This window comes from Desulfitibacter sp. BRH_c19, assembly GCA_001515945.1.
GTDB lineage: Bacteria > Bacillota > DSM-16504 > Desulfitibacterales > Desulfitibacteraceae > Desulfitibacter.
Genome location: LOER01000038.1, coordinates 1 through 57,671, shown reverse-complemented (window position 1 = coordinate 57,671; position 57,671 = coordinate 1). Strand labels below are relative to the sequence as shown.

52 protein-coding genes, 1 tRNA gene and 2 pseudogenes (1 of these 55 running past the window's edge) are annotated in these 57,671 nt (G+C 38.0%); 9 read left to right on the top strand and 46 right to left on the bottom strand.

Annotated features, from left to right (window positions below):
• From APF76_03405 to APF76_03380, 6 genes are all read right to left on the bottom strand, one after another.
• Nucleotides 1-463, bottom strand: partial view of a hypothetical protein gene (locus APF76_03405; GenBank protein KUO49567.1) — the 5' portion only. 23 nt of this gene lie to the left of the window's left edge; the window shows 463 of its 486 coding nt (coding positions 1-463); the start codon lies at nucleotides 461-463; the stop codon falls past the left edge of the window.
• A gap of 251 nt (nucleotides 464-714) precedes the next feature.
• Nucleotides 715-1,896 (bottom strand): radical SAM protein, encoded by a 1,182-nt coding sequence (locus APF76_03400; GenBank protein ID KUO49566.1) that lies wholly within the window; start codon nucleotides 1,894-1,896, stop codon nucleotides 715-717.
• 38 nt (nucleotides 1,897-1,934) lie between these two features.
• Entirely contained in the window at nucleotides 1,935-2,840 is a 906-nt protein-coding gene (locus tag APF76_03395; GenBank protein KUO49565.1) for a hypothetical protein, read from the bottom strand.
• Nucleotides 2,841-2,867: 27 nt separating this feature from the next.
• Nucleotides 2,868-3,779 (bottom strand): hypothetical protein, encoded by a 912-nt coding sequence (locus tag APF76_03390; GenBank protein ID KUO49564.1) that lies wholly within the window; start codon nucleotides 3,777-3,779, stop codon nucleotides 2,868-2,870.
• The gene (locus APF76_03385; GenBank protein ID KUO49563.1) at nucleotides 3,776-5,302 is read right to left on the bottom strand and encodes a hypothetical protein; all 1,527 of its coding nucleotides are present in this window, start codon (nucleotides 5,300-5,302) and stop codon (nucleotides 3,776-3,778) included. Before APF76_03385 ends, APF76_03390 begins: the two co-directional genes overlap by 4 nt.
• 278 nt (nucleotides 5,303-5,580) lie before the next feature.
• The gene (locus APF76_03380) at nucleotides 5,581-6,498 is read right to left on the bottom strand and encodes a hypothetical protein (protein KUO49562.1); all 918 of its coding nucleotides are present in this window, start codon (nucleotides 6,496-6,498) and stop codon (nucleotides 5,581-5,583) included.
• A 354-nt stretch (nucleotides 6,499-6,852) separates the two neighbouring features.
• On the opposite strand from APF76_03380, the gene APF76_03375 reads away from it, so the two are divergent.
• Nucleotides 6,853-7,530, top strand: a complete 678-nt coding sequence (locus tag APF76_03375) for a hypothetical protein (protein KUO49561.1) — start codon at nucleotides 6,853-6,855, stop codon at nucleotides 7,528-7,530.
• 3 nt (nucleotides 7,531-7,533) lie between these two features.
• Nucleotides 7,534-7,743 carry a hypothetical protein gene (locus tag APF76_03370; GenBank protein ID KUO49560.1) on the top strand — a complete coding sequence of 70 codons (210 nt, stop codon included), beginning with the start codon at nucleotides 7,534-7,536 and terminating at the stop codon, nucleotides 7,741-7,743.
• A 149-nt stretch (nucleotides 7,744-7,892) separates the two neighbouring features.
• On the opposite strand, the gene APF76_03365 is transcribed toward APF76_03370, so the two are convergent.
• The 6 genes from APF76_03365 to APF76_03340 form a co-directional block, all read right to left on the bottom strand.
• Nucleotides 7,893-8,810: an ABC transporter permease gene (locus tag APF76_03365; GenBank protein ID KUO49559.1), complete on the bottom strand. Its 918-nt coding sequence runs from the start codon at nucleotides 8,808-8,810 to the stop codon at nucleotides 7,893-7,895.
• Complete coding sequence (locus APF76_03360; protein ID KUO49558.1) at nucleotides 8,810-9,871, bottom strand: ABC transporter permease; 1,062 nt, start codon at nucleotides 9,869-9,871, stop codon at nucleotides 8,810-8,812. Before APF76_03360 ends, APF76_03365 begins: the two co-directional genes overlap by 1 nt.
• The gene (locus tag APF76_03355; protein ID KUO49557.1) at nucleotides 9,861-11,393 is read right to left on the bottom strand and encodes a heme ABC transporter ATP-binding protein; all 1,533 of its coding nucleotides are present in this window, start codon (nucleotides 11,391-11,393) and stop codon (nucleotides 9,861-9,863) included. The genes APF76_03360 and APF76_03355 overlap by 11 nt, the downstream gene beginning before the upstream one ends.
• Before the next feature lie 101 nt (nucleotides 11,394-11,494).
• Complete coding sequence (locus APF76_03350) at nucleotides 11,495-12,514, bottom strand: hypothetical protein (protein KUO49556.1); 1,020 nt, start codon at nucleotides 12,512-12,514, stop codon at nucleotides 11,495-11,497.
• Between the two features lie 138 nt (nucleotides 12,515-12,652).
• Nucleotides 12,653-13,447: a two-component system response regulator gene (locus APF76_03345; protein ID KUO49555.1), complete on the bottom strand. Its 795-nt coding sequence runs from the start codon at nucleotides 13,445-13,447 to the stop codon at nucleotides 12,653-12,655.
• Nucleotides 13,448-13,456: 9 nt separating this feature from the next.
• Complete coding sequence (locus tag APF76_03340; protein ID KUO49554.1) at nucleotides 13,457-15,178, bottom strand: signal protein; 1,722 nt, start codon at nucleotides 15,176-15,178, stop codon at nucleotides 13,457-13,459.
• 264 nt (nucleotides 15,179-15,442) lie between these two features.
• Here APF76_03340 and APF76_03335 point away from each other — a divergent pair, with 264 nt between their 5' ends.
• Genes APF76_03335 through APF76_03325 form a run of 3 tightly spaced genes read left to right on the top strand, consistent with a single transcriptional unit; the run spans nucleotide 15,443 to nucleotide 17,306 of the window.
• Nucleotides 15,443-15,814, top strand: a complete 372-nt coding sequence (locus APF76_03335; GenBank protein ID KUO49553.1) for a GntR family transcriptional regulator — start codon at nucleotides 15,443-15,445, stop codon at nucleotides 15,812-15,814.
• Nucleotides 15,811-16,509 (top strand): ABC transporter, encoded by a 699-nt coding sequence (locus tag APF76_03330; GenBank protein KUO49552.1) that lies wholly within the window; start codon nucleotides 15,811-15,813, stop codon nucleotides 16,507-16,509. The genes APF76_03335 and APF76_03330 overlap by 4 nt, the downstream gene beginning before the upstream one ends.
• Nucleotides 16,503-17,306, top strand: coding sequence for a hypothetical protein (locus APF76_03325; protein ID KUO49551.1), 804 nt, complete (start codon nucleotides 16,503-16,505; stop codon nucleotides 17,304-17,306). The genes APF76_03330 and APF76_03325 overlap by 7 nt, the downstream gene beginning before the upstream one ends.
• Nucleotides 17,307-17,432: 126 nt before the next feature.
• Here the strand turns inward: APF76_03325 and APF76_03320 are convergent, their stop codons facing one another.
• The 26 genes and pseudogenes from APF76_03320 to APF76_03195 all read right to left on the bottom strand — a co-directional run bounded on the left by APF76_03320 (nucleotide 17,433) and on the right by APF76_03195 (nucleotide 47,462).
• A complete protein-coding gene (locus APF76_03320) occupies nucleotides 17,433-17,744 on the bottom strand; it encodes a plasmid stabilization protein (protein ID KUO49550.1) in 312 nt (103 codons plus the stop codon).
• Nucleotides 17,734-17,994 (bottom strand): prevent-host-death protein, encoded by a 261-nt coding sequence (locus APF76_03315; GenBank protein KUO49549.1) that lies wholly within the window; start codon nucleotides 17,992-17,994, stop codon nucleotides 17,734-17,736. The genes APF76_03320 and APF76_03315 overlap by 11 nt, the downstream gene beginning before the upstream one ends.
• A gap of 599 nt (nucleotides 17,995-18,593) precedes the next feature.
• A complete protein-coding gene (locus APF76_03310) occupies nucleotides 18,594-18,926 on the bottom strand; it encodes a hypothetical protein (GenBank protein KUO49581.1) in 333 nt (110 codons plus the stop codon).
• 390 nt (nucleotides 18,927-19,316) lie between these two features.
• Entirely contained in the window at nucleotides 19,317-20,780 is a 1,464-nt protein-coding gene (locus APF76_03305) for a hypothetical protein (protein KUO49548.1), read from the bottom strand.
• 504 nt (nucleotides 20,781-21,284) lie between these two features.
• Nucleotides 21,285-21,611: a hypothetical protein gene (locus APF76_03300; protein KUO49547.1), complete on the bottom strand. Its 327-nt coding sequence runs from the start codon at nucleotides 21,609-21,611 to the stop codon at nucleotides 21,285-21,287.
• Nucleotides 21,612-21,829: 218 nt separating this feature from the next.
• Nucleotides 21,830-22,504: a hypothetical protein gene (locus APF76_03295; GenBank protein KUO49546.1), complete on the bottom strand. Its 675-nt coding sequence runs from the start codon at nucleotides 22,502-22,504 to the stop codon at nucleotides 21,830-21,832.
• An 837-nt stretch (nucleotides 22,505-23,341) separates the two neighbouring features.
• Complete coding sequence (locus tag APF76_03290) at nucleotides 23,342-24,913, bottom strand: hypothetical protein (protein KUO49545.1); 1,572 nt, start codon at nucleotides 24,911-24,913, stop codon at nucleotides 23,342-23,344.
• A 750-nt stretch (nucleotides 24,914-25,663) separates the two neighbouring features.
• Entirely contained in the window at nucleotides 25,664-26,311 is a 648-nt protein-coding gene (locus APF76_03285) for a hypothetical protein (GenBank protein KUO49544.1), read from the bottom strand.
• Between the two features lie 10 nt (nucleotides 26,312-26,321).
• The gene (locus APF76_03280) at nucleotides 26,322-27,896 is read right to left on the bottom strand and encodes a hypothetical protein (protein KUO49543.1); all 1,575 of its coding nucleotides are present in this window, start codon (nucleotides 27,894-27,896) and stop codon (nucleotides 26,322-26,324) included.
• A gap of 109 nt (nucleotides 27,897-28,005) precedes the next feature.
• Nucleotides 28,006-30,633 (bottom strand): annotated as a pseudogene (locus tag APF76_03275).
• Between the two features lie 591 nt (nucleotides 30,634-31,224).
• A tRNA-Ala gene (locus APF76_03270) sits at nucleotides 31,225-31,300 on the bottom strand.
• Nucleotides 31,301-31,517: 217 nt separating this feature from the next.
• Nucleotides 31,518-31,757, bottom strand: coding sequence for a hypothetical protein (locus tag APF76_03265; protein ID KUO49542.1), 240 nt, complete (start codon nucleotides 31,755-31,757; stop codon nucleotides 31,518-31,520).
• Between the two features lie 2 nt (nucleotides 31,758-31,759).
• On the bottom strand, nucleotides 31,760-32,935 hold the full coding sequence (locus APF76_03260; GenBank protein ID KUO49541.1) for a hypothetical protein: 1,176 nt from the start codon (nucleotides 32,933-32,935) through the stop codon (nucleotides 31,760-31,762).
• Between the two features lie 7 nt (nucleotides 32,936-32,942).
• Complete coding sequence (locus tag APF76_03255) at nucleotides 32,943-34,064, bottom strand: hypothetical protein (GenBank protein ID KUO49540.1); 1,122 nt, start codon at nucleotides 34,062-34,064, stop codon at nucleotides 32,943-32,945.
• 3 nt (nucleotides 34,065-34,067) lie between these two features.
• On the bottom strand, nucleotides 34,068-35,702 hold the full coding sequence (locus tag APF76_03250; GenBank protein KUO49539.1) for a hypothetical protein: 1,635 nt from the start codon (nucleotides 35,700-35,702) through the stop codon (nucleotides 34,068-34,070).
• A 113-nt stretch (nucleotides 35,703-35,815) separates the two neighbouring features.
• Nucleotides 35,816-36,427, bottom strand: coding sequence for a hypothetical protein (locus APF76_03245; GenBank protein ID KUO49538.1), 612 nt, complete (start codon nucleotides 36,425-36,427; stop codon nucleotides 35,816-35,818).
• Between the two features lie 253 nt (nucleotides 36,428-36,680).
• Nucleotides 36,681-37,766: a hypothetical protein gene (locus APF76_03240; protein ID KUO49537.1), complete on the bottom strand. Its 1,086-nt coding sequence runs from the start codon at nucleotides 37,764-37,766 to the stop codon at nucleotides 36,681-36,683.
• A gap of 109 nt (nucleotides 37,767-37,875) precedes the next feature.
• A complete protein-coding gene (locus tag APF76_03235; GenBank protein KUO49536.1) occupies nucleotides 37,876-38,979 on the bottom strand; it encodes a hypothetical protein in 1,104 nt (367 codons plus the stop codon).
• A gap of 82 nt (nucleotides 38,980-39,061) precedes the next feature.
• A complete protein-coding gene (locus APF76_03230) occupies nucleotides 39,062-39,727 on the bottom strand; it encodes a hypothetical protein (protein KUO49535.1) in 666 nt (221 codons plus the stop codon).
• Nucleotides 39,728-39,732: 5 nt separating this feature from the next.
• A complete protein-coding gene (locus APF76_03225) occupies nucleotides 39,733-40,605 on the bottom strand; it encodes a serine dehydratase (protein KUO49534.1) in 873 nt (290 codons plus the stop codon).
• A gap of 16 nt (nucleotides 40,606-40,621) precedes the next feature.
• Nucleotides 40,622-41,287: a serine dehydratase gene (locus APF76_03220; protein ID KUO49533.1), complete on the bottom strand. Its 666-nt coding sequence runs from the start codon at nucleotides 41,285-41,287 to the stop codon at nucleotides 40,622-40,624.
• 31 nt (nucleotides 41,288-41,318) lie between these two features.
• The gene (locus APF76_03215) at nucleotides 41,319-42,680 is read right to left on the bottom strand and encodes a hypothetical protein (GenBank protein ID KUO49532.1); all 1,362 of its coding nucleotides are present in this window, start codon (nucleotides 42,678-42,680) and stop codon (nucleotides 41,319-41,321) included.
• Nucleotides 42,661-43,362: a hypothetical protein gene (locus APF76_03210; protein KUO49531.1), complete on the bottom strand. Its 702-nt coding sequence runs from the start codon at nucleotides 43,360-43,362 to the stop codon at nucleotides 42,661-42,663. Before APF76_03210 ends, APF76_03215 begins: the two co-directional genes overlap by 20 nt.
• A 352-nt stretch (nucleotides 43,363-43,714) precedes the next feature.
• Nucleotides 43,715-44,272 (bottom strand): hypothetical protein, encoded by a 558-nt coding sequence (locus APF76_03205; protein ID KUO49530.1) that lies wholly within the window; start codon nucleotides 44,270-44,272, stop codon nucleotides 43,715-43,717.
• A gap of 110 nt (nucleotides 44,273-44,382) precedes the next feature.
• Nucleotides 44,383-46,269: a hypothetical protein gene (locus tag APF76_03200; GenBank protein ID KUO49529.1), complete on the bottom strand. Its 1,887-nt coding sequence runs from the start codon at nucleotides 46,267-46,269 to the stop codon at nucleotides 44,383-44,385.
• A gap of 137 nt (nucleotides 46,270-46,406) precedes the next feature.
• A complete protein-coding gene (locus APF76_03195; GenBank protein KUO49580.1) occupies nucleotides 46,407-47,462 on the bottom strand; it encodes a lysine 2,3-aminomutase in 1,056 nt (351 codons plus the stop codon).
• A 273-nt stretch (nucleotides 47,463-47,735) separates the two neighbouring features.
• Between APF76_03195 and APF76_03190 the strand changes: the two genes are divergently transcribed.
• Complete coding sequence (locus APF76_03190; GenBank protein KUO49528.1) at nucleotides 47,736-48,011, top strand: hypothetical protein; 276 nt, start codon at nucleotides 47,736-47,738, stop codon at nucleotides 48,009-48,011.
• Between the two features lie 91 nt (nucleotides 48,012-48,102).
• Here the strand turns inward: APF76_03190 and APF76_03185 are convergent, their stop codons facing one another.
• Nucleotides 48,103-48,819: a hypothetical protein gene (locus APF76_03185; protein ID KUO49527.1), complete on the bottom strand. Its 717-nt coding sequence runs from the start codon at nucleotides 48,817-48,819 to the stop codon at nucleotides 48,103-48,105.
• A gap of 197 nt (nucleotides 48,820-49,016) precedes the next feature.
• On the opposite strand from APF76_03185, the gene APF76_03180 reads away from it, so the two are divergent.
• The gene (locus tag APF76_03180) at nucleotides 49,017-50,174 is read left to right on the top strand and encodes an amidohydrolase (protein ID KUO49526.1); all 1,158 of its coding nucleotides are present in this window, start codon (nucleotides 49,017-49,019) and stop codon (nucleotides 50,172-50,174) included.
• Here APF76_03180 and APF76_03175 read toward each other — a convergent pair.
• Complete coding sequence (locus tag APF76_03175; protein KUO49525.1) at nucleotides 50,171-51,127, bottom strand: hypothetical protein; 957 nt, start codon at nucleotides 51,125-51,127, stop codon at nucleotides 50,171-50,173. The two genes, APF76_03180 and APF76_03175, sit on opposite strands and share 4 nt — an antisense overlap.
• Complete coding sequence (locus tag APF76_03170) at nucleotides 51,117-51,422, bottom strand: hypothetical protein (protein ID KUO49524.1); 306 nt, start codon at nucleotides 51,420-51,422, stop codon at nucleotides 51,117-51,119. The genes APF76_03175 and APF76_03170 overlap by 11 nt, the downstream gene beginning before the upstream one ends.
• Nucleotides 51,423-51,997: 575 nt before the next feature.
• Here APF76_03170 and APF76_03165 point away from each other — a divergent pair.
• Both APF76_03165 and APF76_03160 read left to right on the top strand, forming a co-directional pair.
• A complete protein-coding gene (locus tag APF76_03165; GenBank protein ID KUO49523.1) occupies nucleotides 51,998-52,963 on the top strand; it encodes a hypothetical protein in 966 nt (321 codons plus the stop codon).
• Nucleotides 52,905-53,981: a hypothetical protein gene (locus APF76_03160; GenBank protein ID KUO49522.1), complete on the top strand. Its 1,077-nt coding sequence runs from the start codon at nucleotides 52,905-52,907 to the stop codon at nucleotides 53,979-53,981. Before APF76_03165 ends, APF76_03160 begins: the two co-directional genes overlap by 59 nt.
• Here the strand turns inward: APF76_03160 and APF76_03155 are convergent.
• The 5 genes and pseudogenes from APF76_03155 to APF76_03135 all read right to left on the bottom strand — a co-directional run bounded on the left by APF76_03155 (nucleotide 53,961) and on the right by APF76_03135 (nucleotide 57,671).
• Nucleotides 53,961-54,557: a hypothetical protein gene (locus APF76_03155; protein KUO49521.1), complete on the bottom strand. Its 597-nt coding sequence runs from the start codon at nucleotides 54,555-54,557 to the stop codon at nucleotides 53,961-53,963. The two genes, APF76_03160 and APF76_03155, sit on opposite strands and share 21 nt — an antisense overlap.
• Nucleotides 54,558-54,670: 113 nt before the next feature.
• Complete coding sequence (locus tag APF76_03150; GenBank protein KUO49579.1) at nucleotides 54,671-55,783, bottom strand: glutaconyl-CoA decarboxylase subunit beta; 1,113 nt, start codon at nucleotides 55,781-55,783, stop codon at nucleotides 54,671-54,673.
• 58 nt (nucleotides 55,784-55,841) lie between these two features.
• Complete coding sequence (locus tag APF76_03145) at nucleotides 55,842-56,225, bottom strand: hypothetical protein (GenBank protein KUO49520.1); 384 nt, start codon at nucleotides 56,223-56,225, stop codon at nucleotides 55,842-55,844.
• Nucleotides 56,226-56,277: 52 nt separating this feature from the next.
• Nucleotides 56,278-56,625, bottom strand: coding sequence for a hypothetical protein (locus tag APF76_03140; GenBank protein KUO49519.1), 348 nt, complete (start codon nucleotides 56,623-56,625; stop codon nucleotides 56,278-56,280).
• Nucleotides 56,626-56,735: 110 nt separating this feature from the next.
• Nucleotides 56,736-57,671, bottom strand: a pseudogene (locus APF76_03135).

Here is a 57,671-nt window from a genome sequence, read left to right as displayed (position 1 = left end):
AAGTATCTACCTCCATTCCGGGAACTGGGAGTTTTACGCTTATCTTAAACAGTTTCATTGCAGGCAAAGTATGAACTGTTATACCGGTTTTATTTGTTATTTCTTGAATGATATAATTCAGCATTTGGGGAGAATTACATATTAGAGTAAACCAGAGGTTGTATTTGTGTTCTCGGATATAATTATGAGTCACCCCTTCATAAGAGCTAATTACAGTAGCCACATCTGGTATTCTTTCCTCAGACACTTGCATAGCACAAAGAGTACTGCTATAGCCAAGGCATTTAGAATCTAGAACCGCGCCTATACGTCTAATCAACCCATCTGCAAGCAATTTCTTTAGCCTCATCAACACCTCTGCCTCGGACAGACCAACTTTTTTAGCTATACATAAGTACGGTCTAGCAACAATTGGAAAGTCACTTTGAATAATGGATAGAATTTGTTTGTCAGGATAATCCATTTTACACACCTACCCTTGTTTACTCAAGCCAGTACTTATCCGATGACTATCACCGCTAGCCTTGCATGGGTTCAGCTATGCCAACAAGTTGACAAATTTCACTCCAAGACTCCCATCTTCTATAAGCGGTGCTATGTCCAGCTTTGCACACACTCAACACTAATGAACAAGTTCATAAGTGTTACTAGCGTGGATAACGGTTTCTAACCTTCAGATGGAGTAAAAACTCCACCTGAAGTCAAGAATCCTGTTTATTGAAGGCCAATTTCTAGATCTGATAAATAACAGGCAGGATCTGACTGCCATAAGTCTTCATAAACCGCTTCAGCTCTAACCCGAACATTTCCATTACAGATATCAAGCCATTGACACTTCGAGCAACGACCTTTTAGAAGAGATTTTCTATTTCTTAACCCCAAAAGGATCTTATTAGACTTGTCACTCCATATTTCCCCAAAGGGCTTTTTACGAACATTTCCGATAGTATAATTAGCAGTAAATTGGTCAGGGTGAACATTTCCATTCCAATCCACGCTTGAAATGGCCATTCCTGTACGATTACCCCCATTATTTTTTAATAATTCCCAGGCTTTTTTAGCTTTTACAGGGTCTTCGTTCTTTAACTTAAGGTAAAGATAAATTCCATCTGCATGATTTGCTACTGTTAGAATCTCCTTATCTAAACCCATACTTTGAAAGTTTCTTGTATGGTCTATAATCAGTTCCATGGTTTCCCTTGCTTCCTGAAGACTTATGTCCTCCTTGATCAAACTACTTCCTCGCCCACTATATACAAGGTGATAAAAACAGGCACGAGGAATAGCTATATCCTTAATAAGAGTAAAAATACCGGGAAGCTGCGACAAGTTACGCTTATTTATCGTAAAACGCAAACCAACTCTTTGCCCTACTGACAAACAATTTTCTATTCCTCTTACAGCCTTGTCAAAAGCTCCATTTTGCCCACGAAAAGAATCATTTGTTTCACCAATACCATCAATACTAATACCGACATAGCTAGTACCTGCTTCTTTAAGCTGTTTAGCTATCTGTTTTGTTATCAGGGTTCCATTCGTAGAAAAGGTAGTCCTAATATTTAAATTATTAGCATATTTAGCTAAATAGAGTATATCATCACGCATTAAAGGCTCCCCACCTGAAATTAGAAGCACAGGAACATTATACGCCTTTAAATTCTCAATAAGAGTTTTACCTTCCTTAGTGGTTAATTCCCCATCACATTCTTCATTTTCAGCACTTGCACTTGCATAACAGTGAATACAATTTAGATTACAGGTTTTGGTACAATTCCATACCACTACTGGCCCTTTCTGACATGTAGTTCCATGAGAAGTACCTTTAGAATCCTTGTTGTATCGTAAAGTATCTCCAAAGCTTTCAGTATTACATACCAATTTACTAACACTAATCACAAATATTCCCCCTGTTGCTTAAATAGTTTTATCTCAAGTTATGCCCCAAAACCAATTAGTATCATGGTCACTAGCATGTAGATGGATGCCATTTTAAATAATCTCATATCAAGCTTGTAACAGGATTTACTCATATAAATAGTTGCAAAAGTAATCAGGATTATACTGGATAAGACCATTGCAAGTAAACATAATCCATTCATCCCTATTAAATACGCTGATAGAATCATGCTTATACTAGCCATAATTGTAGACATAGCAATTATTTTTCGTGTGTTTTCCACTCCATACTGAGATGGGAATGTTGGAATATCTGCCCTACTATAATCATCTCTATATTTAATGCTAAATGTCATAATGTGGGTTGGTATCCACAACAGTATTGCTAAGGCAAGGAGGACTCCAATAGTATCTATAGTGCCTAACCCTAAAGCCCTTCCAGCTAAAATTGGCATACCACCAGATATACCCCCAAAGAGGATTGAAAAAGCTGTAGTTCTTTTTAGTAATATGGTATAGACCACTAGATCTATAAATACTCCTGCCGCCACAATCAATCCAAATAGGGGACTGAGCAAAAAGGCCCACCCTAAACCTACTAGTAAAATGATGCTTCCCCAAAGAATGACTTCTTTTACCTTTAATGCCCCACTGGGCAAAGGTCTTTTAGCTGTCCGGTTCATCTTGGCATCGATATCCCGATCAAGTATCATATTAAACATGGTACATCCACTAATTACCAAAAAAAGGCAGGCAAGAGAAGCTAACAACATTTTCGAGTGTGTAAGGGGACATGCCCCACTACTAAATCCTGCCCACCCTGTAATTACCAGTAAAAACGTTTGTTTGCTTTTTATAAGCATCCAGTACTGCTTAAGTTTTTCCAAAGAATATACTACTGTTTCCTGGGGTAGGTGCGTATTTCTTACATGGCTGGTATTCATAAGTTCTCCCCCCGTTCTTATGCAGTTTTATTGTGGCTCGCGTATACAGCGGAATCCTACACTAGGACTCACATATTCTGGATGCGAACTGTTATCCTTCCAGATTCGGGTATCTATTCCATAGCTGCCACTATTTCCTCCGCGCATATAACGATAATGTACTTTATAGTGTTTTTCTCCTGTCCAGTCAGCTACATTGCCGGCCATATCATACAGGCCATAAGGGCTAGGGGAATCAAAGGTCTGAAAATCACCATATTTTTGTCCGTTGTAAAATCCAACGGGTGTTGTGTCACTATAGCCATTGTTGGTTTCAAAGGGGTCACCGCTATGATAGTAATTTGCATTATATTTTGTAAGCTCATCACCCCAAGGATAAGGACGGTCATCCGTACCACGGGCTGCTTTTTCCCACTCAAGTCCTGTTGGTAGTCTGTAATTAAAAAAATCGGCATAAGCTTTAGCTCCAAACCAGCTTACCATGGTTACTGGATGGTTTTCATAACCATCCTTTACATAAAAACTAGTTCCGTCGTATGTGATTCTAGTGGCTAGATCTTCTAGGGGCATATGCAAATAATATCCTTCTTCGATCTTTTCTTCGTGCTTACCATCTTCAAATTCATCTCCAGGGTAATAACCATATATGTTGCCATTTTCAATCTCAATCTCTCCTGCAGCCAGAACCTCCTCAAGATATCTAGCATATTGATAATTAGTTACGTTTGTAACCATAATTTCATAGTCATAGTCTATAGTAGTGGATTTGTTAAATTGACCCTGTAAGAACTCACCAGTTGGAACTAATGCCCATGAATTCGGATCAACACCGGCTTTATTGTATAACTTAACAGCATCTGGAGTATCTGGCACTACACCACACCCACTTGCAAATACAGCAATGACTAATACCATTAATATCATAGTTATGCTTCTCATTGTGACACCTCCCGTCCTGACTCTTGTTTAGATTGTACTGTAGTTGTTTCATCTAAACATGTCACTTCAATATCTGTTTCCTCTAGTTCTTTTATCCATAGCCCTTTACTTTTAAACAGGTCAATTATTCGCCATATCAAAAAACCAGCCAATAAGATTAGTATCAACCCTAATCCTATGTCAGTTAATATCATTGTTAAGTTCACTACAGGCTGTTGCATATATTCGGTAACAAATAACCGTTTCATCTCAAAAACAGTTATTGCTGCAAAGGCTAAATCTGAAGCTATAATCATTGTCCACCCAAACCATTGTCGGATTCTTCCTTTCAAGCCTATCCTATCTAAGAAATAGAACAGAATCATTATAGCTATAATGGCAGACAATATATGCCAATGACCAGCTAGTTCTATACGTTCTTCTCGATGGGGCCATACTCGAAAAATTTCTGTTAGCCTGATAGCCATGAAAATTCCTACAAAACTGGTTGTAAAATTCATAAATATCATCTGCCACAATACCCCAAACTTTAATGGGTCATGGAAAAGGGCCATAGTCTTTTGCCAAAAAGTCGCTTTTACAAGACCCTGCTCTTGTAGTCGATCCTTGACTAGTTTAGGCATGCCATAGATTACTAAGAACAAGCCTCCAGACATGGAAAACACCGCACCCACATAGATGATTGTATGAGCTATATTCTGAGCAGGTACAACAGCCCAAGCTCCTATTGTAAGAGTAATTGTACCAAGTACCATGCTAGGCATAGCTATTTTATGCCATATACCTTTAAAATCTAACCATCTTCCCATTACCAAAGTTATTGCTATCCCCATTAGAGCCAGCATAATATGTAAATGACCCACTATTGATAGTTGCAGGTGGTTCTTTACAGGATGACGTATGGTGTCTTCTGCCAAAAACACTTCAAAGCCATTACCAAAATATGATGCTACCATTCCTCCTAAAGCTGCGGATCCGAGTGTAGCTAAAGTCATAGCCCAAAAGGCAACCCTTTCTAAGTCTAGACCAGAAGGTAGATGAGCATATGGGGAACCTTTTTCTAAATAGTATTTTTTATTCCAAGGCCACAGGGCCACAGCTAGTATCAAGCCTGATAAAAAAATCATCGATAAGCCAAATACATACATACCATGCATTACCCAGTTACGACCAAAATAAGCAAATAACAAGCCTGCCGGTACAACAATAAGATACCCTGCTGTTACCAATGCATTTGCAAATAGAGCTAATTTCTTATCCATCCTTACATTTGCGGTAATTAAATATACTAAAATAGCTATTACTGCCATGGCTATCACATGATAGAGCATTATTACCCTACCCTCGCGTTCTGCCTCTACCATTTTCATGCCTAAAACTTTTACTGTAATATCTCTTACTCCCATTTCCACCATGGGTCCTGACAAAGTACCCCAAATAGCTGCTATTATGCTTATTATCGCTATCGCCATAAGCACCAACCCATTTGTGGAACTAAACAGGTACTTTATACGATTGGACATTAATCGCCCTCCCCCATTCCTTATCATTTTTACATTCTCTTCAGTTAATAAGAAAGGTTAGAAGTGAGCCAGGCATTTCACCCAGCTCACATACACTTTCAGCTAAATCTGATTACGGAATAATGTTTGGCACCATTAATTTAATTTCCAAAATACCAACATGAGAACAGCACCAACTACGACAGAACCAATCAAAAAATATGATCCTTCCATCACTTCACCTCTATTCATTGTAATGTTATGGTTCCATTACACATCTGAATTACCGTACTGCTATTCTATGCACTATGAAATTTTTCCGATATTGTTCCTTTCTGTTCTACATTACCAATAAGCAGTCGTTTTACCATGGGAATTAACAGGATTGCTACAATAGCCAATCCAGCTAAGCCCTGAAGTAAATAATCCACGGTAACATGACGATAGTAATGGGTTAATAGGCCAGTAAAACCTGTGACTGCTCCTGCAGATAGTCCAATCCACCAACCAACTTCTTTACGCATTGCCAGCAAATAGATAGCAGCCGTAAGTCCCAGTACAGCTATCCAACCTGCAGTACGAGCATAGTTTAATACAAAGATATCTGGTCCATATTGGGGTAGCATAGGATGCCCAATTAGTATGCGGTGTGCTGCATGGCCATTACCAAAGGTATAAGCAGCTGCAACCCCGAGCAAGGTAAAAATTGTGAAGAGGATTGCTTTTTCAATAGCACTACTTTTACCCGCCATAACAATAGCAAAATAGGGGATTAGGCCGGCTGCCATGATAATTACCGCTGGCGGAAAACCTGCATCAGGCGAACTACTAACAAAGTTCATCCAAGGTACCAGCATATAAGCCCCACCTATAGAAGGCATTGCAAGACATATCAAGGCAATTGCTTTAGCCCATTTAACCCCATTGTACAAGGGCTTAGCAATAATGAATAAAACTAATCCTCCAATGAATGAAAGCATTGTCCATTGTGCAAAAAAGAAACCAACCATTGCTGGAGTATTTTCTATAAGCGGTGCTGCTGGGTTTCCTTCAGCATAAAACTTATCAATTCGTTCAAACTGGGCCACTTGAATCGTATCCAAAGCAGGTGCAGTCATAAACGGCTGTACTCCAATCATGAATACGGCTGATATCAACACCAAAACGATAACTAACTTTCTTGCTCCCGAAGATACTTCTTGAGAATATAATGACATATTAATAAAACCTCCTTCATAGCCTATGTTTTTTCTAAACCTGTCTTAAACTAGAATCAGCCTAATTACAAATACAAAAAGATTACTATTACCTTTAATAAATCATTGCATTATATCACCCCTATTTCTTAAGAAGATTATTTCTATCTAATAAGAAACTATCATTGAATTTCAAAAAATACTTTGACTTTAGGCAAAGCAATAAATTAATTTTATGTATATAATAAGGATGACTAATAATAGAATCCGAAAACTATAATTCTCTGATCTAAGCATCTTTGCAAACATAGTCATAGAAGAAAGGTATTTCAGGGACCTTTCAGCTACCCAATACTGCCAAGGGGGTAACATTCTGTGGATAATGTATTGATTATGATGTCAAAAGCATTGGTATTTAGAAAATTGAATAAAAAAGAGCTCACAAAATTATGTGAGCTAGCCGTATGTCGTGACCTAAAAAAAGGTCAAATAATCTCTTTGTATAATGATTTATTGCCTTATATTATTTTGGTACAAAAAGGAATTATGGTAATGGCGAGAGAATCGCATAAAGGCCATAGCCTTGTTTTACGCACATTTAAACCGGGAGACATATTTTTAGGGCACGCAATAATTGACGGGGGCCCCACACCCGGAACACTCCAAGCAATTCAGACAAACACCAGGATCTATTTATGGCATAAGGATCATTTAATGCCTATTATAAAACAAAACCCAGAAGCTCTTTGGGAAATTACTACAATTCTAATGAAGCGAATGCGCGAAGCTTCTAATACAATTAACCAAATGGCTTTTGAAGACGTTTTAACCCGCCTTGCAAGCTTAATACTCGACGAATACTATTCCAAGGATCAACATCAAGTTCCCAGAAATATGACACTTGATGATATGGCAGCAAGGATAGGAACTAAGCGTGAAGTTGTTTGTAGGCTACTTTACCGATTAAGAGATAAAGGCATAATTGAAATCACACGAAATCAGTTTCTTATCAAAGATATTGAAAATTTAAAATTATTGGCTAAGGATATCTAGCCATTGCCTGAGTTTAGTCAGGGACATGCAGTAATTGATAGAGGACCTAGGCCTGGGACACTCAAGGAAATGATGCATCCTCATCCCTATCTCTATCTAATGTTAGAAGCCTGTCATCCTTTATTTAATTATTGCAAAAATAACAAAAAACTTGGACCGAATTGGTCTCAGTTAATTATTGATTTGGTGGAGATAGAGGCACTTGAGCCCTGACCTCCTGGATGCCAGTCAGGGCTCTCCCATCTGCGCCATATTCTCACATTATGCATTTTGAGGGAAGCCATCGTATCCCGCTTTAGTTGACCCCCTATCCAAGATCGCAGAAGCAGTAGATAAGAGGTTAAAATATTCCAAGCCTTTTATTAATTCTCTTTAAGATAAGGGACCCCCAATTTGGCAGGCACATTAAATGATTTTCGGGTAATTGTTAAAACAATCGTCAGAATATATGGTACAGCAATAAATAATTCATTAGGGAAAAAGGAATTGCTTCCTATAGACTGCATATAAATAGCTACTGCTTCCGCAAACCCGAAAGCTAGAGTACCAATAACTGCGCCCTTTGGATTCCAATTTCCCAAAAAGCAAATAGCAAAAGCAATCCAGCCACGACCGCCAATTATGTTAGTAGCAAACATTCCCAGAAAACCAATGGAATAAAAAGCACCGGCTATTCCGCCCATAACACCTGCGAAAAGCACCGCAAAAAAACGAATAGTCAAAACATTTATTCCCGCAACATCTACCGCTTCAGGATTTTCACCAGCCGAACGTATCGTTAAACCCATAGAAGTTTTATAGAGCATAAAATACGTTAGAGGTGCAAGAAAATAGATTGCGTATGTTAAGATATTTTGATTAAAAAATATTTGCCCAATTACCGGAATTTGTGAAAGTACTGGAATTGGAATCGTTGTTAGGGGACTAACTGTCAGCGGAGTTATTGGAACCCCAAAAATGACACGGTACAAAAATGCACAAAGACCTACTGCCAAAATATTAATGGCCACTCCTGTAACAACCTGATGCTGCTTTAAATATATGCAAATCCATCCATACAAAGCTGCAACCAACAAGCCAGCAATAATGGCAGATAAAAACCCAACAGTCAAGCTGCCGCTCAAATACGCTCCAACAAAACCAGCCCAGGCCCCCATTAAGAAGATACCTTCAACGGCGGTTACCATTACACCAGTTCTTTCTGCTATTACTTCCGCTGTAGCTCCAAAAAGTAGTGGCGTTCCCATCATTATTGTTCTACCTAATAACAAGCTGATCATTATACCACCGCCTTTTGCAATTTGCGTTTTTCCCGGTTATTTTCCAACCAGTTTCTAACAAAATAAGCCAGAATTACAAATACCATCACAAAGCCTTGCATCAATTCAATGATACTTGAAGGTATCCCTGACATCTGCCCCATTATGGTACCACCAACCTTCAGCGCACCAAACAAAATAGCTGCAAAAATAATACCAATAGGGTTGCCGTTGGCTAAAATTGCAATCCCAATACCGGCTGCTCCAATATCTATATTAAAGCCCTGAACCAGCATATGCTGAACACCATTAACTTCCGTAAAGCCTGCAGCGCCGGCTAATGCCCCACTGATAAAGAATGCCAGAATGTAAATTTTCTTGGCATTGATTCCTGACATCTGCGCGGCTCTTGCATTATGACCCACAGCCCGAATGCGATAGCCCATCGAAGTCTTGTAAAGCAGAATCCATACACCAATACAAGCCAGTACTGCCAAAATGAAACCAATATGCAGTCTGGTACCCGGAATAATAGTAGGTAGCCAAACAGAGGGTGAAAGAGCTTCAGTTTGAGGGTATTCACCTTTAGTTTCCATTAAAAAAGTTCGCAATAGATAATTCATGATTGCCAAAGCTATATAGGTTGACATCATGCTAACCAAAAATTCACTAGAATTATACTTTGCCTTCACAAAGCCGACAAATGCGCCCCAGAGGCCACCTCCAACAATCGTCAGGAGCAAAGTAATAATTAGTACAAGCCAGCTAGGCAGGATATTCTGAAAAAATAGGGAGGCTGCTACTGCAATAACCGCTCCAATGTAAAATTGCCCCTGGGCTCCGATATTATATAAATTAGCTTTGTAGGTAAAAGCAAATGCTAAGGCAGTAAACATTAACGGTGTAGCTTTTACAAATATGTCCGCAAAGGTATAGCCGTCCCGCACTATTGATGTGATTAGTACGGTATATGCGTTTATGGGATTTTTATCAAGAAAAAGTAGCATTAATCCACTTACAGTAATTCCCAAAAGAATAGCTAGTATGTTAGTAATTAGTAAATCTCTTAACTTAGCATGCATCTTTGCTCACCTCTCCTCCTCGAAACCCCGCCATTAAAAGACCAATTTTTTCAGTAGTAAGCTCATCAGGATTAAATACCCCTTGTATTTCACCCTTGTACAAAACAGCAATTCTGTCAGAAAGAGCAAATACCTCCGAAAGCTCAGTAGATACCAGTAAAATACTTTTTCCATTGTCTCGTTCATCAAGAATTACTCTGTGAATATGGTTAACAGCCCCTAGATCTAACCCTCTGGTTGGTTGATCAAAGATTATTACCTTCTGCCCATTATCGACTTCTCGGGCCAAAATTACTTTTTGTTGGTTACCCCCTGATAAACCGCGGGCAATTGTATCCGCAGATGGCGCCTTAATTGAATACTCCTGGATCTCCTGTAATGTGTATTGATTAAGCTTTTTCTTGTCAATAAATCCGTCTTTTTTCCATTTTCCACCATAGCTGCTTTTGAGCATCATATTCTCGGCAATTGACATCTCCATAATCATGCCATCTCTGCTTCTATCAGCGGGGACATAACCAATTCCTAGATCTATCCTTGCTCTAGTATCTCTTTTAGTAATATCCTTCCCATCCAATAGGATTCTCCCACTTGTAGGTGAAATAGCACCATACACTACTTCGCAAAGTTCCTGCTGGCCATTGCCGCTAACTCCTGCAATCCCAAGGATTTCTCCTTTGTGTACTGTCAAAGAGACATTTTTTAAAGCCGGAACTCCAGTTTCTTCTTTTATAGTAACATCTTGTATTTCTAACCATGCTTCTTGGCTGACAGGTTTCTGCAGACCATCTTTTGTTGCCCAGTTTAAATCCCTGCCTATCATTAATTTAGATAATTCCATTTCATCTGTCTCGTCTCGTTTTATGTCTCCGCAAACCTTTCCTGCCCTCATGACGACAATCCGATCAGCAACACTCATTACCTCTTTTAACTTGTGAGTGATAAAAATAACAGAATTACCCTGTGCGGTATAATCTCTTATAAATTGCATAAGGCTGTCAGATTCTTGAGGAGTAAGAACTGCGGTAGGTTCATCCATAATTAAAAGATTTGCTTTTTGATGCAGTGCCTTTAAAATCTCTACTTTTTGTTGAACACCTACAGCCAAATTGCGGATATAGTCATTAGGATTAATATCAAATCCATAAAACTCAGCCAGCTTTTTAATTTCTTCCTGTAGCAATTTGTAATCGATGATTCCACGAACATTTCCTAAGATAATATTTTCCATTACAGTGTGAGCAGATACCAGAGAAAAATGCTGTTGGATCATAGAAATTCCATGTTCCATGGCATCCTTAGGGGAATTTATTTTTACTTCCTTGCCATCCTTATATATTTTCCCTTCGTCGGCTTTATAAAGTCCATAAAGAATTTTCATAATCGTACTTTTACCTGCTCCATTTTCCCCTAACAAAGCTAAAACTTCGCCTCGACGGATCGAAAAGGAAACATCTTTATTCGCAATTACTTTGGCAAAATACTTACTAATGCCATTAAGTTCAAAAAAACCTTCTCCCATAATTTCACCGCCTACTTTTAAAAATTAGCGGCACCTCTCGGAACCGCTAATTAAATTTGTTTATTTTCTATTTTCTATTTACATTTACTGGCTGAACGAGTTTACTTATTGACAAACATTGCAGTAAAATCAATTTCTCCCTTACTGGCTTTAGCCATACCTTCAGTCACCTTATCCTGGATTTCTTTGCTAATATTATCGGTGTACACCGGCTTAAAGATATTCTCTGCAATTCCTGCTTGATGCACTTTGTTTCCTTCTAAACTACCATCAAGATATTTTTGAACAGCCCAAACGTAGAATGTTTCAAAATCAAAGACTACAGAACCTACAACTGTATTAGGATCAATTGTTGTCTGATCTCCAGAGAAACCAATAAACTTAACACCTTCTTCTTTGGCAGCCTGAATAGAGCCTAAACCAACCTGATTTGCATAAACAAACAATACATCTGCTCCGTTATTAATCATTGTTTCAGCCATTTGTTTTCCTAAAGCTACGTCATCCCAACTATTTGCATAGGCACGAACTGCTTTTGCATTAGAAATACCGCGCTCTTTGGCTATATCAACAGATACCTTCTCATACACATCCAACAAATTTTCCATAGCCTTATTGGGGAAACCACCAATTGTGGCAAATTGACCGTCTTCAGTAACTTCTCCCGCCATTAAAGCAGCTATGTAACTCGCCTCATATTCTTTCGGGAAAATTGGTGATACGTTTGCTCCGTTGCTAACCATACCATTTACTACACAAAAAGTCGTTTCAGGATAACTTTCGGCAATTTTATTTGCTGCCTCATCAAATTGGGTGCCTGCTGCCATAATTAAATCATATCCACGCTCTGCATAATTTCTAAAGGTAGACTCATAATCTGCAGCCTGTACATTCTCTACATATTCCATTTGTGTACCAAGAGTTTCATTGGATTTTACCAACCCGGCATAGTTTGTTGCGTTCCAGCTTTGATCGTTAATAGGCCCGGGTAAAATAAGAACCATTTTGTAATCTTCATCATCTTTCTCTCCTGAATCTGCTGTTTGACTGCATGCAGTCAGCGAAAGCAGCATTACTGCGGCCAATACAATTGCTGTTAATTTGGAACTTTTCTTAAACATTTCCTTCCCTCCCCAGTATAATTTAAGAGTAAATCCTCTCAAATTAATTGTAACAAAGACAGGCGAATACGATAGTAACAGTAATGTCGAGTTTCTATTACTATCTTGATATAATTGTTACTTATTTGATATTTTGCACTATTTTGTTTTGTTTAACTTTTTTCTACGTTCCTCTTCCGGAGTTATGCCCATATACTTTTTGTAAAGTCTGGAAAAATAGCTGGGGTTCTGATAACCTACCCTATAAGCTATCTCTGTTATTTTTAAATCAGTATTGCTCAAAAGTGACCTTGCTTGGATCAGACGATAATTAATCAAGTAAATACTAAAATTTTCTCCTGTTACTCCCTTAAACAATCTGCTGAAATACTCCGGGGAACGATAGACCTGGCTTGCAACGTCTGCCAGCGAAATGGCTTCATGAAAATGCTCATGAATATAATTCAAGGCCTTTTCTATAAATTTATTGTTTTCGGGATGATCACTTGGATCCTCTGTCAGCGTTTTTTTGGCGGCATATTCCAACTGGTCATTGATTCTTTGCCTGTCGTGATACGCATAGCGACCCTCTTCTATCTTTTCCAAAATCTGAATCAATTCTGAGCTTCTTAATTCAGACTTTAAAATATATTCCTTGGCACCGCAGGAAATTGCTTGTTTTGCATAAGAAAACTCAGCATGATTTGTCAAAATAACAAATTCCGTCTGAGGTAGTACCTGCTTAATATTTTTCATTGTGGTAATCCCATCCATTTTAGGCATCCTGATATCCATAATTACCACATCAGGCCTTTCTTTTATAGCAAGCTCATATGCCTGCCATCCATCAGACGCGGTCCCAACAACCTCCAGACTATCCTTTTTATCTTTCAAACAATAGTTCAACCACTCTCGAATCGGCTGCTCATCATCTGCAATAACTATTCTTAACATAATTCCTCCCTAGGTATAATACCGTAATTTAAGGATTATTTTACTTCCTTCTGGCTGATTCTGCTCAATTGTCAAACCATAGGAGCCTCCACACAAAATTTTAATTCGTTCATGCACATTTAAAATTCCTACTCTGTTCATTTGAACCTCTTTACTAAAGATTTCAGTTATTTTTTCCTGGCTTATCCCGATTCCATTGTCAGAAATACTAATATATAAATCATTATCTGCTAATTCAGCTTTTACTTTAATGACAATCAATCTATTTGCCTGCAGGCCAAAAAAAATAGCATTTTCGATAATTGGCTGCAGAATGAATGAGGGGATTTGGGCATCTAAGGTATTTTTATCCAGTAAGAATTCTACTGTAAAAGCATTGGAATATCTCATCTTTTGCAGGGCTATATAGTCCTCTAAGTGGTTAATCTCATCTCTTAACGGTACGAATTCATCTGCACGGGACAGCACCCTTCTAAGCAGCTTAGAAAAATGATAAAGCATTTCCTCTGCTGCTTCATGTTTACCCATTTCAACATAAAAACGAATAGAGCTTAACGTATTATAAATAAAATGCGGATTAATTTGAGCCTGCAAAAAATCAAGCTCTAGCAATCTTTTTTGACGTTCATTGTTAATATTTTCTTCGAGCAGATAATTTACGCGATGAATAAGTTCATTAAAAGAAATAGAGACTTCCGAAAACTCCCTATAAGTACTATCAGGAATTTGAATCGAAAGATCACCATTGTTGAATTCAGTCATTTTATTAGTCAGTAAAGCTAACGGTTTTGCAATTTTTTTTGCTACTACAATTAGTGCCAAACCTGTAAGTAAAACACATAAAAATCCAAAAGCTAATAAAAAAAACTCTATTTTTTTTAGAGGCATCATTGCACTTTTCAAAGAAATTGACTCTACAATGTACCAACCGTATCCGTTAATTTGGTGAAAAATGTGGAGCTTGCCATCTTTTAAATAATAGTTTTCCAGCTTGTTTCTGTTATTTGCTTCAACAAAGCTATTTAGTGTTTTATTCATTTGGTCTTTATCCTTATGAGATATTATCACGCCGTTATTGTCCACAATGCTGAAACCCTTTTCTCCATTGGTCAAACGAATGTAATTGTCCCAAAGCAGTTTTTCATTAACATTTAAAAGCAGCAGCCCGTAATTTTGTTTGGAAATATATGCATTAACATTTCTTACTACCTGAAAAAAATAGTTGGTTCCTCCTAAAGCGTTTTGAGAAGTCTTAATGGGAAAAATCACGCTATCGGTACGGTTTTCCAATATTTTACTATATATAGCCAGGTCTGCCTCCTGATTGGATGACATGGAGTACGAAGTGGAGTAGGTATTACCGTGCCTGTCGATCAAATGTGCGTCAATGAGCATCGCCGTATTCCGATAGGACCAGATATAACCAGCCATAATACCTTCAATTTTTTGAATTTGTTCCTTGCTTACACTCTCTCCGTCTGAGCTATTTTTTAGTAATTCAATGATACTCGTATCATATGCAATGCGGCTGGCTAGGACCTCAACATCCTTTAATTCCTGGTCGATTCTAATAGCAAGCTGCTGAAGCATATTTGAGTTGAGCTGAATAACCTCTTTCTGAATAACTGTTTCAGCATATTTATAGGTCGAAAAGCCCAAAAAGATAATCAGGCATTGGAGGATAATAAACAAAATAATGAACAGCTGAAGAATTAAACTCCTTTTTTTCATCAATAATTTTCCTTCAACATGGAATTTTTGAGACCGTCATTCAAACTTTTTACCGTTCTAATAAGGTTAAGCAAAGTTAATTTAATTTATTTCGTGTTATTATGAGAGAATTCCTGCATATAAACAGAAATTCTTCACCTTCAGTCTTGCATTATGCACGGATACCGCTTATTAAAAACAAATTTAAATCTCCTATTGACAATAACTAAAAATAGTGTATTATTGTATTAAGTGTTTAATACAATAATACAACGGGGTGATATCATGTCATGGGAATTGAAATCTGACAGACCTATTTACACCCAGCTGATTGAACAAATTGAGCTGATGATTTTTTCCGGTGTTTATCCACTAGGCACCAAACTGCCTTCGGTACGGGACCTGGCTCAAGAGGCCGCAGTTAATCCCAATACTATGCAGAGAGCTCTAGTGAAATTGGAGGAGGATGGTCTCATCATTACACATCGCACAAGCGGTCGGTCAATTACGGAGGATGCACATATGGTTGAAATGGCAAAAGCAAAATTGGCTAAGGAACAAATCTTGGAGTTCCTGGAAAAAATGCAGTTAATGGGCTTTAAACAAAATGAGATATTAACCATTATTAATAAGATGATAAAGGAGATGAAGAAATGACTGGTATTTTAGAATGCGAAGGACTTACAAAAAAATTCGGAAGTAAAGTAGCCGTATCAGATGTAAGTCTAGATATAGAACGGGGCCAGATTGTAGGGCTTTTGGGACCTAATGGTAGCGGGAAAAGTACTCTAATTAAGCTTGCAAACGAACTTTTAACCCCTACTAGTGGAAAAATTCTCATTGGAGGCAACACCCCAGGCATTGAAACTAAGGAAATTGTATCCTACCTCCCGGAAAAGACCTATTTGAATGATTGGATGCGGGTAAATCAAATCATTGATTTGTTTTCGGATTTCTATGCTAATTTTAATTCGTCTAAAGCTTACGAAATGCTGAAAAGTTTAAATATCAACTCTAGTGACAGACTAAAAACCATGTCCAAAGGTACAAAGGAAAAAGTACAATTAATTCTTGTCATGAGCCGTGAAGCTGAGCTTTATCTTTTGGATGAGCCTATAGGTGGAGTAGACCCAGCGGCAAGAGATTATATTCTTAAGACTATTCTTAGCAATTATAATGAAAACTCAACAGTAATTATTTCTACCCATCTCATTTCAGACATAGAAAATATATTGGATTATGTAGTTTTTATAAATCAAGGTAAAATAGTCTTAAATTCTTCTGTAGATGATATCCGGGATGAAAAGGGTAAATCGGTCAATGCTTTATTCAGGGAGGTCTTCAAATGTTAAGCAAACTTTTAAAGTACGAGCTAAAAGCGACTGGGAGAATATTTGTACCACTATTCCTAGCTTTACTGATGTTCGCAGGAATTACTAAAATCATTTCTACTATTGGTCCCGAGAAATGGGCTGCCCCCGCAGTCATCAGCATGGCCATCTACGTCATTATTATGGTGGGAATGTTTGTAATGACCTTTGTTATGATGGTTCAACGTTTTTCTAAAAATCTGCTTTCGGATGAAGGCTATTTGATGCATACACTACCAGTAAAACCTTGGAAACATATTGCAAGTAAACTCCTTATTTCTATGCTTTGGATAGTGACTAGTGGAATAACCGCCTTAATTTCAATCCTTATTATTGCTCTTGAAAAAGGAGACATAACTACACTTACTGGGCAATTGACAACTTTTTATTACCAAGTGATTGAACAATTGGGAATCTCAACATACATTTTGACTTTTGAGTTTATCATAGCAATTCTTATAGGCTTAGCTGCAGTCATTTTGATAGTATATGCGTCGATTTCCATTGGGCACCTTTTCTGTAAACATAAAATACTGGCCTCCTTCGGAGCCTTCATTGCCCTAAGTACTCTTTCACAGATTCTTTTGACAATCATCAGCCTGGCCCCTGGAACAGACTATCTTTTCAATAATCAACATGTCTCTTCCAATGATTTCGTTGGCATGCATGGATTAATTCAAATAGCAATTGCTTATGGAATTATTATTGAAGTAATCCTATGTGCAGCTTACTACGCAATAACAAATTTCATTTTAAGTAAGCGACTTAATTTGGAATAAGCAGCTTGCAAAATAATTGGGCTAATCAAAAACAACTAACTGTTCACAATGCCTTATGAATATGTTGAGATGTAAAATGCACACCCTTATTCAAATTTGCACCAGGGTGTGCATTTTTAAATTTTTTCAGATTAACTCAGCATAGTTTCTCCCACCATAAATTATTCTCACAATAAAAACAGTCTTTGCTTCATCGTCAATACGGTATAATATAAGATAATTTTTGATAGCTATTTTTCTATATCCTTGTCTGCTGAGACTGACATCTTTGCATAAGCTATACATGCGTGGGTTATGAACAACAGCGTAGTAGCTTTTTTCTACATCTTCAATAAAACTTGTCGCTGCTGTCGGATTAACAAGTTCTACAGCAATGTAATGAACTATATTATCAATGTCCTTGTGAGCCTCTTTTGAAACAATAAGCTTATAAGTCATATTTTTCTCTAGTTTTTCTTAAAGAATCAAAGCCATCCATTACTTCACCTCTAGCAATAGATTGTTCAGCTGCATCTAATTTTCTATAAATATCATTCATTAACATAGTTTTCTCGTAGGTTTCCATACTCATGATAACCATATCACCATAGCCATTTTTAGTTATAAACACAGGTTCTTTCGCTTTTCGGCACATTTCCGAAAGCTCACTAGTTTTTTTCAAGTCCCTAATTGGAATAATCTGAGGCATAATTATCATCTCCTTTATTCGTATGAGCCAATCATACCATAATTATGCCCTAGTTTGCTACTTTTCAATTAAGTTCCATTACTTCTCTTTTTGCACTGGGGCTTAGTTTTCTTGCTTATAATTTGAAACGAGCTATCAATATGGTTGGCACTAAGAAACTGCTGGCAGCAATCAGGGCTTAATTGCCTTTTTTAAATGCGGTTTTGCCAAAACTACAAATTTTTAGAATGAAAATCTCTTATAGATATACCAAAACCCGCATCTTTGCGGGTTTTCAGACAAATTATGGTGCGGGAGACAGTACTTGAATTTACGAACAATGACTATTATGACATTTTTGAGGAGGTTTAGCGTATCGGTGTATTTGTTGGGGTGTTAAACCCATATGCACCAAAGCAATATTGCTAGAAGGTAGCAATACAGCACAATACTTGGAGCAATTGTTTTTAAAAGTTTCATTTTCCTTTTTTGCATAGTTATCTCCATTAATGGACTTTTTGCCTGTACCACAATTGGTTCCCCTCCTTGTAATTTAAAAACCAACTTCATTAATGACTTCATCACGAGAAATATTTCTTGCCAATGAGTTTGCTATGATCCTAGTCATGTTCTCTCACAACAATAAATAATTTAACAATCCCCCAAGCAATCACAGCATAAACAATCATTGCTATAATTGTACTAGGCTCTAAAACTGCCTGTGTTTCAATCCCCTCAGTTGCTGCAGACCTAAAAATAGTGCTAAACGGAATTAAAAACACCTGTGATATTGAATAAATGAAAGATACGAAACCACTATCTGGATTCGCCCCCAAAATTTTAAATACCAAACGAAACGCAAGCAAAGTCTCTAAAACACCTACAATATAGTAAACTACTCTTCTTGCTTTAAACCTTTCCTCATCTGGTTTTCTAACGATTTCTTCAGTTATTATTACATTATCTAGTTGTTTAACAATTTGTTCTGTCATTATTACATTCCTCCATCTTTTTAAAAACCATAAGCTGTTACAAAATTTAAGCTTTTAAGTGGGATTCAATTATACTTATTAACGCCTGCCACCAATGATATTTAGCAAAATTACAACAATAGCAATTACGAGAAGGATATGGATAAACCCTCCCATAGTATTCGAACTAACTATTCCTAGAAGCCATAAAATTATGAGAATTATCGCAATCGTCCTAATCATGTTTCATCATCGCTTTCTCTACTCTAAATTATGATTATTTCAGCAAGCGTTGCATATTGTAAAATTTAGTGCTATAGATAGTCAAGCCCATTTTTGCTGAGCTTGACTTGTTTTTTCTCAAATTAAACTTTAGTCTTCTTCTCTCCTGCCATAGCCTTTAAGAAACATGCCACCAGTCAGGGCGATAGCAACTCCACTAATTGCCAGCAGCAGACCAGCCCCACCTGTTTTGGGTAGCTCAGGTTCTGGCTCAGTTTCTATAGGAGGTGTAGGTGTAGGTGTAGGTGTAGGTGTAACTTCTATCTCTTCTGCTACAACAACAACGCTAGCATTACTAGTGTCCAATACAGTACTTGTTCCATATGTTCCAGATGCAGTGGCAATATTGACTATGGTAGTTCCTTCATCCTGAGATTGAACCACATAGGATTTAGTGCCGGTTGCCTGTTCATCTACATCTAGAGTACTCGAACCCATACTTATTAATCCTAATTTATTATCTTCTACCTTTACATATAACAAAGAAACGTTTCCAGTATTCCTGACAGTAAAGGTATAAATTATCTCATCACCCACTTTAGCACTATTAAGACTGGCAGTCTTGATAATACTTATTTGAGGGTTGCTGGTGGTTCCACCGCCGCCACCGCCTGATGAACGACGAACCACGCTTATTGATGCATCGTCCATGGCAGAAACATAGGCTTCTAGGTCTTCATTAAACCATCCTTTGACAACAGCAATATTTACGATAGTTGTGCCAATATCATCAGATTGAGCAGTATAAGTTGCAGTAAACGTTTCGTTTTCTCCAGCTGCAATTACTATCTCATCATCGAACTCAACAATCATGCCCAGTTTGTTATCTTCAAGCTCTATCCTGAGCTCCATGTCACCATTGTTTTCAACTAAATAGTTGTAGGTTACTGTATCACCTGCATAAGCCTCATCAGAGTCAACGGTTTTGGTTATTTTTATTGGTTGGGCAGGTGTAGTCACACAAATATTTGTAATGATATTGCTATCTAGCGTGACCGCACCAGTTAGTGCCAGCAACTGTCCTTGGATCTTCGCACCGGTAGTGGCTGTGATAGATTCTGACGCTAAGATGCTTCCCGCAAAATCAGAATCTGTTCCTAAGGTTGCGGAACTTCCCATCTGCCAAAAGATTAGGCAGGACTGAGCACCGTTAATGAGTTTAACCTCGCTGGCCGATGCTGTGGTGAGTGTGGATCCGACCTTAAATATGAAGACAGCATTGGGGTCGTTCTGGGCATCTAACGTGAGAGTGCCCGTTATTGCCATACTGGAAGTAGATGTGTAAACGCCGGGAGTCAAGGTTCTTCCACCAAGGTCAGCGGAAATAGTTTCATCTGTTGCTCTTCCCACGGTGTCGTTGTACGCGGTTGCCAGGTCAATTTTGGCTTGAAGTGCAACTGCATCAGTCATGTATACCGTCCCATATACTGTCGCGGTTCCCTGCCCCGTAAACTCAGTCCCTGGATGCAGTCCAACATCTCCTGTAATTTCGCTCGTTCCCGTATTGGTAATTGTCGATCCAGCTAAAACGGCTAAAACTGGAGGCTGTTCCAAGCTCCACAGGGTCTTTCTGTCCTGCTGCTAACGGTATTGTCATTATTAAAAGTAACGGTATTAGTATGGATATAAATAGTTTTTTATTATATGTTTTCATAACTATCAAATCTCCTTTTGATTTTTTCATGTTATCTTTTTCTTAACTCCTAAAGCACAGAGCTGCTTCTAATGAGTTCTCTCTTCATAAAATAAATCTTAGTGGAATGCTCCAGGTAATCATCAGAGATAACTATGCAGTCCACTCCAAAACTTTATACTGATGTCATGGGCAGGTTTATCTTTTGATTGTGACCCTCAGTCCAGTATTGACGGGCGACTCATTAAAGAGCTCCTCAGACTCACCTTCTTGGATTGGGGCGACAATATCCTTTTCCTTGCCCCACGCAAAACCTTCTTCATCGGGTTTTCTATCGATCTCATCACTCATTATTACATTCCTCCATTCATATTTAAAAACTACAAGCTGTTGACTATGTCGAGTTCAGGATAAAAGGAACAATCCTAGAGAAGTTCCGTTGGCACAAGAGCATCCACAATACCTATAAAGCTGGCTGCTATGCCGGCGCCAAGGATAGAAACAGTCATGGCAGTAACAAAAAACTGAGCCCCGTAAATAACGATTGCAGCCACAATGAACCCAACGACTCCTCTGCTCTGGGGGGATATTTCTTTACCTATAATAGCTTCCACGACGTAGCCCAAAATAGTGATAACAACCGCTGCCAGTAGCGCTGTGCCAAAGCCCACCATAGCAAAGCCTGGTAGTATGAAGCTAAAGACTGGCAGCACTAGTGCCGAGATAATAAGGCGAACGATTAAACGTAAAATGGTTATTCACCTCCATATGTTTTCCTTGTACCTAAATTCACATTCATAGATCAATTATGCCGTGGATGAACCTTAGTTCAAAGAATAAAAGTCTTTTTAAAGAATTCTACTAACAACTAGGTAAATAATGTAGATTACGACCACTATTCCAATAATTCTAAACATACTTATCACCCCTGTTACTAAATTTCACATAATATGTTTCAATCATATTTATATTAGTTTCTTAGAAGGGTTACTTCTGCATCCCAATTACCCATAGGCTCCCATTTAAGAAAAGCTTCATGAGTGGGACTATTAACCGCATCAGCAGTAAAACTTAAAAAGACCTCTGGGATTTGGTTTGTCATCCCCCCATAAAAATAAGTAATATACCATAAATTGTCTGGACCAGGTTCAGGTCCGAAATCGGGTATACTTAAAATATTTTTTATTTCCAGGAAAGTCATTCCCACTCTTGCACCCAAAATTTCTTGCTCTCCTCCTAGAATGATGCTGACTGCTAATTTTTTCTTCATATTCTCCGGCGAACTAAATAGAATGGGGCCGTTTTTAAAGTTAAAGAGCACATAGTTGTGTGGCCCATACAAATTGCTGTACCCCTGTTCATGTGGCTCCCCCAGCACTCCCTTTATCTCAGCAAAGCTTTTTCCAAGAAGATTTAATACCAGCCCCCTTTGCAAAGAATCAAAATCTATATCAGGGAGTTTTAAACAGCTTTCTACTCCCTCAATTTTTTGTTCCTGGGAGTATATAGGATCAACCATCTCTATGTCCTGGGAATATACGTGATTCTGCGACTGCCAAGACTGATAACCCCAGAGGATTAATAACAAGATACAAATTGATAATATGAAAAGAGGTAACGGTTTGCCAAGTTTATATAAGAACACGTTAATCCTCTCCTTCACTTCAATGATTTTTATAAAGCTTTACTGCTTATGTTTTTTGAAAGAATGCTTAGAATTCTATTTAGTATTAGGCAAATGGACGGTTGAAGGTAATCGATTTCAAGTTTGTGCAGAAGTCAATCTGTAACGACGATAAAATGTAAGAAAATTTAATTTAATTTTAATTCCATTTTATACCAGACGCTTCTTAGATGTATATCAGCATAGTGCTCATAAATAAGTAAGTAAAAACAAATCTGCAACAATGAGAGCCACACTATTGGTACAAAAGTGGACCTGAATATAATTATCCAAGCCCCCAGAACTTATTTCTATATGAAACTGGACCTAACCATTAACATGCTAATTATAAGCAATTGAATGAAGACTAACAGGAGTCGCCTCTGCAAGGTCGGTGATCTTGGTCTCTCCCGTTGTTGTAAAAGACAAGAAACCGATCATTTCTACTAAGAACCACAAAAATCTCGTTTCCAGCCACGCATTACCTTTACAACTAACTTGTCCAATTCACAACTCTTTATATATACTTCAGGATCTAAAAGATCTTGTTTTTTTTCTACCAATGTGTCTAGTTCCTTTTTTTTGTTTTCTAATTCAACTTTTAAATCTGCCATGACCTGCATTTCCTCCTTGTATAAATTCATATTTGGTAAACTTATGTTTATTGTTTCATGACTTTCAATTGCTATTACTTTCCATCAATAGTTATATTTATAATCAATTTGCTGACATTTCACGCATACTAGTCAAAATATTTTTAATTATATTCTAATAGTTTCTGAGAAGTGTATCAGCACAGTACTCATAGATACTACAAAGTTAGTTTCTTAATATTTCTAAAAACACTTCTATTAAGTCAGGGTCAAATTGAGTTCCTGAACATCTTTTAAATTCATTAATAATTTCTTTTTGGGATATAGGTTTCCTATAGGCCCTCCCGTTAGACATTACCTCGTAAGCATCAGCAATAGCTATTATCCTAGCCAATAAGGGTATTTCTTTTTTATTTAATCCTTGCGGATAACCTGAACCATCCCAGCGTTCATGGTGACATAAAATGTTATTGGCAACATGAGCAAATTCTTCAGTAGCCTGTGTAATCCTAAATCCTGTTTCCGGATGCTTTTTAATTATCTCCCACTCATCTGCAGTTAAGGTTTCATTTTTTGTCAGGATTTCTTCAGGAATATTGATTTTTCCGATATCATGCAAGTTAACCAGCAAGTTTAATTTGCTAAAATCATGCTCAGAAAGATTAATCTTCTCGCCAATTTTGTGGGCAACAGCTAACATATGCACAGTATGCTCCTCAGTCTCAAAGCTCTTAGCCGCAAGGGTTTTAAGCATAGCATTTAGCACAGCATTCCTTGTGTTCCTGCTTTCTGCAGACTTATGCTTGTACATATCGTCTTCGGCTTCTTTCAATATTTCTGGAAGAGGTTTATCTGCATTATTTTTTGTAGCTACACCTAAAGCTATTGATATAGGAACATCTTTTATATAAGCTTTACAACATTTATTGTTTATTCTTTCGCACATAGTATTTACTTCATTTTCTGTAGTTTGCGGTAAAAGAATAACAAACTCATCACCAGCCCATCGAGAAATAATATCCTCTTCTCGACATGATTTCCGTAAAATATCAGCAATACATTTTAGCATATCATCTCCTGTACTGTGCCCATAGGTATCATTTACTAGCTTAAGACAGTTTAAATCTGCCATGATGATGCTGATAGGCAACTGTCTTACTGTATTTAACCTATCCATCTCTGCTTCCAGATAAGTTCTATTATAAAGATTTGTAAGCCCATCGTGAAAGCTGATGAATCTTAGATTGTTTTCCATCTGCTTACGCTCGTTGATGTCTACAACTGCAATGCGGTACTGGTGCCTGTTTTCAACAGCCATGGCTTGAATGTGCACATAGAATGGTTCCATTCCTGTTTTGAGGATTGCCACCTCGCAGTTATCTTTGGCTCCACTCATAAATACTTTTTCCAGGAAAGTGTTGAAAATGAGGCGGTACTCGACAGCAATGAATATACTGAATGGACTGTTTACCAATCTGGAACGATCTATCCCCAGCAGGTGTGAACCTGTCAAATTTGCTTTGATGATCGTCCCGTCGCGTTCCAAGGTGAAGTATCCTACTGGAGCAAAGTCGTAGAGTTCTGTGTACTGACTGAGATGTGCATCCAGTTCTAAGCGTACCTGCTGCAGTTCCTCGTTTTGCAGCTCCAGCTCGATTTGATGGACCTCAAGTTCATGAACAAGCCGTTGCAGTTCTTCCCGCGTCACAGGATAGCCTTCTTTTGGCTTGCTTTTTTTCAGCAACCCATTTGCCCGGCTCCGCAACTCGCCGGACAACTTGTTATTAATCTTACTCATGCTCGCCACTCCCGTGTTTTTAGATTTCAGGTTTTTATCTGTATTTTTTTCCGCTATAATCCCGCTATTTCATCCTGCAGTCTCTCTTGACCTGCATTCATCTTCATATTTCTTTTAGCTATACTTATGGGTGGTAACTATATTTCTCGGAAGTGTGTTTTTCATTTCTGTACCTCAATCACTAATCTTTTGGTTTTTTGAATAAAGATTATAGCCACAATAACCCCACCTATGCCTCTGCTCTGGAGGGGATATTTCCTTACCCATAGTGGCCTCCACGACGTAGCTAAAAAAGGTGATAACGACCGCCGCAAGTAGCGCTCTGCCGAATCCCACCATAGCAAAAGTTGGTAGTATGAAACTTAGAACTGGCAGCACCAGCGCCGAGATAATAAGGAGACCGGTTAAACGTAAAATAATTATTCACCTCCTACATTCAGTCTTTTTTATACATTGCTCTTCTTATGGGGTGGTTAGTTTATCCAAAATATTTTATATGGGTCAAGACCCCCACTTCTATAAGTGGAGTCTTTATCAGGTGGAGTAGAGTCTCCATCTGATTCTCCGATGTTCAGCTTTGGCTGAACGAGTTTACTGACAATGAAACTGTAATTAGTTTGAATATTAAATCTATTGTATATGCATAATTTCTGAGAAGTCTATCAGCACAATACTGATAAGTAAGTAAATAAAAACAATCCTTGTCACACGATAAGGATTGTTTAGTGTACTTATGGAGAAAGCTTTATTTTAGGACCTATCCTGTTTAAGCTTTTTGGCAAATTCAATCATTTCTGTCTCGTTGTTGAGATTTAATTTTTGCAGAAGATTAAAGCGGTGCGTGTCAATTGTTTTTGGGCTTACTTGTAATCTCTCAGCGATTTCCTTACGGCTACATTTATGAATAAAAAGTTTAAATATTTCCCGTTCCCTTGTTGTAAGCTTATTGTATACTATTAAATCCTTACTCACAGGAGGTGAGTCAATGTAATGGGTCACGATAGGCTCCAGTAACCCGGGACTCAGATATATTTTGTCATTTTTTACAGCATTTAGTGCTACTTTGAGCTCTTGAAATACAGCATCTTTAATCACGAACCCCAATGCACCAAACTTTAAAGCTTCCTTTACATACACTTTATCCGCATAACTAGAAAGGATAATTACCTTAGTGTTTGGAAAACGTTCTCGTATCTGTTTAGTTGCTTGCAATCCGCTGAGCTTCGGCATGTAGATATCCATAATAACTACATCGGGGGCCATTTCTCCTGTGAGAGTTACTGCTTCAAGCCCATCTTCCGCCTCACCAACAACCTCTGCAATACTATCATCAGTTTCTAATAAAGCACGCAGTCCCTGTCGGAAAATTGCATGGTCATCTACTAATAGAACACGCATAGCGAACGCCTCACTTTTTACAGATTGGTATAATTATTCTAATATAGGTCCCTTGACCGGGAGAAGATTTTATTTCGATTGTTCCTTTTAACAAAAAAACACGTTCTTTCATACCCAGCAAGCCAAGATGGTTAGAGGAGTAGTCGTTAAAAGCATTTATATCAAAGCCGATACCATCATCTCGAATCCTGCAGGTGACCGTCTTTGAATTCCAGGTAAGGTCTATAGTCAAATTGCTGGCAGAAGCATGATTGGCCGCATTGGTTAAAGATTCCTGAATACAGCGGTAAAGGGTATTTGCTACTTCTGGACTAAATTCTGGCACCTCAGGACCAACCTTCAACTGGGTATTCATGCTCGTTTTCTGATTCATTTCCTCTACCATGTCTTTTAACACAACAATTAGACCAAGAACGTCCAGCGCAGGGGGTCGTAAATAAGCTGATTTATGGCGGACTTTTACTATTGAATCATTTACTTTATTTATACTTTCCTGCAACCTTTCTTGAAGCTTTATATCTGCCTCAGAAATCACCGAGCAGACCAACTGCAGGTCCAGCTTAATGGCACAGAGGATCATGCCTACTTCATCATGCAATTCTCTAGCCAAGCGCATCCTTTCATTTTCAATAGATTGAAGCGCTTCGACGCGAACTGCTTCCGCTTCGGCTTCCTTTCTTGCTGTTACATCCCTGGAAATACCACGGTAGCCTTGTAAACAACCTTGCTCATCAAAAAATGGTATCCCACTTGTTTCAAAAAAGACAGGGTGCCCCTCTACATTCAACATGGTATTTTCAAATAAAGCAAAACTCTTTTGCCCTTGTATTATATCTTCAAAAAACAGTTTAGATCTTCCAGATTCCTCGGGATTCATAACATCAAAGAGTGTCTTTCCAATAATTTCTACAGCAGAGCCATAGCCAATTATTTCAAATATCCTGGGGTTAGTGTAAATATATTTGATCTCTGTATCTATCTCCCAAACCCAGTCGCTGGTCTGCTCCACTAAATCTTTATACCTTTTATTGCTATCCCGCAGTCCTTCCTCCGCCTGTTTGCGCTGGCTGATGTCAACTACTGCAATGCGGCACTGTTGTCCGTTTTCATAGGGCCTGGCTTCAATGTGCACATAAAGTAGGTCCATTCCTGCTTTGTGGATTGCCACCTCGCAGCTCTCTTTGGTTCCGCCCGTAAATACTTTTCCCAGGAAAGCGTTGAAAATGGGACCATACTCTGAAGCAATGAATAAACCGAGTGGTCGGTTTGTCAATCTAGAACGTTCTATCCCCAAAAGGTGTGACCCTGTTAGGTTGGTTTGGAGGATCGTCCCGTCACGCGCCAAGGTGAAGTAGCCCACGGGAGCAAAGTCGTAGAGGTCAGTGTACTGACTGAGATGTGCATCCAAGTCAGAGTGTGCCTGCTGCAATTCCTCGTTTTGTAGCTCCAGCTCAATTTGATGGACTTCAAGTTCATGAACAAGTCGTTGCAATTCTGCCCGAGTCACAGGAATGCCTTCTTTTGGCTTATTTTTTTTCAATCGTCCCTCTGCTCGGCTGCGTAACTCATTATTATTCTTGCTCATACTAATCACTCCCATCTTTTTCAGATGTCGGAGTTTTATCTATATTTTCTTCCTGACAACTCGCTATTTCATTCTGCATTTTCTTCCCGGTCTCGTTCATTTCTATATCTTTTTTAGCAATACGTCTCTCCAAATCGATCTGGGTCCGCATAAGAACAGCCTCAAGCGTCTTTAAAACGGTTATATCTGTAAAGGTAATCACCAAACCGTCAATTTTGTCTTCAATCGTGCGGTAGGGCATACTACGCACCCTAAACCAGCGCCCGTTGTCGGCGGTGACCGACTTTTCCTTAAATATAAGTGTCCGCAGTACTTCATTACCATCTGCAGCCAATTCCGGGTAAGACAGATCAGAGGTAATATCCGTGATTGGCCGTCCCACGTCGCTTGGAATCAGCTTGATGATCTTGGCCGTCTGAGCGGTAAAACGCCGCACGCGGAGCTTGTTATCTAGGAATAAAGTAGCGATATCAGTACTTTCAAGCAGGTTTTTCATGTCACTATTTACCTGGGATAGCTCTTCTACCTTTGTTAGTAGCTCGTAATTAACCGTCTGCAATTCTTCGTTTAAGGACTGCTGTTCTTCTTTAGACGAGGTTGTTTCCTCGTTTGTGGATTGTAGTTCCTCATTAGTGGACTGCAGTTCCTCGTAGGCGGATAAAAGTTCTTCCTGGGAAGTCTGCATCTCTTGATGAAAGGTCTGCAGTTCCTGACTGGCTTGTGCCAGTTCTAATTCCAATTCCGCCACACGGTTTCTATGGGCAGGTGCCCGTTTAGCCCTACCTGGTACTTTCATCATGGAGGGCACTCTGATTTCTGTAAATACAATCATGACCAGGCGCTGCTGCCTCTCCGTCTCTGGAAGCGGCTCAATGGTGACATCTGCTGTATTTCTCCCGTTATCAGTATCTATCTTTAAGTTTTTCAAGGTTACCGTGCTATTTTGGCGGAACGCTTTCTGGAAAGCATTGCTTAGCTTGTAGCGCAGCCCTGCTTGGGCCATAGCAAAAATATTCCAGTTAGCCTTGCCGGCTGGCAGTTCCAGATACTTGCCCGTTCGCCCAATAGTATAAAGAATATCTCCCTTGTCATTAACCAGCACGGCTGCCGGAGCATACCGTTGCAGGATCAACTGCTTCGCTATTTCCTCTAGATTCGGGTTATGCTTTTGTGCATGAGGATGAGTGACAGCCATTTTCAGCGCACCAGGCAATACAGGATAGCGTGAAGAAGGAAATTCGAACAACTCCGTGCGCGGGCTGAACTCTAACCGCCGGTAGAATCGCCCTTTACCATCTAGTAGCACGAAATGGTCAGAAAAGCTACCGGTAGTTTCCGCACTACCCAGAAATAGTATACCGCCTGGATTTAAGCTGTAGTGAAAAAGTGCCATGAGCCTTTTTTGCAGCTTGGAGGTCAGGTAGATGAGTAGGTTGCGGCAGCTCAAGATATCCAGTTTGGTGAAGGGTGGATCCATGATGATATTATGAGGAGCAAAAACAACCATCTCGCGAATATTTTGAGCTACGCGGTAACCGTCTTCTTCCTGGATGAAAAAGCGGCTTAACCTTTCCGAAGAAACATCTGCCTCAATGTTGGATGTATAAAAACCTTGACGGGCTTTTTCAATGGCGTCACGGTCCAGGTCAGTGGCAAATATCTGAAAGGAGATATCTGTAGTAGGTTTGAAATGCTCCAGTACCTCTTTGAAAATAATGGCCAGGGAATAAGCTTCCTCCCCTGTGGAGCAGCCGGGAACCCAGGCTCGTAGCGGCTGATGCGGCGAGCGCCCTCTAAGAAGCTCTGGAAATACCTGATCTTTCAACTGCTCCCATGCCCCTGGATCGCGGAAAAAACTAGTCACACCGATCAATAGTTCCTTGAAAAGCAACTCCAGTTCCTGAGGACTCTCCTGTAGCAAGCGGATATAGGTTGGTAGCTTGTCAATCTGGTGGATGCCCATGCGCCGTTCGGTGCGCCGGTAAATTGTGGTCTTCTTGTAAAGAGAAAAATCGTGGCCCGTCTGTGAACGCAGTAGAATAACTATCTTTTCAAAGGCACTATCTTCTTTATCTGCCATGGGTTCAGACCAGTCGAAGATTAGTGGTTTGTGCTTAAGGTGGGCAATAATCTTTAACGGTAGCTCCTCCACTAGGGCTACGATGTCAACCAGACCGGTGCCGATAGCGCTTTTTGGCATACCATTGAATTTCGCCGAAGCCGGATCCTGTGCAAGGACCACTCCGTTTCTTTCTTTAATGGCCTTTAGACCTAGCGTACCATCGGTTCCCATGCCAGAGAGGATCACTCCAATGCTCCGTTCTAGACGGTCATCGGCTAGAGAGCGAAAAAAGAAATCAATTGGCAGACGGAGACCGCGAGGTGCTGCGGGATCGAAAAGGTGTAACACTCCGTGGAAGATGGACATTTCCTTGTTTGGTGGGATAAGATATACGCAGTCGGGCTGAACGATAGTGTGCTCTTGTACCTGAAAGACGGGCATGATTGTTGCACGCTTAAGCAGTTCCACCATGATGCCCTCTCGCGTTGGATCCAGATGCTGAACCACAACAAAAGCCATCCCACTTTTTTCCGGCACATTCCCAAGGAAAAGTTCTAAGGCTTCTAAGCCCCCAGCAGAAGCACCAATCCCGATGATTGGAAAAATGTCCTCCTCTGGAGTTTTCTCTTGATCAGTTTCGTATTGTTCATCGTGTGAGCAGATCTCTTTTTGCATATCAGCATTCTTCTGTTTAACCACTCGTATCTCTCCATTCTTTATACCCAAATTTTCTGCACTAACTCTTACCCGCAAGATCACATTCTTTAAAAATTCCGGTTTCAAATAGAAGGTCATATCGCCTGTCGCTAAACTTCGTTATCTAAGGTCCTATTTGCGAGGGTAAAAAGCGTTCAACCATTCTCCCCCGCAAACCATATTTATTTTTTCCGGGATTCATGCTATTTTATCTCCTAATAACCCATATACCTCTATCTTTCAATAATATTCAAGCTAATTCCTGCTTTTGTAAAAAAAGGTTTTAAAATTGCAAAAAGCACTCAATCTCCTGAGTGACTTTGGTTTGTCGATTTTGGTCAGACTGTCACGCAAGGGTATTGAAAAAGCCACAGCTGAGCTGGGGCTTAGTTTTCTTGCTTATAATTTGAAACGAGCCATCAATATGGTTGGCACGGAAAAACTGCTGGTAGCAATCAGGGCTTAATTGCCCTTTTTTTAATGCGGTTTTGCAAAAACTACAAATTATACAATGGAAATCTCTTATAGATACATTAAAACCCGCAATGATACGGGTTTTCAGACAAATTATGGTGGAGCATATGGGACTCGAACCCATGACCCCTAGACTGCCAGTCTAGTACTCTCCCAGCTGAGCTAATGCCCCAAGTTATGCACTTCTATTATATGCAATTTCAATTAACTTTTCAATGGTAGTATTTCCAACGCAATAGTCCTCCCAGCTGCGCTATACCCCCACTATTTATTCAATTTCTTGCAGTCTATTATGTTCGACTGACAAAAAACATTATAACATATGGCGAATTTCAAGACAAGTACCCTGTTACTCTAGAAATTGCCAGAATTGGGCACATTACTTAGCTCTATTGTATTAACAAACCTATCCATTCCTTTATTAAGCCCACTATTTTAAATGTAACCTCTACATTACTTGACACTTCAATGCCCATTGTTTGTATAAGGGCATGGGTAAAGCCAGCGGATAGTAGCACACAAAATACCAGGATTTCCCTTATCTTCTTTTCCTTTAATAATCTTGGTAATTCAATAAAAGCTATAACCAATACTGATATTATCAACATTATTATGAGTAGGTGAGGCATTGTTAGTTCCCTCCAACTACAGGAGCTTCTATGGTAAGGTTTGTTCGTCTAACATGTGCCTCAACATATATGTTAACCGGAATATACGGGTATATATCATCCCACTGAGGCTCTAGTGTGTCACTCCATAGCCTAGGATAAGTTCGGAAAAATACTTCCCCAAAACCAAATACATCAGTTTTCAACTCTTTTTGTGCTTTATTTAAAGTACTTTTTATTTCCTGACGAATTGTTTCTGCTAATCTCCTTTCAATACTACGGCGAATTTTTGGATCAGCCAAGTCAGCAAAGCCAGTTTGGTCAGCCAGGTTCCCTTCAGTCCTTATGTTAATATTTACAGAAAGATTACCTGACTCATCTATTAGGGCCTCAATGCTACTGGAACTTCTTGTTAATTCAATGGTAACACTTTCATTTGTTTTAGCAGCCTGAAAGCTTATAACTCCATCGACTCTACCTAAAACCCATAATAGTCCCCCGCTTTCCTTTTCGTCTAAAAACCCTACTAATTTATCTTTTTTAAAAGCAGCTGTTCCAGCTACCCTAACTTCAGGGTTCTCTCCTATTTCAGGGTCTGCTTCAATAACTCTGATAACAGGCATTACAGGCTCCATGGTATTACCAACAGCCTGGCTTATAAAGTCCCCTGCATTTTGGGTTACTGTTGTTGAAATGCCAGGTAATGTCTGAACAAAGCCCATTGGAATATCCCCAGGGTTTGCCATAACTCTGATTTTGGCCTCTAGCACTTTTCCCCCTTGTCCAGTTGCCAGAAATAGTTGCGTGCTACGTCTAAACTCGTGATCAGTTTCTAGTATATTTAATACAGGCATTACTCCTTGTCGAGCCAAATCCTCACCTATAATTGCAGACATGGTATTCCCATAAAAAGGTCTTTTAGGAAGATACTCTCGAAGTTTTCGATTTGCTTCAAAGGCAGTTTGACCTTCAGCGTTAATCACAAAAACGGGGCTTTCGCCACTACCCCCATCACTTTTACCAGCACCACCTAAAGCCTCAGGTAGCAGTATTTGCACAGTCATTTTGTATTCTTTAAATTCCCCCACATCAAAAGCTATATTTGAAATTAATGCTAGATCTTCTATTTCTTCAATATCCCAGCAACTTACCATGATTATTGATGCTATCATAAGTAAAGCTAGTACTACCCCAAACAATAATACACTACTTTGCTTCTTTATTAGAATCGCCTCCTAACTTTTGCTTTGTCTTCCACTGATAGAATAATTGGGCTGGAACTAGAAAAGCTACAAGCAAAAGAGCTACTGGAAGAATACCAAATTGACCCACAATAGTAAACTCACTTTCCACTTGATGATTATCCATTGGTGCCATAGCCATAGACAAGAATAGATAAGCCAATGGAACTATAATATCCCTATAGCTTACATATATTAATTGGCTCAAAATATGTACACTTATGTATAAAAATATTGTAACTTCTAATAGACTAGCAATAGTCCATATTCCTAATAGAATAATCTCTATGCCGTTAATAAAGGCACCTATCTCAACCACTTTAGCCAATTGATAGGGAGGCAGATAAAATCTTTGTATATCAGCTACCCCAAAAACACCGATTGTAGAAGCTACCATCAGCAAAATAATAAAGGCACCTATAACTACACCGTATAAGTGTTGATGATACACCTTCTTGTCCAGGTTTTGAATTTTAGAAATTAACAAACCCACAAGAAAAACATGCTCTATACCAATAGAAAAAGCCAGCATTGCACCACTAAGTACAGGTTCAAGACCAAATGCAAGTAATGGAAACAGGTTATCCAAACTTAATTTATCTATTACAGTTAGGGGTAATATAGCAATGGATAAGATTAGTGGAAAATAGAAAAACTCTGCAACTCTAGCAAGAACCTCTATTCCTTCTTTTAAAATCCAAACAGACAGTAAAACAGTTGCTCCTGCAAATACAATTATGGGGGTCTGTGTATATCCAGCTGCAATATATGTAGCTCCTGCTAATCTTATTGTTAAGATATTTAGATTCATAATTACTAGGAATACCATGATTCCAAATAAACTACCAAGATAAGGTCCTAGGATTTTTTTGCTGTACTCTATAAATGTGTCATTTGGATGTTTTAAACTTAACCATATTACTATTACACCAAGAAACCAGGCAGCTCCATAGCCTAGAACTAATGAAATTGGGCTATCCCACTGGGCAACTAAAGCTAGTCTTCTTGGTAATGTTAAAAAAACAGTTGAAATTATTATAAGAGTAACCAGTTTAGAAAACTGCCCCTTAGAAATCTTTTCTTGCACAGCTTAACCTCCTTGAGGTTTTCCTTTTTTTTCCTTTGGCATCTGTCCTTTAGGCTGACGAATTTCATTGTCTGTCAACCTAATAGGTCTTCGACGCATAAGCCACCAAGGAACTCGTACTAGGGTATCTTTAATTCCTGCAAACCTTGCAGGTGTAATAGGAGCAAGATATGGGACACCAAAGCTGCGTAAGCTCACAGTATTGACTACTATTGAAATCAATCCTACCATTATACCGAAGACTCCCAAAATAGATGCCATAAAAAGCAGAATAAGACGTAAGGGGATAAAGGCAGAAGCAAAGCTGTAATTGGGAATGGAAAAAGAAGCTATGGCAGTAAGAGCGGTAATAATTACCATTATGGGTGATATTACCCCCGCTTCTACAGCAGCTTGCCCAATTACAAGAACCCCTACAATGCTTACAGCTTGACCAACCTGTTTTGGTAGCCTCAATCCTGCTTCTCTGAGTATCTCAAAGGACACGCCCATCACTATGGCTTCAAGAACCACAGGAAATGGTGTGCCACCCCTACCAGCCGCTATACTAATCATTAGCGCAGGTGGTAACATTTCAACATGATAACCAACAACTCCAATATATAATGCTGGTAAGGAAACGGATATAAACAAAGACAATATTCTAATCCAACGCAATAGTGTAGACACTACAAACCTTTCATAGTAATCCTCTGAAGCTTGTAAAAACTCCATAAAAACAGCTGGAGCGGTTAACACAGCTGGACTGCCATCAACTAATATGGCTACCCTTCCTTCAAGAAGGTTAGCAGCTACCTTATCTGGTCTATCTGTGTGAGCCATAGTTGGAAAGGGGGTAAAAGGATGATCCTGCATAAATTCTTCAAGGTAACCAGTATCCAAAATTCCATCAATTTCAATCTTGTTTAACCTCTTATAGGTCTCTTTAACCACATTAGGGTCTACAATTCCTTCAATATAACATACCGTTACTGCTGTCTTTGTAACCTTTCCTACCACTCTAGTCTCGATTCGAAGATCGGGAGAATGTATCCTTCTACGAATCATGGCTGTATTTAGCCTTAATGTCTCTACAAAGCTCTCCTTAGGTCCCCTTATAATGGGATTTTCAGTAGATTCCTCAATTCCCCTTGTCTGCCATCCCCTTGTGTCTAATATCCAGGCACTAGGAACTTTGTCTAAAATTACAAGGCTCTGCCCTTCCAAAACACTTTCCAATGCTTTATTTAAACACTTTTCTTCCTTTGTATCAGCTACTAATATGCTAGTATTCTCTAGTTTTTTAAATGCGTCCTTGAGAAATCCATGCATTATTAAATCAGTTGGGTCAGTAGAATATATTAAAGGCTTTAATACTTGTTCATGAACCATGTTTTTATCGACTAGACCATCAACATATACTAGGACACCCTTATGATTGTTTTCCTTACCCATGAGAAAGCTTCTAATAACTATATCATTACTGTTTCCGAGCTTATGCTGTATCTCTTCTAAATTTTTTTCCAACCTCTTAGAAACTGCAAAGGTTGGTTCATCTCCTGGGCACTTTTGTTTTTGCTTAGATATACCTTTAGGTTTATCCTTGGCTTTAGATTTTCGTTTAAGTTTTGGCTTTTTTAGCCATGGGAAAAAAAACATAAAAACACCCCTCATTCTATTTTCTTCTAGAATAGGGGTGTTTATGTATTGAAACTATATATTTCCAAAAACATTACTTTAATTTTACGTTCTGATGTTGTCAAAATGTTATATTATCGGGTTGCTCTATAATAAGCATAGGTCATTGGTTCACCCTTTTCCAAACTTTCTGCACCTATGACCTTTGCAACGTATAGTGTATGGGTACCAACATCTACTGTTTTCTCCCAGTCAACTTCGCACTCCAAATATGATAAGGTCTTCCTAATGTACGGCACTCCCGTTTTTTCTCCTAGCTTATATTTAACATCTTTCATCTTATCCACTTCTTTACCCGATTGAAATCCAAAGTGCTTTACTAGGTCATGGTTCTCCTGGCTTAAAATGCTTCCTGTAAACACTCCACTTTTCTTAATATATTCATGGGTCAAGTTGTTTTTATTAATTCCTACGACCACCTGAATAGGATCACTTGTAATTTGAAACAGGCTATTAGCAGCTTGACCATTAAATTTAGCTCCGTCTTTAGAACAAATAACAAAAAGCCCATAGGAAATACCAAAGCATACTTTCTGAAGATCTCTTTTTTTGGCATCATCTACTGTTTCTTCTGTAATGAGTACAAATTTTTCAGGACCTACACCACAGATAGGACACTTATCAGGCGGGGTTTCTCCCTCATGTATATAATTACAAACTGTGCACCGCCATTTTTTTGTTGACATTTTAAATCTCCCCTTTTCAAATTTTAACTAAAAATCATGTAGAATACAGAATTCAGGAGTCATAAGCCAGAAAAAACAAAACACTTAATAAACACCCTTATAAGAAACGGTATAATGAAGCGAACCATTAAAATGAGTTTGTGCAATTATTGATTTATGGAGACAAAAAAGGCGTTATGGTTTGCTTGTCTGAGCGAAGCGAGTTGGTGAGCTCAATTGTGCCGTTTTCTATTGATTAAATGTTCCCGGCTGGTCACACATTAAATCTAAAGTTGATCATATCTCCATCCTGTACTATGTATTCTTTTCCTTCCAAGCGGAGTTTACCTAGTTCCTTTGCCTTGACCATGGTCCCGCACTCTTTGAAATCCTTATAGTTTATTACCTCAGCTCTAATGAAGCCACGTTCAATATCTGAGTGTATCTTACCAGCTGCAACTTTTGCAGTTGTGTTTCTTTTTATTGTCCAAGCCCTTACTTCATCTTCCCCGCTAGTTAAAAAGGATATTAATCCTAATCTTTCGTATATAGCTTTCGCTAAGAGGTCAATACCAGGTTCTTTTATATTTAGATCTTTCATGAATTCTATTCTATCTCCCTCATCTAGCTCACTAATCTCTACCTCTGCCTTGGCACAGACTTCCAATACAGAAAGATTTTTTTCCTTGCAATATTTAATAGTTTCTTCCCTATTCTCATAGCCCTCACTAAGCTGTTCTTCATCAACATTGATTACAATAATGACTGTTTTATCTGTCAAAAAATCAAGATGGTTCAATATCTCTTCTTCTGCCTCTGATAGTTCAATATTTGCCATTACAACTTCATTTTCTAATGATTCCTGCAGCTTTTGCAGGACTTCCTTTTCTGCCATAAGTTCTTTGGTGATTTTCTTGCCTGCATCAATTCTATCAATTCTTGTTTCTACTAACTGCAGGTCTGCAAGGAGCAACTCTGTACTAATGTTTTCAATATCTCGGATAATATTTATGGAACCATCCGAATGGATTATATTGTCATCAGCAAATGCCCTAACAATATGGACAAGACAGTCAACCTTGCTTATAGTACTAAGAAATTGATTTCCTGAACCCTTGCCTTCACTAGCACCTCTTACTAACCCTGGTACATCTGTAACTTCGATTTGAGCATAGGTAATTTTTTTTGGTTTGTACACCTGGGCAAGAAAATCTATTCTTTCATCAGGTACCTTTGCTAGGCTTAAATTAGCACTAACCTTGCCACTTTGAAAAGCACTTGTTTCTACCTTTGCATTTGTTAATAAATTGAAAAAAGTAGTTTTACCTACTGTAGGTAGTCCAACTAATCCTACTTTCATGATACAATCTCCCCTTCACTTCTAAATCTGATTTATGTAATATGACTGATCTTTATGTAGAAAACCACTATAATTTTATACTTTTACCCACTAGATAGCAATGGCATTGTTATTTAACTAATAAAATGTCCGCAGTCAAAATCAAGCCATCTTTAATCATAATTTTAAGACAGGTCTTTTTTTCTCTTATAGAATCTATTTGTTCACCTGAAACGTATGCTTTTAATCGCATGTCTTTTAGATTATCTGGTACTGGATGATAATTATCATCTGGATATAGATTTATATGATACAAAGCTTTACCGTTTTCCCTATCTACTTCTCCTCTAAACCCTAATCTTTTGGATAGTAGCAGGTTTCTGTTTTTGTATTTTTTAGCAATGTCCTTAAAAAAATCTGCCGCTCCTACTATGAGCTGAGAGTTTGTAATATTGTTTACTTCTAGTAAAACAGGTTGAGAATCTAATGATCCTATTATCATTTTTCTAAGGTAATCCAATAAAGGCCGAAGCTTTGGTTCTTTTAACAAAGCATAAAGTATAGTCAACAAGTCATGATATTCTTCTGGGGATAACTGCGGATTCTGTCGCCGAATTTTTTTCAACAATTTTCTATAATCAGAAATCTTTCTAGTATGGTGTAATAAGCCTTTAATATTGATAGTGCTATTTTCAAAGGATGAATATAGTTGTTTTTTGGTTATATCTATCCAAGTATCTAATTGTTTTTCACAGTACACCTCAGGGAAACACATGATTGCAATCCCTTGAGAGTTGGCATATTGTCTTATCTTAGAAAAAATATTTGTTCCAAAGACCAATAATATACCTTTATACTCTACAGATAAGAATTCACCATCTGACCTGACACCACCATAAATTTTATGAAAATATTCACCAACACTTTGACCACTTGCATCAGGTAACGGATTATAGTTTTTAGGTCTAGCCTGCTGAAGGTCATTTACAACTCCAGAAAGCCACATTATCTGCTGCCATTGGTTATCATAATCTCCATTTATAAATTTAGGTATTAATACTGTGTCATTGCTAAATGGAACAAGGTTTTTTTCTACTATAATAAATGATACTTGATGTATTCCACCTCTTCCTTCTATATATCTTCTTGGAATGCCTGCTATATAGCCAGCTTCCCGAAAAATAACAGCTAGGAAAAGCTCCAAAAGCTGTTCATTATTTAAATGTACAGGCATGAGTTACTCCCTTCTTAGTGCCTTAGCCTATTTATAGCCTAAAGGTCTTTAACAAATACTAAAAATAGGATACCCAAAATACTTAAATTGAATTAGGTACTAAAACTTTTTCCTGTTTTTTGCTCCTTCTAATAGGTGCTGTGAGGTCTAAAAATCTTTTCATGCAGTAGAGGCCAAATTCAACTAGAAACCCAATGAAAATGGAAAATACAACTGTGCCAATTCCAATAGGACCACCAAGTAAAAAGCCTACTCCAAGGACAGTAATTTCTATACTTCCCCTCACATAACCAATACGTATTCCGGTTTTCTGGTTGAGAGCTACCATTAAACTATCCCTTGGGCCGGGTCCCCAGTTGGCACTTATATACATACCTGAACCAAATCCATAGATAAAGGACCCAACCAGGAAGAAAAGAATTCGCACGGCTAGGATTTCTGGACTAAAAGTAAAACCCATAAAGACTATCAGGTCAAAAAATACACCTATGAAAATCATGTTGAGTAGTGTTCCTAGGTTTGGTTTTACGCCCATAAAATAGCTGATAATGATTAGAACTAACCCTGTTGCCTGCATAGTTTGGCCAAGTGTTAATGGAATATATGTCTCTAACCCCAAATGAAATACGTCCCATGGGGCAACGCCCAATGCTCCATTAATCATAAAGACTACTCCTAATGAGATCAGAAATAGCCCTGACATAAAAACACCAAACCTCTTTCTTCCTACCCACCAATCAATCTTCATAAATCCTATCCCCTAATTTCTTGTGCTATTTTTTGGCCAGTTGGAGTTTTTGCAAGGCCTCCCTGGGCAGTTTCTTTATACTTAGATGACATTTCTTTACCGATTTCTGACATTGCATCAATAACTTCATCTGCTGGAATAACACTTTTTACTCCAGCAATAGCTAAGTCAGCAGCAACTAAGGCTTGAACAGCAAGGAAGGCATTTCTTTTGATACAGGGTACCTCCACTAATCCAGCGACAGGATCACAAACGAGTCCAAGCGAATTTTTTAGCGCCAACGCTGCTGCATCTAACATCTGTTCTGGAGTTCCCTGATGCAAATATACTACTGCACCAGCTGCCATGCTAGCTGCAGAACCACATTCGGCCTGGCAGCCTCCTTCAGCTCCTGCAATTGTAGCTCTTTCAGCAATGATAGTTCCAATACCAGAGGCAATAAAAAGGGCATCAACTAATTCGTCATAACTACTGTTTCTTTCTTCTCCTACTGTTGTTAAAATTGCTGGCAAAATTCCACATGAGCCTGCAGTAGGTGCAGCGACAATACATCCCATGGCTGCATTCAATTCACTAACTGCAAGGGCCCTAAATGTTACCTTTGAAATTCTATCATCCGCTATTTTTCCTTCTTTAACGGCATCAAGAATTTTGACCCCTTCTCTATTTGCAAGTCCTCCCATGGTAGCTTCCTTTTTTTCAAGCCCCTCTTTTATTGAATTCTGCATCACCTTCAAGTTATTGGACATTTTTTCCCTTATTTCTTCTTGGCTTTTTCCTGATGCTGACACTTCTCCTCTTATAACTACTTCTACTAAAGAAATACCATGTTTATCAGCTAGAGATGTCCATTCTTGTAAAGAGTGAAACTTTTCCATATTAATTTACCACCTCTTAAAATTCTATTTTTCTTAGATATTTTACATGTGCTATAGCCTCTAATTTATTTAGTTTGGAAACCACTTCTTCTGTCAAAGGTTGATCCACTTGTACAATCATCAATGCTCTATCTCTGTTTTCATTTCTTGAAACACGCATAAAAGCTATATTTACATTCTCTGAGGCAAGGATAGCAGATACCTGTGCCACCATACCCAATTGTTCATCATATGAGCAAATAAGAGTATGATATTCGCCCGATAGATTTACTGCAAAACCATCTATTTCTTTGATAGAAATTCTTCCTCCACCAATTGATACTCCTATAATTTCTGCCCTGTGATCTCCACCATAAATAACGATTTTTGCTGTATTTGCATGATAGGGATGTTGTCCTTCTAATACAAAATTTATCTTAACATTTTGTTGCTCAGCAATTTCTAGGGCATTTTTTATTCTTGAATCATAGGTGGTCATTCCAAGAATACCAGCTACTAATGCTCTGTCAGTACCATGTCCCCTGTAAGTCATCGCAAAAGACCCATATAGAGTAATATCCGCTCTAATAGGTTCATTACCAAGGATCTGCCTTGCAACTCTGCCTATATTTACTGCTCCCGCTGTGTGGGAGCTAGATGGTCCTACCATTACTGGCCCTAGAATATCAAATACACTACTCATTCATTTCACCTCCAACAAATTCCAAAACAACTCATTTTGGTAGTATAAAGAAAAATTTTACACCTTTATAATCATTAAGTACTCCAATTGTACCCCCATGGGCTTCGATAAGGCTTTTAGTAATTGCCAATCCAAGTCCTGAGCCACCCTGTTCTCTGGCTCTTCCCTTATCTGCCCTATAAAATCTATTAAATATATAGGGTAGGTCTTTGATAGATATAGACTCCCCTTCATTAAATATCTCTACATATATTTCTCTAGCCTTTTCTCCCCCTGAGATACTTATTTTTTGCCCAAATGGAGTATGTCTGATTGCGTTACCCAGAAGATTAATTATTACCTGAGTCATTCTTTGCGAATCCATACTAATTTGAGGTAGTTCCGGAACTGTAATAGAAAGCTCAATTTCCTTATCTTGAATGGAACCTTCAAATAAACCTACTACTTTTTGTAGTAATAAATCTAGTCTTGCATTTTCTTTATTTAAACTCAATTTGCCTACCTCAGCCAATGATAAGTCCTGTAAATCATTTACTAGCTTACTAAGACGAATAACTTCATCATTTAATGATAGGATAACCTGAGTCTCTGGTTTGGTTACACCTTCTTGAATGCTTTCCAACTGTGCCCGCAATGTGGCAAGTGGGTTCCTTAATTCATGGGCAACATCAGCTACAAGTGTCTTTCTTGCCATTTCGGTTTCTCGCAGTTTTTCTGTCATAACATTAAATGCCTGGGCCAGTTCTCCTACTTCATCATCCCGATCCAAATTAACTTTTACTTCCCATTCACCCTTGGTTATTTTTTTTGCAGAATCCGTGAGTTGTTTTAGTGGGTGAATCAATCTATTACTAAAGGATATTCCAATCAGGGCTGCTATGATTGCAACCAGTATTCCTCCACCAATGCTAGAATAATAAACTGATCTAAGAAACTGGCTCTCCATGGTGGCAAGTCCAGGAATTTCGTACTCCACTTTTAGATATACATAACCAATAATTTTTTCATCTATCTGAATGGCACTAGCTTGTTGGAGTTCATCCCCGTTTAATGATTGACTGTCAAATCTATCTGTTGCTGCAAGTATATCACCGTTAGGTCCAGCCAGTACAATCATTTCACCTGAAGTAACTCTTCTACCCCTCATCATTCCCATGCTACCGTTTTCCCTGGAACCTGGTAATATTTGATTTACACCCTGCCAAGAGCCTCTTTGTAAATAGTGTTCCGCCAAAACCCTAGCCCACTGAACTTGTCTTGTGATTCTATACTCATTGAGATAATCTGCAAACAGCCTCTTTGTGTTGATAACGGTAAAAAGAGCAAAAGCTAAGGCAACCAGAAATGCTATTGCTACTAATCCAGCTATAATTCTAACTCTTAGTGTCTTCACTAATATTCTCCCCCATTTTATATCCAATACCATATACTGTTATGATATAGCCCGGCTTATTAGGGTTTTTCTCAATCTTTTTTCGTAAATTGCTCATATGAGTATCAAGCGACCTCTCATAACCCTCATAGGCTTCTCCAACAGTCTCTAATAACTGAAGTCTAGAGTATACTCTGCCAGGCTTTTGAACTAAATGAGCTAATAGCTTGAACTCAGTAGGTGTCAATTTAACCTGTCTTCCATCTACCATCACAGAATGTTTGTTTAAATCTACAGCTAAGCCGCCATGTTTAATAAGCTCATCATCTACAATTAGATTTCCATACCTGCGCAGGACAACTTTTATCCTAGCAGCCAGTTCTCTAAAACTAAAGGGTTTTGTCATGTAATCATCTGCACCCATTTCCAATCCCATGACCTTATCAAATTCATCACATTTTGCAGTAAGCATGATAATGGGTACGCCCGACTGGCTCCTCACATCTCTACAAATATCCAAACCACTTTCATCTGGAAGCATCCAATCAAGGAGGATTAAATTGATAGGTTGATTATCTAAGACATGTCGTGCACCTTTGCCATTATATACACTAGTAACTTTGTAGCCTTCTTGAATCAAATAATCACTTACAAGCTTATTTAGTTTCTTTTCATCTTCAACTACAAGGATATGCCTTGCCATTGTTATCCATCTCCCTACCTCTCATATCAGGATTATATACTATTTTATTGCTAAAGTGAACTCGTTCAGCTAAAGTTGAACATCGGGGAATCAGATGGAGACTCTACTCCACCAGATTTAGCCAAATTAGGGACATTCCTGGTTCTGCTCACAGGTGTGTCCCCTTTCCTTATATTGAAGTGGGGGATCTTAGCATATATAATATTTTGGATAAAATAAATTGGGACAACCTGGTAAGTGTAAAGCTATTGATAGTCAAAAAAGAAGGGGATTTCCCTTCTTTTAAAAGTTTGACTTTAGTTTTCTTCAGTTTGATTCGCAAAATATAATCAAGGAAGTTTTTCATCAGAGGTTAGATGCTGTTATTATAATTTCCATTCATCCCTCTGCCCATTTGTCCTCCAAAACCTTTTCCACCCATTCTTTCTGTCATTCTCTCATACATGTTTTCCCCGTTAAACTCTCCTAGATAACATCCATCTGTTCTTTCTAACATATATTCCACTCTGGACTTCATATTCTCAAGACGTTCATCAGCAAGTTCTTGGCTAATGATTCCCTGTTCAACCATCTCTTGCAGTACATCTCTTCTTTGTTCAAGAATTTCCTCTTTAATGTCTTCTACATCTAGTCCCTTAGCTTCAGCAATTTCTTCAAAAGATTTACCTTCAATGCGCATTTCTCTAATCTCATCATAAGATAAACCAGTTAATTCTTCTAAGGCTTGCATAGGAGACATGGTCTGTCCACCAGCCTGGGTGCCACAGCCCCTTCCTAGACGTTGTGGTCCATAATCGTCTCCTTCAACAGCTACAGTTGCATTACCAACACCGTTTGGAAATGCGAACCCGACTACTGCCATTGAAAATAGAGCTATCAACAAAACACCCACAAAAAATATCTTTTTCATCTTATTACACCGTCCTTTTCTAAATTCTTATATGTTTATCGTACAATGCTAGTATATACCTCTAATTTTAAAAACCTTATAAGAAAACCTTAAGATATTCTTAAGATTTTTTAGACTTTCTCTTCCCACTTCTGATAAAGTTCCGCTAATTGATCTTCAATTTGTTTATAGCCTTCTGTACACTTTCTTACTTCTTGAGGATTGCTATAAAGTTCTGTATCCCCAAGTTTCTCACCGAGAACACCAAGCTCCTCTTCCAAAACTTCAATTTGCTTTTCTATTTCTTCTACAGATATCCATTTTTCCTTTAGGTTGGTTGGCTTAGCTTTAGAAACCTTTTTTGTAACTACCTTATTTCTTTCCAACTTAGCTTCCTCATCAAGCTCGGCCTCTCTTTTTTTCCATCTATAATAATCAAAATCTCCAAGATATTCTTTTATATTTCTTTCTTCCAGTTCAAGAACCCTAGTAGCAAGTTTGTTTATGAAATAACGGTCATGGGAAACAAAAAGTAAATTTCCGGGAAATTCTATAAGAGCTTCTTCCAGAACTTCTCTAGTTTGAATATCAAGATGGTTTGTAGGTTCATCTAAAATCAACAAATTTGCATTTTGCAGAAAAAGCTTGGCAAGCATCAGTCTGCTTCTTTCTCCACCACTAAGAGAGCTTACTTTTTTCTCCACACTATCACCAGAAAATAAAAACCTTCCAAGTACAGACCTAACTTCATTTTCTGTCATTCTCGGATTTAGCCACAGCTCTTCCATCACCGTATTATCTAAGTTCAAATCCTCATGTTCCTGAGTAAAAAAGGCAGTTTTAACTCTAGAACCAAACCTAATCTCGCCACTACCTGAAATCCTGCCTGCCAGCATTTTTAGCAGAGTCGTTTTTCCTGTACCATTATCACCTATTAAAGCAACCTTTTCACCCTTCCAGATGTTGATATCTATGTTTTTAAACAAAAGATTTCCTGGATACTCCATCGATAAGTTTTTCGCTTCGAGCACCTTCTCTCCTGTGCCTGTCTCCATACGAAACTTTATTGAGGCCGTTTTAGCATAATCGTCCGGTCGCTCAACTCTTTCTAGTCTGCTAAGAATACTTTGCCTACCCCTTGCCTGTTTTGATTTAATACCGGCCTTATATTTTCTAATATAATCCTCTTGACGTTCAATATGATCCTGCTGTTTTTCATATTCTTTTCTGTTAGCCTCTTGGCGTTGTTGCTTTAAAATTAAGTATCTAGAATAGCCACCAGGATAGCTTTCAATTCCTGATTTTCTAAGGTCAAGGGTTACTGTTGTAACCTGATCAAGAAAATATCTATCATGGGATACAAGCAAAATTGTGCCCACATAATTTACCAAATAGCCCTCTAACCACTCTACAGACTTTAAATCAAGATAGTTAGTAGGTTCATCTAAGATTAATAATTCAGGGTTTCTAATTAGTATTTTTGCAAGGGAAATCCTTGTTTTTTGACCACCACTAAAGGTACTTAAAGTTCTAGTAAAATCATCCTCCTGAAATCCCAGACCAATCAAAACTCCCCTGATTTTACTTTCAAAACTGTAGCCACCTTCTCTTTCATAAAGTTCAACCGAACTAGAATATACAGTCATTACCTCTTCTAGTTTTTTGGAATCATTATATACTTCAGGCAAAGACATTTTAGTCTGATATCTGTGGATCTCTTGCCTGAGCTTTAAGAGGTCCTGATACTCTTCTAGAACATAGTCAAGTAAGGGTTTGTCCCCTTCCAAGATACTAGTTGATTGTGGAAGGTACGCTACTCTAATGCCCTTACCAAAGGTAATCACACCCTTATCCACAGATTCCTCTCCAACAATACCTTTTAAAAGGGTAGACTTACCTACACCATTTGGCCCCACTAGGCCAACCTTTTCTCCTTGGTTAATTACTAAAGATACTTCTTCGAATATATTGTCTACTCCAAAACTTTTGGATAAATTGTTACACTGGAGAATAATCAACTATGACACCTCACTTCACTTCAACATTTTACCTCAAAACAACAATAATTGCATTCAAAAAGCAAAAAGAGGCAACTAATCGCCTCTTTCCCTTTACGATAGGTAATTCTTAATTTTCAAACCACACAGTCAAGGTATTAATGGTCATAACCCTTTGGAAGGATTGTTGTTTTTCCTTCATGGTTTCTCAAAAGATATTCATTTTCATTTTCGCCCTGAATATAATAGTCTGGCATTAAAGGAATCTTTCCTATATTTGTAGCTATAACATACATTGGCTGAGCTAATCCAGAAGTATGCCCTCTTAAGGTATCTCTTATAAGCTCTGCCCCTTTTGTTACGGGAGTACGAAAGTGATCAATACCCGGTGCTGGCTCGAGATAAAAGAGATAATAAGGTCTAATTCTAATATTTAAAAGTTTTTGATGTAGTTCCTTAAAGGACTTTTTATCGTCGTTAATTCCTTTTAATAGAACCGCTTGATTCCCCACATTGACACCACACTTTAATAGATCCCAAACTGCTTCAGCGGTTTTCTCAGTAATTTCTTTAGCATGATTACATTGGGTATTTAACCAAATAGGAACTTTGTGATATTGACTTAGTACTTTCTGTAATCCCTTTGTAATCCTATGTGGAAGAACTATTGGCAACCGACTTCCAAATCTTATCATTTGAATGTGGGGAATTTCTCTTATTTTTGCAATAATGTACTCAATCCTGTCATCTGAAAGAAGTAAGGGGTCCCCACCAGTTACCAATACCTCCCTAATTTCTGAATGCTCTTTAATCCATTCTAGTCCTTCATCAACATCAAGTCTAAGTTCTAAAGACTCATCCACCACAAGCTCTTTACGAAAGCAGTGCCTACAGTATATGCCACAAGTATTTACTACTGTAAAAGCAATCCTATCTCGATATTGTCTTGCAATCGTATCAGGACGATTTTCTTCATCACTACGATTCTCTTTAAAAACTAAATAGCTTTCAATACCATATTTATTTTTCTGCTCTTCCTTTGAAGGAATGATTTGCTTTCTTATGGGGCAATTAGGATCATCTTTATCCATAAGTGAAGTAAAATAGGGAGTTGCTCCCCATTTTGCTGATGAATTCTCAATTGCATCTTTTTCGTCTCTAGTTACATTTATATATTTCTCCAGTTCCTCCAGAGTATTTACTTGATTTCGCATTTGCTCCTGCCATTCCTCAATTTCAGCCTGGCTATTTTTTTTAGTCTCATTCTTAGTAATATAAGTATTATCAGTACTATAACATTGTTCCTGCATGCTTTCATACTCCTTTTAGTTTCTTCTATCTGTTAGTATGTTTTATTTGAGCTAATTAAAACATGTATAATTTTTCCCCATAGTAATATTTGAATAATGTTCTAGTATTCTTACACATACTAACAAATGATAACCCAAAGTTTTTAAATTTTATTTAACTAGGAGGCTACAATTATTATGCAACAACAGGGGCAACAACAAAAAGTCCAGCAAAGTCTACAAAAAGTTCAAAAAGCACAGCAGTCTATCCAACAAGCTCAAGCTAATGCAAATCCACAAAAAATGCAGCAAGCACAACAAGAGCTTCAGCAAGCCCAGCAAGAAATTCAGCAGCTACAGTCTCAAGCTGGAGGCAACGCTCAGCAACAGCAGCAGCTTACCCAAGCACAGCAAGAACTACAACAGGCACAACAACAGCTTCAACAAGTACAGCAGCAACAACAACAAAAGTAAGCAGATAAAATTAAAATCGAGTGCGATTTCATATCCGCACTCGATTTTAATCCGCAATTTATCGATTACTTTAGCAGATAGCCACTAGAACTTACGAAGTGATAATTTTGTCTGGAATATCTGTAATGATGTATTCTACTCCCCACTCAACCAATCTTTTAGCGAAAATATTATCATTAACAGTAAAAGGTATTACTTGCAATCCTACTTCTAGGCACCGTTTAACCATTTGTTCTGTAACTGAAGTAAAGAAAGGATTCAGGGAGTATGCATCAAGCTTCATTCCAAACTCCCATGGGTCAACTAAACCTGCGTAATATAGAAGACCGATTTTAGCATTACTGCACTTTTCTTTTATATTAACCAGACTGTAGTGATTAAAGGAAGAAAAAATTGTCCTATCCAAAAAATTATAGTGCTTTACTATATCCAAAACTCTATCCTCTAAACCAGCGTACTGAATTATACCTGATTTTAGCTCAATATTTATAATAAAGCCCCTGTCACCAATAAATTCTAAAACCTCTTCAAGTAGAAGAACCTTCTCCCCAATAAATTCGTCTCCAAACCAACTACCTGCATCAAGTTTTTTTATATCCTCCAAAGTCATATCCTTGATAAAACCCTTTCCATCTGTAGTTCTATCAACTTTTTCATCATGTAGTACTATTACATGACCATCCTTCGACATTTGAATATCAAGCTCAATGCCGCCAAGACCTAGATCTAAGGCCTTTTTAAATGCAGCTAAAGTATTTTCTGGAGCTCTCCTGGAAACACCTCTATGAGCAAGAATTTTTTCCTTCACAACAATCCCTCCCAAAAAATGTTTTGGTTTTGTTTATGGTTATGTTTATAATAACTATAATATCATTATTATCTGAAAGAGTCTGGATCTGCAACTTTTTTGACCAATTTTGTTTAAAATCTGTTAAGAATTATGTTAATGGTGAAACCAAAATGTCAATTTGTCAAGCCTGACCCCACACCAAAGGAGGAATATTTATAATGGAAAGAATATTAAATACACTAGAGTCAATAAAAGAGGAGGCTTGGGAGATCAATGACTTTATGTATAGAAATCCAGAATTGGGTGATCAAGAATATCAGGCTGTAGAAAAACTCACAGCCTTTTTAAGTAAACATCATTTTAAAATTGAAATGGGAATAGCAGATAAACCTACGGCTTTTATGGCCATATATAATAGTAATATTCCAGGACCAAAGATTGCCTATCTATGTGAATATGATGCCTTACCTGAAATTGGCCATGGATGTGGTCATAATATGATTGGAACCATGAGTGCGTTAGCTGGAATCGCTCTTAGCAAAATAGTAGGTGAAATAGGAGGAACGGTAATAGTATTAGGAACACCAGCCGAGGAAACTGATGGCGGCAAAGTATATATGGTGGAAAAAGGAATATTTGGTGATATTGATATAGCTATGATTTTACATCCATTGGGCGAAACCTTTGAAAGTGGTGGTTCTTTAGCACTGGATGCTATCCAATTTGATTTCAGAGGAAAAACAAGTCATGCGGCAGCACAACCAGAAGCAGGAATTAATGCATTGGATGCAGCCATTCAAACCTTTAATGGAATTAATGCATTAAGACAGCATATTCAATCGGATGTTAGAATACATGGTATCATTAAAGAAGGTGGCGTAGCAGCCAATGTAGTACCTGATAAAGCTGTTGCTCAGTTTTATGTAAGAGCTAAAGAACGTACATACTTAGATACGGTAGTGGATAAAGTAAGAAACATTGCAAAGGGTGCTGCATTAATGACAGGTGCAACCGTAAATATATCAAATTATCAAATAAGCTATGATAATATGATCACTAACCAAGTATTATCTAAAGCCTTTATTAACAATCTCAAAAAGGTAGGGGTAACAGAAATAAATCCGGCCAGGGCAAGTTTCGGTTCTATAGATATGGGTAATGTCAGTCATGTAGTACCTTCGATTCATCCATATATTGGATTAAATCACCCGAATGTTAATGCACATACCAAGAAAATGGCAGATTTAACAGTATCAGAAATTGCTCATGAAAGAATTATTCAGGGAGCAGCCGCCTTAGCTTTAACAGGATATGAAATTATAAATGACAATGGATTGCTAATGAAAATTCAAAAAGAGTTTAGTGAGGATTAAACCTGCAGATTAACATAATTTATATCTTCTGGGTCAGGTCCTGGAATGAAATCAAGTATTGAATCTAGTACTTCAACCTTGGTAGATAATTTTAAATCTGGATAGCCAGCTCCTATTAAGGCAGTTTTTAATGTTTCAATTTCACTAATTACAATTTCCTCAGAAATATCACTTGCACAGCTAATACTAACCTTTAAGAAAAGATTTTTATAATCCATTTTAAACCATAAATCTCCCACAGCTTTTGAAGTTATTTTAACGACTAAAAAGCATTGTTCGGGAGATATTTTTGCTTTCTTATGGTTCTGGGTCATTAGATAGATATGGTTTTCTAAAATAGGCCATCCATAAATATTATAATTACCAAGAACAAGAGTTTCTCTGGTGTTTAAAAACTGAAAAAAGAGAGTTTCCTCCTTTTTATCCAGTTGCCCCTTGAAAAAATTGTTTAATTTTAAAAGATTTTCTAAATCACTCTCTATATTTACTGATCTTAACCAGGCAGCTAATTGGATTAGCCTTGATGGCTTTAAATTCATTTTTTGAATAATATTACCCTGTAATTTGGTAAACTCTAAAACAGTCTCCCTACTTAATGGTAACCTTAATCTTACCATTTGTTTAATTACTTCTTCTATAATCTCATTTGTTTTAATACCCATTGCCTTTGCAATACTCTGCTCTGGCTTAAGCACACTACTATCCTCATTAACTATCTTTAATCTAATCTCCTGGGTTTTAACCCCTTCTATAAGAAGCCTTAATAGCTGTCCCTCTTTGACATAGGCTTGAGCTTTAGCTTCAATAACATGGGACCCAATTTTTAAAGAAAGGTCATTTCCTTTTACACTTAAGACATTAGCCCATAGCAATTGCCCTGCTTTCACATTTAAGATAGATTTCATAGATTCTGATCTATTTATAATAATGTTTTTTATCTGATTAATTTCCAATGGGATCCCTTTCTGGTGTATTATACTTATTATCCAACTTCCATACGAAAGCTAATATATGGGCCACAGCTTGATATAACTCGGTTGGAATTTCAGAACCTAACTCCATTGAAGCCAAGATTTCCGCTAGTTGATTATCCTCATGAACATGAATGCCTTCTGCTTTAGCCTTTTCTATAATATGCTCGGCAGTTACTCCTTTACCAGCCGCAATTATGATAGGTGCTTGATTTTCTTCTTGGATATATTTTAGAGCTGCAGCTAATTTGATAGGCTTTTTGGATATATATGGCATTATGTTCACCTACTTGCATAAAATCTTTGCCTCATGTATAATAATAATTGCCAAAGAAAAACTATAAATAATCCTGCTAAGTTCGTGTTAGGGCCGGTTATTTTGAAACCAACACTAAAACATTGGGAATTCGGTGTCTGGTTGAGTATGAAAAGCCTTCTGGGAAAGGAATTCAAAACCAACTAGCAGAGTACCCACCTGCGTAGGCAGGTTTCTCAAAATTCCGGCAAACGGCTAGAGCGGGAGATGCAACTCGACCCTGAGTATTATACTCAGGGTTTTTTATTATACTATCAAAAAGTATAAGGTCAAACAAGGTAGATAGTATTCACAAAGACTAAGGCCTCCGCCTGTGCCTAAGGACTTGGCGCACTATAGTACTGGTATTTCTACGCATTGCAAAAGACACAATGCTAGAACTACTGGCGCAGCCAAGTTTTGTTTTATATATTCTATGAAACATCAGTTCTACAAAACTTAGCTAAATCCTTTAAAATATTTCCGTAATAAAAAAAACATCTAAGGTTAAAAGCTTTCCATTTGGGCAAGAATCATGTATGAAAAGGAGGCCAAATATGAAGATTGGTATACCTAAGGCATTAGCATACTACTATTTTTATCCCTTCTGGGAATCCTTTTTTAAAAATTTAAATATAGAAACAGTAGTCTCACCAACAACGAATAAGGAAATTTTAGATTCAGGAGTAAGACTTGCTGTAGATGAAGCTTGTATTCCAGTAAAACTGTTTTTAGGCCATGTTGCTTATCTAATGGATAAAGCTGATTTTATATTTATACCAGGAATAAAAAGTACTGAGCCCAAGAGATACTACTGTCCTCAGATGATTGCTTTACCAGAAACCACTAGGACAACATTTTCAAAACAAGTTTTTTTAACCCCTGAAATCAATTCCTATAATAGACAATTTAAATGGAAGGAAGACTACTACGAATTCGCCATAAAGCTTGGATATGATCATTCAAGAGCCTGGGATGCTGTTGAAAAGTCATGGACAATGCATGAAAATGTTCCACCCCGTGTAAAACAAAATGCATCTGCAGATTCCTGTCTTGAGATTGCAATCATTGGCCAGCCATACCTATTAAACGATTCATTTATTAACTTTGATCTTAATAAAAAACTAATAGACTATGGTGCAGTTATTAGAATACCCCAGGAGCTTTCCCCCTCTCAAGTTGATGCCAATACAAAAATATTAGACAAGGATCTATTCTGGAGTTACCCTAGAAATATGGTAGCTGCTGCTAAGCATTATTCCCAGGAAGAAATCGTTGATGGTTTTATTTTTCTGAACAGTTTTGCCTGTGGTACTAATGCCATAATAGAGCCCTATATTTTAAAAATGACAGAAAATGTACCAGTCTTGACAGTTACATTAGACGAACATACAAGTCCTACTGGAATGCAGACCAGGTTAGAAGCATTTCTAGATATGGTTATCAGAAACAAGGAGGTAAAAAATGAAAGTGGCCTTTCCCTTAATGGGGCATTTACATATAGGTCTGGAAGCTTGCTTTGATGTTCTAGAAACTGATTATCATATAAATAAGCCCATAACTAAAAGAACCATCGAGCTTGGAACAAAGTATTCCCCCGAGTTTGCGTGTCTTCCCTTTAAAATTAATGTAGGCAATTTTATTGAAGCGTTGGAAGAGGGTGCTGACACTTTGATTTTTGCAGGTGGTTTCGGTCCATGTAGATTCGGGTATTACGGACAGACACAGTTTGTGATATTAAAGAATCTAGGATTTAAATTTGACTATCTAATAGTTGAAATGGTAGAAAAAAATCAACAAGACCTACTTAATAAATTAAGGCTAATCAGCAACTCAAAAAATATACTCCAGGTTCTTTATGCAGTTCACTTTGGGTACTCAAAGCTAAAATTAATAGACAAAGCCGAGAAATTCGCTTTATATTGCAGGCCTAGAGAATTATCAAGAGGAAGTACTTGTAGAATATTTGAAGAAGTCACAGATAAGGTTAAAGGTGCACGTTCTTACAAAGATCTGATAATGATACATTCTAAAATGCAAAAGTGGTTTCAGAAAATACAAGTGGACAAAAATAAAAAGCCTATGAAAATAGGCCTTGTTGGTGAAATCTACTCTCTTTTAGAACCAAATATTAATCTAAATTTAGAAAAGAAATTAGGACATTTAGGAATTGAGTTAGTCAAATCCATTTATATTAGTGATTGGGTAAAAGAAAAGATTTTTCTTGACGCACTAGGCTATAAAAATCATGAATACCTAGAAAACTTTGCCTCCCCATATATTAATAGAGATATAGGAGGTCATTGTTTTGAAAATGTAGCAAAGGCAAATATGTTTATTGCTAGTAATTGTAATGGGATTATCCACATGGCCCCCCTTACATGTATGCCTGAAATAGTGGCAAAGGGGATCTTAAATAGATCTACTGAAGACAAAGAAATACCCTTCATTTCTATCTTCATAGATGAGCAATCAGGTGATGCTGGTTTACAAACCAGGTTAGAAGCTTTTGTTGATCTATTAGAATCTTCTCTTCCATAGTTTAGCTTTAGTCTCCCGACCATATAAAAGTCTTTCAATATTGCCTCTATGACGATATACCACAAATACGAAAACTAGGATGCTTACTATTACTTTCCAGATACTTTGCTTCAGTACAATACTAGAAACCACTAAGGTAAGAGCTCCTAAAAGTGAAGCCAAGGATACATACTGTGTAATTACTAAGGTAGCAAAAAAAATAATGGCGGAGATCCCAATTGCAACTGGCATTATTACCAAAAACACTCCGGTTCCTGTGGCGACACTTTTTCCACCTCTTAAACCTGCAAAGAGTGGGTATGCATGACCGAAGATCGCTGATGCTCCTGTAATTATGGCACCTAGCTCTCCTGCAAGTATTAGACCCAAATAGGCAGGTATCAGACCCTTAATTATATCTGCACTAGTTACTATCATGCCACCTTTAACTCCAAGAACTCGAAAAGCATTAGTTCCCCCCATGTTACCACTTCCATGATCTCTAATATCTATCCCAGATATTAGTTTTCCAGCAATAAGCCCTGAAGGGATGGAGCCTATGAGATAACCAATCAAAATAAGAAAAACAATGGTCACTTAGCATTGACCCCCTCATTAGTTTATATATAATAATTATAACACTTATCTAATAAGAATTATACACATGGTATATTTACTTTGATTAATATGACAAACGAAACGTCCCTTTGTCACCCGAAGATAGTAAGAAGAATGCCTGCAGCAACAGCTGAGCCTATAACGCCTGCTACATTTGGACCCATTGCATGCATTAATAGGAAGTTCTTTGGATTGGCTTCTGCACCAACTCCCTGTACTACCCTTGCTGCCATAGGGACTGCTGATACTCCAGCGGCGCCTATAAGTGGATTGACTTTTCCACCCGAGAACTTATACATAATCTTTCCTATTAATACTCCTGCAGCTGTACCTACGGCAAAGGCTACTAAACCTAGTACAATAATACCAATAGTGCTCCATGTTAAGAAGATAGCTGCCTTGGCTGTTGCGCCCACAGTTAACCCTAAAAATATTGTTACTATATTTATAAGAGCATTTTGTGCTGTATCAGACAATCTTTCTGTTACTCCACTTTCTCTTAAGAGGTTACCTAACATCAACATACCTATAAGTGGTGCTGCAACTGGGAGCATTAAAATTACTACAACTGATACCGCAACTGGAAATACTACTTTTTCCCTTTTTGAAACAGGCCGAAGCTGTTCCATTACTACTTCTCTTTCCTTTTGAGTTGTGAGGGCTTTCATAATCGGTGGTTGGATTATAGGCACTAATGCCATATAAGAGTATGCAGCTATAGCTATTGTCCCTAACAAATCTGGTGCAAGGTGGGATGCCAAAAATATCGCTGTTGGTCCATCTGCTCCACCTATTATTCCTATTGCTCCTGATTCAGCTGGTGTAAAACCTAAAAATAATGCTCCTATGAATGTTACAAAGATACCAAATTGAGCTGCTGCCCCAAGCAATAAAGTTTTTGGGTTTGCAATTAAAGGTCCGAAGTCTGTCATTGCACCTACGCCTAAAAATATAAGTGGTGGGTATATTGCAAGGTCTATTCCCTGGTATAGATGATACAAGAATCCTCCAGGATCCATAATTCCTGTAGCCGGCAGATTGGTAAGCATTACACCAAAGCCTATGGGAAGCAATAGTAAGGGTTCGTATTTCTTAACTACCGCTAAATATATTAGTATAAAGGAGATTAACAGCATAGCTGCTTCCCCTAAACCAAGATTTACATATCCGGTTTGAGATATAAGCTTCTCTAAAGCTTCTAGAATCATATTTTGCCATCTCCCTTCCAAGATGCTATCCAAGATGTAATGATGTAAGATAATATTAACCTATAATCAACAATGTTTCCCCTGAGTTTACTGACTGCCCTTCTGATACAAGTATCTCTTTAATCTGTCCGTCTACTGGAGCAGTTATTTCATTTTCCATTTTCATTGCTTCTAATATGAGTATCACTTGCCCTGCAGCAACTGTATCTCCAGACTTTACTTTAATAGATAAAACTTTTCCAGGAATCGGCGCTGGTACTATTTCCCCTTCTGCTGCAACTTTTGGAGTTTCTTTAGGAGTTTGTGCTATTTGTGGAGCTGTTGTAGGAACTGGTGCTGTTTTTGATATTTCTGCAGACTTAGCACCTTCTACACCTATTTCCTCTACTTCAACTTCATAAGTTTTACCTTCAATTGTAATTCTCAATAGTTTTTTCATCCTATTTTCCCCTTTCATCTATGCCAATCAACAGCATTCTCGACAGTTTGAGTTATTCCGTTCTGCCAAGTCGGCTCCAGCTTGGACTTAAATCATAATCTATTCTTTTAATCGTTCTTATTCTATAAGTGCTTCTGGAATTTATCGTGCTAGCTACCGCCGTGGCTATAGCAACAATAATCTCTGATGAAATTTGTTCTTCTTTATCTAGTTGTGATGGTTCTTCTATGGTTGTAGCTAAACTCTTACTCACTTCTTCAATACCTTTTTCAGATCTGTTTTTATGATTTATTAGTACTTTTGACATACTCCTGGTTAACATGAATAATATCCCAAGTGCTACTATTACTACACCCATACCTATTAGGGATACTTCCATACCTAATACTAACATATCCATTTTATTCCTCCTCTACAAGATGTCATGTAATTAAGTTACGCTATGTCACTTTTTTCCTGATTCTTATTCCTGCTTCTTGCCTTTATTGACTTCCATCCTCTGACCTCCGCCTACAGCGGTATATTATTATGCTTTTTATTCGGACGACTTTCTCTTTTTGTAAGTAGCATTTCTAATGAATTGCATAGATACGGTCTTGTTAGTGCTGGGTCTATAACTGCATCAACATAGCCTCTCTCTGCTGCTACAAATGGATTGGCAAATTTCACTCTATATTCTTCTATTTTCTCTGCTCTTTTTTGTATTGGGTCTTCTGATCCTTCTATGTCTTTTCTGAAAATTATATTTGCTGCTCCTTCTGGGCCCATTACTGCTATTTCTGCACATGGCCATGCTAATACCTGATCGGCTCCTAAGTCTCTGCTACACATTGCTAGGTATGCTCCTCCATAAGCTTTTCTGATAACCAGGGTTATTTTTGGTACTGTTGCTTCACAATATGCATGCAGCATCTTTGCTCCGTGTCGTATTATTCCTCCGTATTCCTGGTCTGTTCCCGGTAAGAATCCTGGTACGTCTACGAAGTTTACTATTGGCATATTAAATGCATCACAGAAACGTATAAACCTTGCTGCCTTATCTGATGCGTTTATGTCTAGGCATCCTGCCATTACTCTTGGCTGATTTGCTATTATTCCTATGCTTCTTCCATTTAGTCTTGCAAAGCAGATTACTATGTTCTGCGCATAAAGTTCTTGTACTTCTAAGATTTGACCATCATCTACTACTGTTTTTATTACGTCTCTGATGTCATAGGGTTTATTTGGGTCTACTGGTACGATGTCCATTAGTTTTTCTTCTGCTCTTCCTGGGTCATCTTCTGTGGCTACTAATGGTGCTTCTTCCATGTTGTTTGATGGTATATATGATAATAGTTCTTTTATTTTTTCTAGGCACTCTTCTTCTGTTTTTGATGCAAAGTGAGCTACTCCACTTTTTTGGTTATGGGTTACTGCTCCTCCTAGTTGCTCTGCACTTACTTCTTC

Coding starts and splice junctions, on each gene's coding strand:
- APF76_03390 (KUO49564.1), bottom strand. CDS start 3,779: ATGAGAAGCATAACTATGATATTAATGGTATTAGTCATTGCTGTATTT.
- APF76_03195 (KUO49580.1), bottom strand. CDS start 47,462: ATGCGAAATCAAGTAAATACTCTGGAGGAACTGGAGAAATATATAAAT.
- APF76_03345 (KUO49555.1), bottom strand. CDS start 13,447: ATGTTAAGAATAGTTATTGCAGATGATGAGCAGCCGATTCGAGAGTGG.
- APF76_03235 (KUO49536.1), bottom strand. CDS start 38,979: ATGCCTGTACATTTAAATAATGAACAGCTTTTGGAGCTTTTCCTAGCT.
- APF76_03220 (KUO49533.1), bottom strand. CDS start 41,287: ATGAGTAGTGTATTTGATATTCTAGGGCCAGTAATGGTAGGACCATCT.
- APF76_03380 (KUO49562.1), bottom strand. CDS start 6,498: ATGTCATTATATTCTCAAGAAGTATCTTCGGGAGCAAGAAAGTTAGTT.
- APF76_03250 (KUO49539.1), bottom strand. CDS start 35,702: ATGTTTTTTTTCCCATGGCTAAAAAAGCCAAAACTTAAACGAAAATCT.
- APF76_03360 (KUO49558.1), bottom strand. CDS start 9,871: ATGCATGCTAAGTTAAGAGATTTACTAATTACTAACATACTAGCTATT.
- APF76_03385 (KUO49563.1), bottom strand. CDS start 5,302: ATGTCCAATCGTATAAAGTACCTGTTTAGTTCCACAAATGGGTTGGTG.
- APF76_03280 (KUO49543.1), bottom strand. CDS start 27,896: ATGAGCAAGAATAATAATGAGTTACGCAGCCGAGCAGAGGGACGATTG.
- APF76_03190 (KUO49528.1), top strand. CDS start 47,736: ATGCAACAACAGGGGCAACAACAAAAAGTCCAGCAAAGTCTACAAAAA.
- APF76_03210 (KUO49531.1), bottom strand. CDS start 43,362: ATGGCAAGGCATATCCTTGTAGTTGAAGATGAAAAGAAACTAAATAAG.
- APF76_03315 (KUO49549.1), bottom strand. CDS start 17,994: ATGCCTCAGATTATTCCAATTAGGGACTTGAAAAAAACTAGTGAGCTT.
- APF76_03205 (KUO49530.1), bottom strand. CDS start 44,272: ATGAAAAAGATATTTTTTGTGGGTGTTTTGTTGATAGCTCTATTTTCA.
- APF76_03245 (KUO49538.1), bottom strand. CDS start 36,427: ATGTCAACAAAAAAATGGCGGTGCACAGTTTGTAATTATATACATGAG.
- APF76_03140 (KUO49519.1), bottom strand. CDS start 56,625: ATGGATATGTTAGTATTAGGTATGGAAGTATCCCTAATAGGTATGGGT.
- APF76_03285 (KUO49544.1), bottom strand. CDS start 26,311: ATGCGTGTTCTATTAGTAGATGACCATGCAATTTTCCGACAGGGACTG.
- APF76_03325 (KUO49551.1), top strand. CDS start 16,503: ATGTTAAGCAAACTTTTAAAGTACGAGCTAAAAGCGACTGGGAGAATA.
- APF76_03225 (KUO49534.1), bottom strand. CDS start 40,605: ATGGAAAAGTTTCACTCTTTACAAGAATGGACATCTCTAGCTGATAAA.
- APF76_03165 (KUO49523.1), top strand. CDS start 51,998: ATGAAGATTGGTATACCTAAGGCATTAGCATACTACTATTTTTATCCC.
- APF76_03170 (KUO49524.1), bottom strand. CDS start 51,422: ATGCCATATATATCCAAAAAGCCTATCAAATTAGCTGCAGCTCTAAAA.
- APF76_03145 (KUO49520.1), bottom strand. CDS start 56,225: ATGAAAAAACTATTGAGAATTACAATTGAAGGTAAAACTTATGAAGTT.
- APF76_03330 (KUO49552.1), top strand. CDS start 15,811: ATGACTGGTATTTTAGAATGCGAAGGACTTACAAAAAAATTCGGAAGT.
- APF76_03290 (KUO49545.1), bottom strand. CDS start 24,913: ATGAGTAAGATTAATAACAAGTTGTCCGGCGAGTTGCGGAGCCGGGCA.
- APF76_03320 (KUO49550.1), bottom strand. CDS start 17,744: ATGACTTATAAGCTTATTGTTTCAAAAGAGGCTCACAAGGACATTGAT.
- APF76_03230 (KUO49535.1), bottom strand. CDS start 39,727: ATGAAGATTGATTGGTGGGTAGGAAGAAAGAGGTTTGGTGTTTTTATG.
- APF76_03350 (KUO49556.1), bottom strand. CDS start 12,514: ATGTTTAAGAAAAGTTCCAAATTAACAGCAATTGTATTGGCCGCAGTA.
- APF76_03160 (KUO49522.1), top strand. CDS start 52,905: ATGAAAGTGGCCTTTCCCTTAATGGGGCATTTACATATAGGTCTGGAA.
- APF76_03340 (KUO49554.1), bottom strand. CDS start 15,178: ATGAAAAAAAGGAGTTTAATTCTTCAGCTGTTCATTATTTTGTTTATT.
- APF76_03395 (KUO49565.1), bottom strand. CDS start 2,840: ATGAATACCAGCCATGTAAGAAATACGCACCTACCCCAGGAAACAGTA.
- APF76_03240 (KUO49537.1), bottom strand. CDS start 37,766: ATGAAAGTAGGATTAGTTGGACTACCTACAGTAGGTAAAACTACTTTT.
- APF76_03365 (KUO49559.1), bottom strand. CDS start 8,810: ATGATCAGCTTGTTATTAGGTAGAACAATAATGATGGGAACGCCACTA.
- APF76_03355 (KUO49557.1), bottom strand. CDS start 11,393: ATGGGAGAAGGTTTTTTTGAACTTAATGGCATTAGTAAGTATTTTGCC.
- APF76_03335 (KUO49553.1), top strand. CDS start 15,443: ATGTCATGGGAATTGAAATCTGACAGACCTATTTACACCCAGCTGATT.
- APF76_03265 (KUO49542.1), bottom strand. CDS start 31,757: ATGCCTCACCTACTCATAATAATGTTGATAATATCAGTATTGGTTATA.